Annotated in this window: 69 protein-coding genes (2 of these 69 cut by a window edge); 2 read left to right on the forward strand and 67 right to left on the reverse strand. The window is 43.1% G+C overall.

Annotated features, from left to right (window positions below; all coding sequences use genetic code 11):
* The 11 genes from DWX57_RS12935 to DWX57_RS12985 all read right to left on the reverse strand — a co-directional run.
* Positions 1-1,317: the 5' portion of a sensor histidine kinase gene (locus tag DWX57_RS12935; RefSeq protein WP_120124613.1), read on the reverse strand. Its footprint begins 78 nt before the window's first position; the window shows 1,317 of its 1,395 coding nt (coding positions 1-1,317); its start codon is at positions 1,315-1,317; its stop codon lies off the left edge, out of view.
* Complete coding sequence (locus DWX57_RS12940) at positions 1,311-1,979, reverse strand: response regulator transcription factor (RefSeq protein ID WP_120124616.1); 669 nt, start codon at positions 1,977-1,979, stop codon at positions 1,311-1,313. Before DWX57_RS12940 ends, DWX57_RS12935 begins: the two co-directional genes overlap by 7 nt.
* 160 nt (positions 1,980-2,139) lie before the next feature.
* The gene (locus tag DWX57_RS12945; protein WP_120124618.1) at positions 2,140-3,360 is read right to left on the reverse strand and encodes an ATP-binding protein; all 1,221 of its coding nucleotides are present in this window, start codon (positions 3,358-3,360) and stop codon (positions 2,140-2,142) included.
* Between the two features lie 94 nt (positions 3,361-3,454).
* Positions 3,455-4,861: an amidophosphoribosyltransferase gene (locus DWX57_RS12950; RefSeq protein WP_015533815.1), complete on the reverse strand. Its 1,407-nt coding sequence runs from the start codon at positions 4,859-4,861 to the stop codon at positions 3,455-3,457.
* Between the two features lie 472 nt (positions 4,862-5,333).
* Positions 5,334-6,002, reverse strand: coding sequence for a hypothetical protein (locus tag DWX57_RS12955; protein WP_120124621.1), 669 nt, complete (start codon positions 6,000-6,002; stop codon positions 5,334-5,336).
* 78 nt (positions 6,003-6,080) lie between these two features.
* On the reverse strand, positions 6,081-7,022 hold the full coding sequence (locus DWX57_RS12960; protein WP_120124624.1) for a DUF3137 domain-containing protein: 942 nt from the start codon (positions 7,020-7,022) through the stop codon (positions 6,081-6,083).
* A gap of 148 nt (positions 7,023-7,170) precedes the next feature.
* Positions 7,171-8,178 (reverse strand): LacI family DNA-binding transcriptional regulator, encoded by a 1,008-nt coding sequence (locus tag DWX57_RS12965; protein ID WP_243106238.1) that lies wholly within the window; start codon positions 8,176-8,178, stop codon positions 7,171-7,173.
* A gap of 115 nt (positions 8,179-8,293) precedes the next feature.
* A complete protein-coding gene (gene malQ / locus DWX57_RS12970) occupies positions 8,294-9,793 on the reverse strand; it encodes a 4-alpha-glucanotransferase (RefSeq protein WP_120124629.1) in 1,500 nt (499 codons plus the stop codon).
* A gap of 78 nt (positions 9,794-9,871) precedes the next feature.
* Positions 9,872-10,765, reverse strand: coding sequence for a carbohydrate ABC transporter permease (locus DWX57_RS12975; protein WP_117550678.1), 894 nt, complete (start codon positions 10,763-10,765; stop codon positions 9,872-9,874).
* Positions 10,765-11,607, reverse strand: a complete 843-nt coding sequence (locus DWX57_RS12980) for a carbohydrate ABC transporter permease (RefSeq protein ID WP_117550680.1) — start codon at positions 11,605-11,607, stop codon at positions 10,765-10,767. Before DWX57_RS12980 ends, DWX57_RS12975 begins: the two co-directional genes overlap by 1 nt.
* 266 nt (positions 11,608-11,873) lie before the next feature.
* Positions 11,874-13,211 (reverse strand): ABC transporter substrate-binding protein, encoded by a 1,338-nt coding sequence (locus tag DWX57_RS12985; protein WP_117550682.1) that lies wholly within the window; start codon positions 13,209-13,211, stop codon positions 11,874-11,876.
* 294 nt (positions 13,212-13,505) lie between these two features.
* Between DWX57_RS12985 and DWX57_RS12990 the strand changes: the two genes are divergently transcribed.
* Positions 13,506-13,940 carry a cupin domain-containing protein gene (locus tag DWX57_RS12990; RefSeq protein WP_243106239.1) on the forward strand — a complete coding sequence of 145 codons (435 nt, stop codon included), beginning with the start codon at positions 13,506-13,508 and terminating at the stop codon, positions 13,938-13,940.
* A 167-nt stretch (positions 13,941-14,107) separates the two neighbouring features.
* Here the strand turns inward: DWX57_RS12990 and DWX57_RS12995 are convergent, their stop codons facing one another.
* The 47 genes from DWX57_RS12995 to DWX57_RS13225 form a co-directional block, all read right to left on the reverse strand.
* Positions 14,108-15,022 (reverse strand): sensor histidine kinase, encoded by a 915-nt coding sequence (locus DWX57_RS12995; protein WP_120124631.1) that lies wholly within the window; start codon positions 15,020-15,022, stop codon positions 14,108-14,110.
* A gap of 61 nt (positions 15,023-15,083) precedes the next feature.
* Positions 15,084-15,818, reverse strand: a complete 735-nt coding sequence (locus DWX57_RS13000; RefSeq protein ID WP_120124634.1) for a hypothetical protein — start codon at positions 15,816-15,818, stop codon at positions 15,084-15,086.
* A gap of 1 nt (position 15,819) precedes the next feature.
* A complete protein-coding gene (locus tag DWX57_RS13005) occupies positions 15,820-16,785 on the reverse strand; it encodes an ABC transporter ATP-binding protein (RefSeq protein ID WP_120124637.1) in 966 nt (321 codons plus the stop codon).
* Between the two features lie 162 nt (positions 16,786-16,947).
* On the reverse strand, positions 16,948-17,655 hold the full coding sequence (locus tag DWX57_RS13010; protein ID WP_120124639.1) for a response regulator transcription factor: 708 nt from the start codon (positions 17,653-17,655) through the stop codon (positions 16,948-16,950).
* Positions 17,656-17,801: 146 nt separating this feature from the next.
* Positions 17,802-18,581, reverse strand: coding sequence for an amino acid ABC transporter ATP-binding protein (locus DWX57_RS13015; protein WP_004850188.1), 780 nt, complete (start codon positions 18,579-18,581; stop codon positions 17,802-17,804).
* 100 nt (positions 18,582-18,681) lie between these two features.
* The gene (locus DWX57_RS13020) at positions 18,682-19,368 is read right to left on the reverse strand and encodes an amino acid ABC transporter permease (protein ID WP_004850185.1); all 687 of its coding nucleotides are present in this window, start codon (positions 19,366-19,368) and stop codon (positions 18,682-18,684) included.
* A gap of 51 nt (positions 19,369-19,419) precedes the next feature.
* Positions 19,420-20,217 (reverse strand): transporter substrate-binding domain-containing protein, encoded by a 798-nt coding sequence (locus DWX57_RS13025; RefSeq protein WP_119202044.1) that lies wholly within the window; start codon positions 20,215-20,217, stop codon positions 19,420-19,422.
* Positions 20,218-20,453: 236 nt separating this feature from the next.
* A complete protein-coding gene (locus DWX57_RS13030; RefSeq protein WP_120124642.1) occupies positions 20,454-21,638 on the reverse strand; it encodes a cation diffusion facilitator family transporter in 1,185 nt (394 codons plus the stop codon).
* 103 nt (positions 21,639-21,741) lie between these two features.
* Positions 21,742-22,137: a 30S ribosomal protein S9 gene (gene rpsI, locus DWX57_RS13035; protein WP_004850181.1), complete on the reverse strand. Its 396-nt coding sequence runs from the start codon at positions 22,135-22,137 to the stop codon at positions 21,742-21,744.
* 18 nt (positions 22,138-22,155) lie between these two features.
* Positions 22,156-22,590, reverse strand: coding sequence for a 50S ribosomal protein L13 (gene rplM / locus DWX57_RS13040; RefSeq protein ID WP_117550692.1), 435 nt, complete (start codon positions 22,588-22,590; stop codon positions 22,156-22,158).
* Positions 22,591-22,824: 234 nt separating this feature from the next.
* Positions 22,825-24,042, reverse strand: coding sequence for an iron-containing alcohol dehydrogenase (locus tag DWX57_RS13045; RefSeq protein ID WP_004850177.1), 1,218 nt, complete (start codon positions 24,040-24,042; stop codon positions 22,825-22,827).
* A gap of 369 nt (positions 24,043-24,411) precedes the next feature.
* The gene (gene truA / locus DWX57_RS13050; protein WP_120124689.1) at positions 24,412-25,149 is read right to left on the reverse strand and encodes a tRNA pseudouridine(38-40) synthase TruA; all 738 of its coding nucleotides are present in this window, start codon (positions 25,147-25,149) and stop codon (positions 24,412-24,414) included.
* Positions 25,150-25,335: 186 nt separating this feature from the next.
* A complete protein-coding gene (locus DWX57_RS13055) occupies positions 25,336-26,136 on the reverse strand; it encodes an energy-coupling factor transporter transmembrane component T family protein (RefSeq protein ID WP_120124645.1) in 801 nt (266 codons plus the stop codon).
* A 10-nt stretch (positions 26,137-26,146) separates the two neighbouring features.
* Positions 26,147-27,781 (reverse strand): ABC transporter ATP-binding protein, encoded by a 1,635-nt coding sequence (locus tag DWX57_RS13060; RefSeq protein WP_120124647.1) that lies wholly within the window; start codon positions 27,779-27,781, stop codon positions 26,147-26,149.
* Between the two features lie 144 nt (positions 27,782-27,925).
* Positions 27,926-28,462, reverse strand: a complete 537-nt coding sequence (locus DWX57_RS13065) for a bL17 family ribosomal protein (RefSeq protein ID WP_015533801.1) — start codon at positions 28,460-28,462, stop codon at positions 27,926-27,928.
* An 80-nt stretch (positions 28,463-28,542) separates the two neighbouring features.
* Positions 28,543-29,499, reverse strand: coding sequence for a DNA-directed RNA polymerase subunit alpha (locus tag DWX57_RS13070; protein WP_015533800.1), 957 nt, complete (start codon positions 29,497-29,499; stop codon positions 28,543-28,545).
* A gap of 71 nt (positions 29,500-29,570) precedes the next feature.
* Positions 29,571-30,164, reverse strand: a complete 594-nt coding sequence (gene rpsD, locus DWX57_RS13075; RefSeq protein ID WP_015533799.1) for a 30S ribosomal protein S4 — start codon at positions 30,162-30,164, stop codon at positions 29,571-29,573.
* Between the two features lie 20 nt (positions 30,165-30,184).
* The gene (gene rpsK / locus DWX57_RS13080) at positions 30,185-30,580 is read right to left on the reverse strand and encodes a 30S ribosomal protein S11 (RefSeq protein WP_004850165.1); all 396 of its coding nucleotides are present in this window, start codon (positions 30,578-30,580) and stop codon (positions 30,185-30,187) included.
* 45 nt (positions 30,581-30,625) lie between these two features.
* Positions 30,626-30,994 carry a 30S ribosomal protein S13 gene (gene rpsM / locus DWX57_RS13085; protein ID WP_015533798.1) on the reverse strand — a complete coding sequence of 123 codons (369 nt, stop codon included), beginning with the start codon at positions 30,992-30,994 and terminating at the stop codon, positions 30,626-30,628.
* A gap of 248 nt (positions 30,995-31,242) precedes the next feature.
* Positions 31,243-31,356: a 50S ribosomal protein L36 gene (gene rpmJ / locus DWX57_RS13090; protein WP_015533797.1), complete on the reverse strand. Its 114-nt coding sequence runs from the start codon at positions 31,354-31,356 to the stop codon at positions 31,243-31,245.
* 89 nt (positions 31,357-31,445) lie between these two features.
* Positions 31,446-31,664, reverse strand: a complete 219-nt coding sequence (infA, locus tag DWX57_RS13095; RefSeq protein WP_004850160.1) for a translation initiation factor IF-1 — start codon at positions 31,662-31,664, stop codon at positions 31,446-31,448.
* Positions 31,665-31,763: 99 nt separating this feature from the next.
* Positions 31,764-32,534, reverse strand: coding sequence for a type I methionyl aminopeptidase (map, locus tag DWX57_RS13100; protein WP_117550700.1), 771 nt, complete (start codon positions 32,532-32,534; stop codon positions 31,764-31,766).
* Positions 32,535-32,536: 2 nt separating this feature from the next.
* On the reverse strand, positions 32,537-33,181 hold the full coding sequence (locus DWX57_RS13105) for an adenylate kinase (protein ID WP_022216653.1): 645 nt from the start codon (positions 33,179-33,181) through the stop codon (positions 32,537-32,539).
* Between the two features lie 123 nt (positions 33,182-33,304).
* Complete coding sequence (gene secY / locus DWX57_RS13110) at positions 33,305-34,618, reverse strand: preprotein translocase subunit SecY (protein ID WP_120124650.1); 1,314 nt, start codon at positions 34,616-34,618, stop codon at positions 33,305-33,307.
* Position 34,619: 1 nt separating this feature from the next.
* Positions 34,620-35,060 carry a 50S ribosomal protein L15 gene (gene rplO / locus DWX57_RS13115; RefSeq protein WP_004850150.1) on the reverse strand — a complete coding sequence of 147 codons (441 nt, stop codon included), beginning with the start codon at positions 35,058-35,060 and terminating at the stop codon, positions 34,620-34,622.
* A gap of 21 nt (positions 35,061-35,081) precedes the next feature.
* A complete protein-coding gene (gene rpmD, locus DWX57_RS13120; RefSeq protein ID WP_004850147.1) occupies positions 35,082-35,264 on the reverse strand; it encodes a 50S ribosomal protein L30 in 183 nt (60 codons plus the stop codon).
* 14 nt (positions 35,265-35,278) lie between these two features.
* Complete coding sequence (rpsE, locus tag DWX57_RS13125; protein ID WP_015533792.1) at positions 35,279-35,788, reverse strand: 30S ribosomal protein S5; 510 nt, start codon at positions 35,786-35,788, stop codon at positions 35,279-35,281.
* A 19-nt stretch (positions 35,789-35,807) separates the two neighbouring features.
* Positions 35,808-36,176, reverse strand: coding sequence for a 50S ribosomal protein L18 (rplR, locus tag DWX57_RS13130; RefSeq protein WP_022216651.1), 369 nt, complete (start codon positions 36,174-36,176; stop codon positions 35,808-35,810).
* A 17-nt stretch (positions 36,177-36,193) separates the two neighbouring features.
* Positions 36,194-36,733, reverse strand: coding sequence for a 50S ribosomal protein L6 (gene rplF, locus DWX57_RS13135; protein ID WP_022216650.1), 540 nt, complete (start codon positions 36,731-36,733; stop codon positions 36,194-36,196).
* Between the two features lie 15 nt (positions 36,734-36,748).
* On the reverse strand, positions 36,749-37,150 hold the full coding sequence (rpsH, locus tag DWX57_RS13140) for a 30S ribosomal protein S8 (RefSeq protein ID WP_022216649.1): 402 nt from the start codon (positions 37,148-37,150) through the stop codon (positions 36,749-36,751).
* Between the two features lie 23 nt (positions 37,151-37,173).
* A complete protein-coding gene (locus DWX57_RS13145; RefSeq protein WP_004850137.1) occupies positions 37,174-37,359 on the reverse strand; it encodes a type Z 30S ribosomal protein S14 in 186 nt (61 codons plus the stop codon).
* Positions 37,360-37,379: 20 nt separating this feature from the next.
* Complete coding sequence (gene rplE, locus DWX57_RS13150; RefSeq protein ID WP_004850134.1) at positions 37,380-37,919, reverse strand: 50S ribosomal protein L5; 540 nt, start codon at positions 37,917-37,919, stop codon at positions 37,380-37,382.
* Between the two features lie 20 nt (positions 37,920-37,939).
* Positions 37,940-38,257: a 50S ribosomal protein L24 gene (gene rplX, locus DWX57_RS13155; protein WP_004850132.1), complete on the reverse strand. Its 318-nt coding sequence runs from the start codon at positions 38,255-38,257 to the stop codon at positions 37,940-37,942.
* A gap of 12 nt (positions 38,258-38,269) precedes the next feature.
* On the reverse strand, positions 38,270-38,638 hold the full coding sequence (rplN, locus tag DWX57_RS13160; protein WP_022216648.1) for a 50S ribosomal protein L14: 369 nt from the start codon (positions 38,636-38,638) through the stop codon (positions 38,270-38,272).
* 13 nt (positions 38,639-38,651) lie between these two features.
* A complete protein-coding gene (gene rpsQ, locus DWX57_RS13165; protein ID WP_022058713.1) occupies positions 38,652-38,906 on the reverse strand; it encodes a 30S ribosomal protein S17 in 255 nt (84 codons plus the stop codon).
* Positions 38,907-38,929: 23 nt separating this feature from the next.
* Positions 38,930-39,133, reverse strand: a complete 204-nt coding sequence (rpmC, locus tag DWX57_RS13170; RefSeq protein ID WP_004850126.1) for a 50S ribosomal protein L29 — start codon at positions 39,131-39,133, stop codon at positions 38,930-38,932.
* Positions 39,123-39,560 (reverse strand): 50S ribosomal protein L16, encoded by a 438-nt coding sequence (rplP, locus tag DWX57_RS13175; protein ID WP_022216647.1) that lies wholly within the window; start codon positions 39,558-39,560, stop codon positions 39,123-39,125. Before rplP ends, rpmC begins: the two co-directional genes overlap by 11 nt.
* The gene (rpsC, locus tag DWX57_RS13180; RefSeq protein ID WP_022216646.1) at positions 39,560-40,225 is read right to left on the reverse strand and encodes a 30S ribosomal protein S3; all 666 of its coding nucleotides are present in this window, start codon (positions 40,223-40,225) and stop codon (positions 39,560-39,562) included. The genes rplP and rpsC overlap by 1 nt, the downstream gene beginning before the upstream one ends.
* A gap of 10 nt (positions 40,226-40,235) precedes the next feature.
* Positions 40,236-40,622: a 50S ribosomal protein L22 gene (gene rplV, locus DWX57_RS13185; RefSeq protein WP_004850120.1), complete on the reverse strand. Its 387-nt coding sequence runs from the start codon at positions 40,620-40,622 to the stop codon at positions 40,236-40,238.
* Positions 40,623-40,655: 33 nt separating this feature from the next.
* Complete coding sequence (rpsS, locus tag DWX57_RS13190; protein ID WP_022216645.1) at positions 40,656-40,934, reverse strand: 30S ribosomal protein S19; 279 nt, start codon at positions 40,932-40,934, stop codon at positions 40,656-40,658.
* Positions 40,935-40,950: 16 nt separating this feature from the next.
* Positions 40,951-41,796, reverse strand: coding sequence for a 50S ribosomal protein L2 (gene rplB, locus DWX57_RS13195; RefSeq protein ID WP_022216644.1), 846 nt, complete (start codon positions 41,794-41,796; stop codon positions 40,951-40,953).
* 98 nt (positions 41,797-41,894) lie between these two features.
* Positions 41,895-42,194 carry a 50S ribosomal protein L23 gene (gene rplW, locus DWX57_RS13200; RefSeq protein WP_004850114.1) on the reverse strand — a complete coding sequence of 100 codons (300 nt, stop codon included), beginning with the start codon at positions 42,192-42,194 and terminating at the stop codon, positions 41,895-41,897.
* Entirely contained in the window at positions 42,194-42,814 is a 621-nt protein-coding gene (rplD, locus tag DWX57_RS13205; RefSeq protein ID WP_015533790.1) for a 50S ribosomal protein L4, read from the reverse strand. The genes rplW and rplD overlap by 1 nt, the downstream gene beginning before the upstream one ends.
* 23 nt (positions 42,815-42,837) lie before the next feature.
* Complete coding sequence (gene rplC, locus DWX57_RS13210) at positions 42,838-43,521, reverse strand: 50S ribosomal protein L3 (protein ID WP_015533789.1); 684 nt, start codon at positions 43,519-43,521, stop codon at positions 42,838-42,840.
* Between the two features lie 160 nt (positions 43,522-43,681).
* Positions 43,682-43,993 carry a 30S ribosomal protein S10 gene (gene rpsJ, locus DWX57_RS13215; RefSeq protein WP_004850108.1) on the reverse strand — a complete coding sequence of 104 codons (312 nt, stop codon included), beginning with the start codon at positions 43,991-43,993 and terminating at the stop codon, positions 43,682-43,684.
* A gap of 333 nt (positions 43,994-44,326) precedes the next feature.
* Positions 44,327-45,226, reverse strand: a complete 900-nt coding sequence (locus DWX57_RS13220) for an OST-HTH/LOTUS domain-containing protein (RefSeq protein WP_117550704.1) — start codon at positions 45,224-45,226, stop codon at positions 44,327-44,329.
* 63 nt (positions 45,227-45,289) lie between these two features.
* A complete protein-coding gene (locus DWX57_RS13225) occupies positions 45,290-46,450 on the reverse strand; it encodes a class I SAM-dependent methyltransferase (protein ID WP_120124653.1) in 1,161 nt (386 codons plus the stop codon).
* 151 nt (positions 46,451-46,601) lie between these two features.
* On the opposite strand from DWX57_RS13225, the gene DWX57_RS13230 reads away from it, so the two are divergent.
* Positions 46,602-47,465, forward strand: coding sequence for a class I SAM-dependent methyltransferase (locus DWX57_RS13230; protein WP_118758085.1), 864 nt, complete (start codon positions 46,602-46,604; stop codon positions 47,463-47,465).
* Between the two features lie 149 nt (positions 47,466-47,614).
* Here the strand turns inward: DWX57_RS13230 and ybaK are convergent, their stop codons facing one another.
* From ybaK to phoU, 9 genes are all read right to left on the reverse strand, one after another.
* Positions 47,615-48,112: a Cys-tRNA(Pro) deacylase gene (gene ybaK / locus DWX57_RS13235; RefSeq protein WP_055146749.1), complete on the reverse strand. Its 498-nt coding sequence runs from the start codon at positions 48,110-48,112 to the stop codon at positions 47,615-47,617.
* A 123-nt stretch (positions 48,113-48,235) separates the two neighbouring features.
* Positions 48,236-49,594 carry a citrate/2-methylcitrate synthase gene (locus DWX57_RS13240; RefSeq protein WP_117550712.1) on the reverse strand — a complete coding sequence of 453 codons (1,359 nt, stop codon included), beginning with the start codon at positions 49,592-49,594 and terminating at the stop codon, positions 48,236-48,238.
* Positions 49,595-49,780: 186 nt separating this feature from the next.
* Complete coding sequence (locus tag DWX57_RS13245) at positions 49,781-50,377, reverse strand: metallophosphoesterase family protein (RefSeq protein ID WP_055223143.1); 597 nt, start codon at positions 50,375-50,377, stop codon at positions 49,781-49,783.
* 49 nt (positions 50,378-50,426) lie between these two features.
* The gene (locus tag DWX57_RS13250) at positions 50,427-52,385 is read right to left on the reverse strand and encodes a BMP family ABC transporter substrate-binding protein (protein ID WP_118017301.1); all 1,959 of its coding nucleotides are present in this window, start codon (positions 52,383-52,385) and stop codon (positions 50,427-50,429) included.
* Between the two features lie 355 nt (positions 52,386-52,740).
* A complete protein-coding gene (locus tag DWX57_RS13255; RefSeq protein WP_118649703.1) occupies positions 52,741-54,105 on the reverse strand; it encodes a sensor histidine kinase in 1,365 nt (454 codons plus the stop codon).
* A 3-nt stretch (positions 54,106-54,108) separates the two neighbouring features.
* Entirely contained in the window at positions 54,109-54,783 is a 675-nt protein-coding gene (locus DWX57_RS13260) for a response regulator transcription factor (RefSeq protein WP_118649704.1), read from the reverse strand.
* Positions 54,784-54,867: 84 nt separating this feature from the next.
* On the reverse strand, positions 54,868-56,640 hold the full coding sequence (locus DWX57_RS13265; protein ID WP_120124656.1) for a Na/Pi cotransporter family protein: 1,773 nt from the start codon (positions 56,638-56,640) through the stop codon (positions 54,868-54,870).
* Between the two features lie 227 nt (positions 56,641-56,867).
* A complete protein-coding gene (locus DWX57_RS13270; RefSeq protein ID WP_117550717.1) occupies positions 56,868-57,128 on the reverse strand; it encodes a hypothetical protein in 261 nt (86 codons plus the stop codon).
* Positions 57,129-57,161: 33 nt separating this feature from the next.
* Positions 57,162-57,671, reverse strand: the 3' portion of a protein-coding gene (gene phoU / locus DWX57_RS13275; protein WP_120124658.1) for a phosphate signaling complex protein PhoU. 135 nt of this gene lie beyond the right edge of the window; 510 of the gene's 645 nt are visible here — the last part of the coding sequence; its start codon lies off the right edge, out of view — the gene reads right to left on this strand; the stop codon is at positions 57,162-57,164.

Consider the following 57,671-nt stretch of genomic DNA (forward strand, 5'->3'; position numbering starts at 1 on the left):
GTAATATCTGGCGATCTGCATTACCTGTGACAGACCCAGGCCAAAACCCTCCGCACTTCTGTCCGGCTCACCTCTGTAAAAACTCTCAAATATCTTTTCCTTTGTGCTATTATCCATTCCCCGGCCCTCATCCCTGACCGAGATAAAATAGCTGTCATTTTTCACACCGCAGGACACATGGATACTACCTCCATCATTGCTGTATTTCACCGCATTTGACATCAGATTGTTCACGACGATAACTATATGGTTCATATTCGCTTTGACCATCGTCGGCTTCAGGTCGTAGGTAAACTTAAGATTCTTCTTACAGATATACTCCACGTCATCACACACAGACTCCACCACATCCAGCAGATCTACATCCTCAACCGCTATGACTGCGTTTTCGTTGTCCATGACCGACATCTGAAGAAGCTGCTCTATGAGCCCCTTCATACGTGAGGTCTGCCTCTCGAATACCTCTATGCTCTCAAGCATCTCTTCATCGCCATTCTTCTCAGCTATCTCCCTGGAAAGCTGACACTGGGCATGCATGACTGCTACAGGTGTTCTCAGCTCATGGGATACATTTGCATTGAACTCGGTCTGCCTCTCAAGCTCCTGATGGACTTTTTTGTACAGGTTGTTATTCGCATCGGTTAGCATATCAAGCTCCTTGAACGGGCCGTCATACTCCAGATTCTCTGTAAAATCAAGATTGTCCACACTCTTATCTATCGAACGGTTCAGGCTTTCCATTGGAACTGCTATCAGTTTCCTCAAAGCAAATGCATATATCACAAATGCTATCAGCACGATTCCAATAACACAGTATGATTTATATAAAAGCTCACTGTAATTGCTCTCTATATCCCTGACGGATACCATGACACAGATCTTGTATTTAGAAGTCTTCTTCAGCGGCTCTTTGTCTGTTCTTCCCCGCCTGACGACTGCAAAATACTTGACCTTCCCTGCATCTATATGCATAAGACTTTTGCTTATATCCGGATTATCCGCATATCCCTCAGGCACCTCGCCGTCAAGGATCTCGCCGTCATTTCCCTGAAGGAACACATATATCTGTTCATTGCTATCCGGCTCGTCCTCACGGTCGTAAAATCCATCATCTATATGTGGCTTCTTCTGTGAATCATACGCTATGTATCGTCTAATTTGCATTACCTCCTGCGTCAGCTTCTTATAAGCCATCAGGTTCATATCATCATTCATAAGATTGTTCTGGATGACCAGCAGGCAAGATATTCCCACCACCAGAATAAGTGCTGTGATTATAACAGTATATGTTACAAATGATATTTTTCTCTTTAACATTCCAGTTTGTAGCCGACACCTCTTATTGTATGGATCAGCTTCTCCTCATAATTATCGTCTATCTTTCTTCTCAGATAACGGATGTACACATCTATCACATTTGAATTGACATCGTCATCTATGTTCCAGATGTTCACCCGTATCTGTTCCCTGGTGACTACCACATTTCTGTTTCTGGCAAGGTACTCAAGGATAGCATACTCCCTGACCGTGAGATCGATGACCTTTCCATCCCTGATCGCCTGTCTGTTGTTCATGTCGACCACCAGTGAACCACAGGTTATCACATTCTCATTTACCTGATTCTGGGTTCTCAGCATGACCCTGAGTCTTGCCATAAGCTCCGAGAACTCAAACGGCTTTGTCATATAATCGCTGGCTCCGGCATCCAGCCCCCTGACTATATCCTGTGTCTCCGTCTTGGCCGTGAGGAAAAGCACGGGAACCTGTATCCCCGCATTTCTCATCTCACGCAGAACTGTTATTCCGTCCTTGTTCGGGATCATTATATCCATGATCGCCCCATCGTAATTCTCCGCTTCCATATAATCAAGTGCCGCCTGTCCGTCATAACAGGCATCCACATTATAGCCCTCTTTGACCAGCTTACTGCATATTATGCTGTTCAGATCCTTCTCATCCTCAACTACAAGTATACGCATACTTCCATCCTCCCTGTCATTTTCACCTGTTGGCCACTACAGTATATCGCTGCACGATCGCTGAACAGATATATATTGCCATGCTTTTATGAAAATAACATTAAAAGCCGTCACTTACATCTGCCAAATGTAAATAACGGCTCTCAAATGCTGTTTTTATCTATTCTGTCTTACCGCTCTTCTCATCGTAAGTATCAAGGAAGCTATGTCTCACGCCTCCCTGCTTGTACTCTATAAGGGTATCGATATTGACATTCTCCACACTCTTGAATATATTGCCCTCCACAAACGGATTCGTCTTCTTGAGTGTCGCTATAAGCTGCTTGATCTCCTGACGCTTGGACTTCGTCTCCTCATTGTTACATGTTGTGCATGTGTCAGTGAACTTACATGCGCACTGTATGAAATGAAGCTCGTTGTAATCTCTCCACGCCTTGATGTCGTCCTCTCTCACCATATAGAGAGGTCTGATGAGTTCCATTCCCTCAAAATTGGTGCTGTGAAGCTTCGGCATCATGGTCTGCATCTGCGCTCCGTAGAGCATACCCATGAGTATGGTCTCTATGACATCATCGTAGTGGTGTCCAAGAGCTATCTTGTTACAGCCAAGCTCCTTCGCATAGCTGTACAGATGGCCTCGTCTCATTCTTGCACAGAGATAACACGGCGACTTCTCTACGTTATACACTGAATCAAATATATCAGACTCAAATATCTGGATAGGGATGTTCAGCATCCTGGCATTATCCTCTATGACCTTGCGGTTTGCCGGGCTGTAACCCGGATCCATAACTATGAACTTGAGCTCAAATGGGAACTTGTTGTGCCTTTTCAGCTCCTGAAAACACTTTGCCATGAGGAAGGAATCCTTGCCGCCCGATATACATACGGCTATCCTGTCGCCCTCCTTCACCAGCTCATATCTGTTGATGGCCTTTGTGAAGTTGCACCATATCTTCTTGTGGAACTTCTTGCGGAGGCTCTTCTCAACGTCGGCACATATATCAGTCTGTTCCTGCTTGCCCACGGTGTAGAGCAGCCATGATATATATCCGCCTTTAAGGCTCACCGCATCGTATCCCAGCTCTGTAAGTCTCTCCGCCAGCGGAATGCTGTTGGTTCCGTGGGTGCAGCAGATTATGAGTTTCTTTCCCTTTGAGTTGTCCCTGGGCATATATTCCTCTGCAGGAAACAGTTCACCTGCGGTTTCTGCCAGATGCTCCGGCATCAGACTGTCCGCAGGAACTGCCATCGCACCCGGGATGGCTCCGTGGGATATCTCAACTTCATCCCTGATGTCAACCATCAGATATGAATCCCTATCCAGTTCCTGTATCTCTTCTATTGTGATCTCTGATATATTCTCTGCACTATTACCCATATTATCTATGCCTTATCTCTACCACCGTTTAATATTTGTCATAAAATGTTCTGTCCTAACCATATATGCCAGGTTATGCGGCTGTTTTCCTGCTCTACTCTTTACCATCCCAGCAGTATGTACAAAGCTTGCACTTCTCAACTCCGCATGCCTCAAGCATATCATCAAGTCTGTTGAATCTGAGTGATGTGAAATGCAGCTCCTTGCAGATCTCATCAACCATCTTCTCATACTTCTCTGAATCAGGATCTGTGTACTCCTGAAGTACCTCGTCTGTCACATTTCCATTCTCAAGTCTCTCGATAACTCTTCTTGTTATCAGATCCATCTCTGATGATGATCTTGAGAAGTTAAGGTATTTACATCCGTATACAAGTGGTGGACATGCAGGTCTGATGTGCACTTCCTTGGCACCGCTGTCAAACAGATACTCGGTTGTCTCTCTGAGCTGTGTTCCACGCACGATGGAATCGTCTATGAGCAGAAGGCTCTTATCCTTTATAAGATCCTCAACTGCCAGAAGCTTCATCTTCGCGATGAGGTTACGCTGGCTCTGTATGGTCGGCATAAATGAACGTGGCCATGTCGGTGTGTACTTGATGAATGGTCTTGAAAAAGGTATTCCTGATTCATTGGCATAGCCGACTGCATGCGCTGTTCCTGAATCCGGAACTCCGGCTACGATATCAGGCTTAACGTTATCTCTCTTTGCCATGCTGGCTCCGCAGTTGTATCTCATCTGCTCTACACTCATACCCTCGTATGAACTTGCAGGGTAACCATAGTATACCCACAGGAAGGTACATATCTTCATGTCCTTGCCCGGCTGCACAAGCGTCACGCAGTTGGACGGCGTGAGTACGACAACCTCACCAGGACCGAGTTCTTTATAGTCATGGTATCCAAGGTTCTTGTAGGCAAAGTTCTCAAATGACGCACAGAATGCACCATCCTTCTTGCCTATGACCACAGGAGTTCTTCCATGCATATCCCTGGCTGCATATATTCCATTCTGGTTCATGAGCAGGAGTGACAGCGAACCGTCTATCTTCTCCAGCGCATATCTTATTCCATCTATCAGATTATCCTTCTGGTTGATGAGGGCTGCCACCAGCTCTGTGCTGTTGATATCCCCTCCGCTCATCTCAAGGAAATGTGAATGTCCCTGATCAAATATCTCCTTGGATATCTCGTCAACATTGTTGATCTTGCTGACAGTTGTCAGAGCATATGTTCCGTGATGTGAACGCACTATGAGTGGCTGTGGCTCATAATCGGATATACATCCTATTCCAAAATAGCCCTTCATGTTCTGCATATCTTTGTCGAACTTTGTTCTAAATGGAGCATTCTCAATATTGTGTATGGATCTGTCAAATCCCTTATCTCCATACACTGTCATGCCTCCGCGCCTTGTTCCAAGATGTGAATGATAGTCTATTCCAAAGAACAGATCAAACACACAGTCATCTTTTGCCGCTACTCCAAAAAATCCACCCATTGTTTTCCTCCTGAAGTGATAAAAATTTGTCATTTTCGCAAACATATCTATATTAGCATAGGACTAGCGGTGATTACAATATTATTTCATGACATTGTTACACATCTATTTTGTGATTTTAGCTTTCATAATATTATGATATACTATTTCTGTTGCCGCCCCTATACTGGCTCAGAAAGGGGGTAAGTACATATGATAACACTTCTTATTACCTTTATTATCTCTGTCATAGCAATTATTGTTGCCTACTATATTTGCAAATGGCTGGACAAAGATAAGTAATCGGCAACCAGCCTAGGAAATACGTCGTCCTACACGATAGACGGAGAAAACCCCAGAGGGTGCCACCTCTGGGGTTTTCGCTTGCGCCTATATTGTGTAAAGCACAATGATATACTCTTATTACCTTTTATATCTGCCGATATTATAACATATATAAATTCTGGTTACAACATCCATATTAACATAAATTTTATAACACATTCATTATCAATTTCACTACCCCCGCGACAAAAATCAGCCCCGCCAGTCCGAAAAAGAATACCTCCATCTCCCGGTACACCTTGTTTGATTTTTTCTCAAATGCCTTTCTCTCCTCCCTGGAGTAAAGCAGTCTATACTCACTGCCGATTGGATGTTTCTTTCTGTTTATATCCTGATTAACCACATAAGAATCCGGCTCACCGCTGTATGGATCGATGTATTCCACTGTGGGTTGTGCACATCCCGGCAATTTTGTCCTGCCGGTCAGGGTATCGTATCCTATGATCTTTCCGGTTATCTCCATGTCATACATATCATTCTCTTTTATGCGTTTTGACCGCATAATATACCCAGCTATCACAAATATCAGTACACACGCCAGCACCTTGATCACATCCAGGATAACCCATACAGGATTATTCCTATCTATAGCTATTACCCCTCCATCCTGCAGACTATCTACCACCATAGATACACTGATTAGCAAAAGTGCCATGCCACCAGCCAGAAGTCCGATACAGATATTCTTGAAGTTCCAGCGATCCTCCTTTGTCTTTATCCATATCGCAAGTCCGATAAAGAATATCCCCACAATACCGATAAAAGCTGATTTCACAAGCTCCGTTATAAATTCTACATTGTCTATTATGTAATCCATAGATTCCCTCATTTTCCCCGCTTATTTCCTATATTTAACACATTCTCACTGTATATAAACATTCTATCATTTAACCAACTACTGAAAAAGATCTGTATTCATACCAAAGACATCAATAACTTTCAAAATATCGGAAAGTTCATTCCTAAATTTCTGACGATACTCCTCCATGTCACCATTATCCCTGCCATTGTTACTAAGTTCAAATAAATCTCTGTCATTCTTTATCGCTACTGCCACCATATTGCCAGCGATCTGTATCTCCATAAATCCTTCAAGTCCCATAAGTCCCTGCATAAGCTGTGGCGTCAATACCCTCAAAGCAAGCTGGCTGTCAGAGGCATATATATCGAACCTGTTATCAAATGACGCGTTGCCCGTCATAAAACTGTTACGTGAATTCTCAGAACCCAATACTCTTGATAATATGCCACTTTTCTTTTCATTTTTCATTCTTCGACTAATTCTCTCCTGGATATGTACAAAACCATTAACATTCTTGTGGGAAGTAGCCATTATGAGCTGACCTTTAAAATTGGCAACATTATCGCCAAGGGACTCGCCGTCCGGTGAACCCTTTGTTTCCGTTCTGAGTGTGAGATCACTGAATGTAAATTCTACTCCCCTGTATATTCCATGTATAAAGTCAGAACCATCCATATTATTAAATGAAGGAAGAATCGGACAATTATGTAAAAATGCCTCATTTGTATATCCATTTGGCATGTATTCAATCACCTGCAAGCGCTCTCCAAGGACACTCCGTACAACATACTGTCCCATGAGTTCCTTGAGGTCTTTAAGTTTATTTGTCTCCATATATGAGAACAGGAAAAATCCGCCTACAAACAAAGCCGGAATCAGCAGCCAAGCAGAGTCTAATTCATAGCCATTTCTAGATACCACCATAAACGCAACAAATGGCGCAAATATTCCTATAAAAGAAACAATCTTAAACACCTTAAGCACTTTACATAGTTTGCGTTTTTCTAATATTTCCGATTCTATATTCTGATCCATCTTCTCATCTCCAAACTGTGATAAATACTCTATACGAATCTCAGAGCCTTACCGAACTTTTATCTCATAAAAAAATCGCCCTATACTGATATATAATATACCAGTATAAGACGAATTCAAACTTAATTAAAAAGATTTTCCCTGAATCCTAGCCGATGCTCTTAACGCTTTCTCCCTCTATCAGGGAATATGGCACTATCTCATGTTCACCAGCTGCTGCATAATTTATATGCTTGAGCATGATGTCAACACTTCTCGATGCCATGATCTCTGTATTCTGTTTTATTGTTGTAAGTCTTGGTACACAGTATCCTGCCAGCTCTATTCCATCAAATCCAGTAACTGACAGCTCCTCCGGAATATGTTTGCCCAGATCAGCAGCCGCTCTCATAACGCCGATCGCTATCGTATCACTGAGAGCCATGATTGCTGTAACCTCCGGCTGTTCCTCCAAGAGACGCTTCGTGGCCTCATACCCCGCCTTCATAGAATATCTGCACGGAATATATGTAAACTCCGCCCGGTCGTCATGCTGCCACTCATCTATAGCCCTCTTGCAGCCTTTATATCTGTTGAAACTTATCTGTTTCTCGGACACCTGTCCTCCTATGACTCCGATGTACCTGTGGCCTTTTTTAAGAAGATACCTTGTCATATCATATGTCGCTGTCGTATCGTCTATCGTTATGGAGGATATGTTGTCATTTGCAAGAATATCTCCGCTGGTTGTAATTATGACTCCAGGTATCTTCATCTCCTCCACACGTTCATCAAAAAGTGCAAGATTGGCACCCAAAAACATGATCCCCTTTGGATTCACGCTCCGAATTAGTTTGATGGCATACTCTATCTCATCACCATCCTCATCTATATATTCCACTATGACATCTTCATCATATCCCGCAAGCTGACTCTGTATGCGCTCTACTATATCTGCAAACAGCATGTTCTGGTTTCCTTTTATAATGACTACAACCGCCGATTTCGCTGCCATTTTGAGGTGCTTGGCATTGACATTTGGTTCAAACCCACTTTCCTCTATAACTCTAAGTATCTTCTCTCTGGCTGCGTCACTGACTCCGGTCTGATTGTTGATCACCCTGGACACGGTTCCGATACCATAACCTGATATACGCGCAATATCCTTTATTGTCATAAGCTGTATCCCACTTTTCTCTTTTATTCCCAATAATTATATTATCTTGCTATGTGGAGGTCAAGAAAATACTCTACTTATCATTTCCCGGTAAATATTTTTAGAGAGTACTTTTTCACATCTTGCTTCTCCCGGTCATCAGTGTAAGGCTGCCTATTTCCTCTGCAAGATCATCATCCGTATCATCAGATATAGTTCGCCACCTCCAGTTATCGCCAACTGTGGATGGCTTATTCATCCTCGATTTATTGTCTAGCCCCAAATAATCCTGCATCGGTATAATACAAAGATCTGCAATACTTCTCATAGCAAGCGTGATAAATGGGACATTGATCAGACGGTCCGGTGTATAATGAGCTGCCATATAATCCCTTGCCATGTCTCTGGATCTCTGATCTATACTGCTCCACCAGCCAATAAGGGTCTCATTGTCATGGGTTCCCGTATATACAACACAATTTCGTATATAATTATGTGGAAGATAGTCAGATGCCGCCCCGGTGTCTCTCACATCAAAGGCAAACTCCACAACCTTCATTCCCGGAAATCCGGAATCATGCACAAGCTTTCTGACCGAATCAGTCACAAAACCAAGATCCTCGGCAATGACATCTCTCTTACCCAGAGCTTTTTCTATATTCCTGAACAGATCCATCCCAGGGCCCTTTTTCCACTTGCCATTCACAGCTGTTTCCTCACCATATGGAATGGCATAATATTCATCAAAGCCTCTGAAATGATCAATCCGGACTACATCATAAAGCTTATAGCTGTGTCTCATTCTGGCTATCCACCAGCTGTAACCGGTCTGCCTGTTCAGCTCCCAGTCATATATTGGGTTTCCCCACAGCTGTCCGGTCTCCGAAAACCCATCAGGCGGACATCCGGCAACCTCGTATGGTCGCCTGTCCTCATCAAGCCTGAAAAGCTCCGGGTGTGCCCATACATCTGCGCTGTCCATAGCTACATAGATTGGGATATCTCCTATGATCCTTATATGGTTCTTGTTGGCATAGCTCTTTAGCGCATTCCACTGAGTATAAAACAAATACTGCATGTACTGCTGAAAATGTATCTCATCCGCAAGCTTAATCTGCATCTGCTGCACCGCATCAGGCTGCCTGTTTCTTATATCCTGCGGCCACTCTGTCCACGAAATTCCACCAAGCGAATCCTTTACAGCCATAAATAGTGAATAATCATATATCCATTCTTTGTTCTCATCCATGAACATGGAAAACTCCATGCTGTCAGTCATTTTCCATCTTTCATATGCTTTCCTGAGGAGACTGTATCTTCCATTATAAATTTTGCTATAATCAACGTATCTGTCATCATCTCCCCAGTCTATCTCTCTGCACTCACGGTCTGTGAGCAGTCCCTGATCCACAAGTGTATCAAGATCTATAAAATATGGATTTCCAGCAAATGTTGAAAATGACTGATACGGCGAATCCCCATACCCGGTGGGACCCATGGGAAGTATCTGCCAGTAACTCTGGTGTGCAGACCTAAGCCAGTCAACGAAACGATATGCCTCTTTTGAGAAGCTGCCAATTCCATACTTTGACGGGAGGCTTGATATAGCAAGCAGTATTCCTGCTGATCTTTCCATCTGAAATCTCTCCTTTTAACCAATTTCAGGCGGCTGCGAATCTCACAACCGCCTGTTTTTTATAATAATATTATATTACTATCCCTTTACAGCACCAGCTGCAACACCCTTGATGATGTACTTCTGTGCACAGAGGTAGAATACAACAACCGGAATGATAGCCATAACAAGGCACGCCATGATCGCTCCCATATCTACTCTTCCGTAGCTGCCCTTCATATACTGGACAACTATAGATATAGTCTTGTATTTCTTGATGTCGAGTACCAAATATGGCAGAAGGAAATCATTCCATATCCACATAGCCTCAAGTATTCCTACAGATATGTAAGTAGGTTTCATGATAGGGATAACAACCCTGAAAAATGTCTTGAGCGGCGTACATCCATCTATCATCGCAGCCTCCTCGACCTCCAAAGGAATGGACTTGATAAATCCGCAGAACATGAATACTGCAAGACCTGTTCCAAATCCAAGATACACGATCACGATTCCCCATGGAGTATTAAGGTGAAGTGCATCCGCAGTTCCAGCCAAAGTAAACATAACCATCTGGAAAGGTATTACCATAGAGAACACGCAGAGCAGATATATGATCTTTGTCGCTATATTCTTGACTCTGGTTATATACCAGGCTGTCATAGAGCAGAACAGCAGAATTGCCACTACTGAGAGAACCGTTATCACAACTGTCCAGCCCACTGCCTTAATGAAATCATACTGTGTTATAGCCGTTTTATAATTGTCCAAGCCTATGTAGCTGTGCTCATTTGGCAGTTCAAATGTCTCCAGACTGATAAACGTCTTGGCTTTCAAAGAGTTTATAATTACAATTATTATCGGTGAAACAAATATTATGGAAATAATGGTAAAGAATAAGGTAGCCAGAATTCCCGTCAACGTTGGTTTTTCTTTCACTCTGTATACAGGCTTTTTATCCGCTGTATTTGCTGTTTTCTGTATCTTCGCCATTACTGCTGCACCTCCTTTGATCTTGTAATCTTAAGCTGTATGAGTCCTATCGCTACTACCAGTATGAAGAATACGACTGCCTTAGCCTGACCTACTCCCTCATATCCTACTCTTCCATAAAATGTCTCATATATATTGAGCGCTAGCATCTCTGTCTTATGGAGTGGCTCGCCTCCTGTGAGTGCCAGGTTCTGGTCAAACAGTTTGAATGAGTTGGTTATTGTGAGGAATGTACATATAGTTATGGATGGCATCATGTTCGGGATCGTAACCCTGAAAAGTCTCTGTATTCTATTTGCACCATCAATCATGGCTGCTTCCTGAATGTCTTCAGGAATTGCCTGAAGTCCTGCAATATAAACGATCATCATATATCCTATCTGCTGCCAGCACACCAGTATAACCAATCCCCAGAAACCGAGGACTTCATTGAGCTTCAGGGCTGTATCAAACTTTGAGAATATGGCATCAAATATAAGCTGCCATACATATCCAAGTACGATACCACCTATAAGATTCGGCATAAAGAATACCGTTCTGAATATATTAGTTCCTTTGATCTTCTGTGTAAGTGCCAGTGCCACAAGAAATGCAAGAACATTTATAAGCACAAGTGTGACAATCGCAAATAATGTTGTAAACTTAAATGCATCCGGGAATGTTGAGTCCTTGAATGCGTCTATATAATTCTGAAATCCTACAAATTCAGCGTCCCTTATGGTCGTGAACTTACAGAAGGACAGATATATTCCCTCGGCAAATGGCACGATAAATCCTATTAGAAACGCAGCCATTGTCGGTATCAGAAACACCGGCCAATATCTTTTTATCGTTTTCTCCATAATTTTTTTGATAACCTCCACTCTGTTGCATATCAATTTTCTTTCCAATATCTTCTGAGTCTAAAAATGGATATGTAGACATATTTGCATATGAATACATATCCATCTCTAGTCTGGCACCTCTGGGTATGAGCTGTCTTTGCAAAGCTGTTAGTCTTTCTGGTGTCCTGCAGCTTACAGGACTTTATTCATATTTTAAGTTGGTTTTATTTTGTGATGTTTTTTTATTTTAGGGTTGTGTACTATTGTTTATTTGTTAATATATTTTATTTTGACTTTGCTGCAGCTGCCTCTTTAGCCCATCCATCTACAAATGCGCTCTTTACAAGATCCCAGTTGGCATCTGTCTGATCTGCCGCATATGTTGTAAGTGCTGATCCGAGGTCGTTCTTCCACTGCTCTGATGGCATTGTTGTGAAGTTCCAGCTTACAGGTGTCTTGCCCTCTGCTACATACTGATTTGCGATGTTTACAAGAAGGTTTGTTGACTCAATGTTCTTCTTGAATGGTGTTACAAATCCCATTCCATCAGCTCCTGATGGCATAGCACCCTCTGAACCACAGATTGCCTTAAGTGCGGTGTCATCTGTAGCACACCACTCCATGAAGTCAAGAGTTGCCTGGATGTCTTCCTCTGAAGCCTTAGCATTTACACACCAGTAATTCTCACTTCCTGTACAGAGTCCCTGATTCTCCTCACCATCTACTCCGATATAGATAGGGAGCATTCCGAGGTTGTCATCGCCAATTGATGATACATCTGAGTATGCCCATGTACCATTCTGATAAAATACTGCCTGTCCTGAAACAAACTCTGCAACCGCATCATCACCAGTCTTTGTGCTGAGCTGCTTTGGATCGGTTGTTGAGTTGTTGATGTACAGATCCCATACATTTTTGTAATTATCAAGATATGTACCCTTGATTGCATCTGTAGTATCGATTCCATCAGCCTTGTACTCATAGTAGATTGGAAGATTTGCAAGATGTGTCTTGAATCTCCAGTCTGATGATCCGTCCATTCCAGCTGATGTGAATGCTGAGAATCCTAATTTGTCTGAGTTAGCTGTTATATCCTCTGCCACCTTCTTGAGGTCTGCAAATGAATTGATATCATCCTCTGTGTATCCAGCTTTGCTTAAAAGCTCTTTGTTGTAAATGATTCCGTATGACTCTATAACATATCCGATTCCTGCAACCTTATCGCCATCCTTAAGTGCAAAGTCCTCAGATGTGAGTTCTTTATACACCTGTGATGATCCAAGATCATAACAATAGTCCTTCCAAGAAGCAAGACCAACCGGTCCATTTACCTGGAACAGGGTAGGTGCTTCTGACTTGCCCATCTCACTCTTAAGAGTAGTCTCGTACTGACCAGAAGCTGCTGTAACTACCGTAACATCAACGCCTGTCTTCTCTGTGTACACCTTAGCAAGCTCCTGCCACTGTGTATCCTGCTCTGGCTTGAAGTTCAAATAATATACAGAGCCCTTTGCTTCTGTCTTCTTTCCTGTGTCTGCTGAGTCTCCTGAGCCACATCCTGTCAACATGGTTCCTGCCATCATAAGTGACAGTCCAAGTGCCGCAATACCTTTCTTGTTCATATTGGTTCCTCCCATAAAATAATAAAAATTTTTCCTTCAGTCATCTCTTATACGAGCTGCTTAATGGTTACTTAGGTTTAGCGGAAACGTTTTTGGAACCGTTTCCATTTGATATATCTTATATTAGTTGTTTATGTGCAAAATGTCAATACTAATTTTAATTTTTTTATCACTTTTTGTGTTTTTTTACATAGCTTGCCATTCAGGTTACATAAAAATGTATAATTTTTGTCATATTCTATCCTTTCTGAATACTATAAATAGAACAACTATTAAATTTGAAAGGACTATCCTATGAAATGCTACAATAACTGTTCTCCGGGCAGACCTGACTGCCGTGACAACATCTGCACTATAGATCTCCGGGAGAAAGCGTTACAGAACCACAATTACCGTGAGACCGTGTGGACCGGCTGTTTCATGCAGATGACCGTCATGTGTATACCTGCCTGCTCAGATGTAGGTTTGGAAATCCATGACAATACCGATCAGATCATCAGGATCGAACAGGGACAGTGTTCAGTCAGGATGGGCTGCTGCCCGAACGAGCTTTGCTTCCGCCAGAATCTGTGCGCAGGGGACTGCATCTGTGTTCCGGCCGGAACATGGCACAACATAATAAACATCGGCAATAATCCACTGAAGCTCTCATCCATCTATGCCCCACCACATCATCCCAGGGGAGAGACACAGGCCACCAAAGCCACGGCTATGGGAATGGATTGCTAGTATCTTTTCCTGCGACATGAAGTAGATGCCACTATAAAATCAAATAAAAAAGACACCAAATGCCGCCTGCCCGTCTGACATTGGGCAAGCGACATTTAGTGTCTTTGCTATTTCTGTATTAATTTTTCATACACATGCCATAATACATTGCCATGACCAAATTATTTTTAATCTCGGTCAGTCGACATAGATATATTTATAGTAAATACCTCGCCGGCAACCTCCGCGCTCACCTCATGTCCCAGCTTGTCTGCAAGGCACCTTACTATGTAAAGTCCCAGCCCTGCGCCCTCCTTCTGTCTGGACTTTCCACGGCAGAACGCATCGAATATCATATCCACATCTATCTCATCGTCCGAATCTATGTCATTTTCAAATATGACTTCCACCCGGCCGTCCTCACATACCAGCCTCACAGATATCCGGCTCTTGGCATACTTCCGCGCATTCGAGAAGAAGTTGGCAAATATCCGGCTGAGCATGGTCTCATTGCTCCGCACAGTGACCGACTGCTCCGGTATGTCAAATGTGACATTTACCCCAGACTCCTTCACCCAGTCATACTGCTCAAATGCCTGGGATGTCAGAAGTGCCGCCACATCCACATCTGCGGTCTCTATCTCGTCATCCTTCGCCTCGGCTGACGACACCTCAAAAAATGCATCTGAAAGCACCCGGAGATAATCAGTCTTTGTAAGGGCAATATCCAGATATTCCTGATCTTTACCTGTGACATGTCCGCCCTTTTTCATAAGCTGCATATACCCCTTTGCCGCCGTGAGCGGTGTTCTGAAGTCGTGGGATATACCGGCTATGACATTTTTCAGCCTTGCCCTGTCCTTCTCCACCGCCAGATTTTTCTCTTTTATCTGATCCGAATAGTCATTTAACGCATTTGCAAGCCTCAGGATATCCCTGTCGAAATACTCCACATGTATATCCTGATCCACACCGCCGTCAAGGCGCGCCTTAAGCTTATCCGCAAATATCCGCATCTGCCTCTTGTACTGCATCACCCGTATAAAAAGGACTGCCACTATAATAAGCAACAGTCCGATCACAATCTTATAATAGATATCCATACCCTATCTGCCCTTATCTGTCAGACACCCGCACATTCCCATAGTCATATGCTGTATGTCATTAGTTGAACCACTTTTTTTCATAGCTATTGTAGGATAACACATACCAGATTAGTATTTCAACAACTCCTGCCACCACACAGATTATCACGTCCTGAGATGCTATATCCTGGAGACCTGAACAGGTCAGACCACCTCCCACAAGACAGTAAGTTACATTTGAGGCGCTGCCGCCGCCCTCAGTTACCGTGTCTATCATCAGGCTGCCAAATGCCTCTAGTATCAGGAATCTGAGGAACACCACAAACATTCCTACAGCTGATTTGAAAGTTGTCATGATGAGCACTGAACAGCTGAGCACTCTGATACATATCACAGCAACGATCAATATCCTGAGCGCAAGATACTTCGTATCTCCATAACCGTTCTTCGCTCCGAAATACAGTATAGGAGAGATCATCAACGCTATACTGATTATCGACATGAGCGGCACAACTGTAAACAGCTTGGAAAGCAGCAGCCTTGACGTTCTGTTGCCCGCCATTACCTCGTAACAGAGCACCTTGTTCTCATATGATGTCACGTACATTCCCGCGATGATCAGCGGAAGATATGTCATAAGCAGAAGGTCCTTCTCAAGAAACATTCCAAATGCCTCTACTCCTGAGCTTGCACTGTCAAAACCGACATCCATGTACCCCAGATAAATCATAAATACACACAGCGCAACCGCCCACACTGACAGATGATAGGTTTTCCTCACGCGGTACCACTCCGCTCTCATAAGTCTGTTCATACTATCTACCTGCCTTTCTGAGCATCTTGCCAACAAAGCTCTTCGGAGCATTACTATCATCACTGGATGATGATACCCTGGACAGGAAATACTCCTCCAGATTCTCCCCCTGTACATGGAACTTGAGTATAGTAAGTCCTGATGCCGTTATCGCTCTTGACACGGTCTTAAGTTCTGACAGCATATCATAGATACGAGTGTCTCCGTTTTCCATCACTTTGTAACCTGATATTCCGAGATCCTGCTCGATGACTGTCACAAGTCTTTCCATGTCATCCGTCGCCACTTCTATGTAGCTCCTGCAGTTCTCATCCAGTTCTTCCTTGGAAATGCATTCCACAAGAACACCCTTGTCAATGATGGCAAAATCCGTACAGAGCTCCGAAAGTTCGGCAAGCAAATGGCTGGAGATAAGTATCGTTATCTCCCTCTCATCCTTCAGCCTCTTAAGAAGATTCCTGACCTCCACGATTCCCTCCGGGTCAAGTCCGTTCACAGGCTCATCGAGTATCATGACCTCCGGGTCAGGCAGCAGTGCCATGCCTATTCCAAGTCTCTGCTTCATTCCAAGTGAAAAATGTTTCACCCGCTTCTTCCCGGTATTTGCCAGCCCCACAAGTTCAAGTATCTCATCTATCTTTGATGAATCCGCCACTCCCCTGAGCCGGCTTATGTACTCCATATTCTCCCTGGCGGTAAAGCTCTTATCCAGATACGGTGCCTCGATCATAAAGCTCGTTCTCTCCCTGTTCGCATCCAGATCCTTGCCTGAGCCAAACAGCTCTATCTCTCCCTCAGCAGGATCTGTAAGTCCCGCTATCATCTTCATTATGGTGGTCTTGCCCGCTCCATTTGGTCCTATCAGACCATATATGTGTCCCTTTTCAACGTCCAGCGAAAAGTTGTCCACAACACGCTTATCGCCATACACTTTAGTCATCCCCTTAAGGCTTATCACGCTCGCCATATGCTGCTCCCTTCCCCGATTTACACATCTGATGATCGCGCATGTAAAATCATATCCAGCTCTTTTGATCCCGCGATCACCTACGCTGTCTCTTCACATTTTATATATTACCTTCTATGCATAAAGAAATGGTAAATTCAAATATAAAGAAAAGGTTAAGAATCACTCCGCAAGCTTGTATCCCATGCCCCAGACGGTCTCTATGTACTCCTGGTCATCATACTTTTTTATCTTATTTCTGAGATTGCTCATATGAACTTTGAGGACATTGTCCTCCGGATAATATGTCTCATTCCACACACTCTCAAATAGATTTGCCTTTGAAAAGAGCTTGTTAGGATTTGTCAGTAACAGCCTCAATATCCCATACTCCTTTGCAGTGATGTTCAGCTTATTGCCATTTACCGTGACATTCTTTGCCTCGTCGTCCATGATGAGGTGCTTGTAAGTATATGAATATCCAGCTATCCCTTTGATGCCGCATGGATGTCCGGATGATTCTCTGTATATACAGCGGTTTAACACCGCCTCCACCCTGACAAGCAGCTCATCCAGATCAAACGGCTTTGTGATATAGTCATCAACGCCAAGCCTGAACAGATCTATCTTCGTCTGGACCGTGTCCTTCGCCGAAAGCACAATGACCGGAACATCCGAAAATCCCCTGAGACTCTGCATAATCCTGTCGCCGCTCTTCATCGGCAGCATGAGATCCAGCAGACAGAGATCGATATCCGGCGTGCTTTCGAGAATAGACAGCCCAGCTATGCCATTTGTGGCTGATATCAGCTCATAGCCACTTTCTGTCAAATATTCGCAGATAAGCCGGTTTATCTCTTTATCGTCCTCTATGACGAGTATCTTGCTCATAAGCATCTCCTCCTGTCTATTGAACATCAGTCCATCAGAACTGACTTATCTACTACTATACTTTATACTTTTCCCCATGTCATCAACTCCATAAAAAAATCCCGAAATATCGACTCCTGTCGATACTCCGGGATCATATACATCTTTTATGAATATGATGAAAGGAACTGTTTTGTCCTCTCCATCTTCGGATTGTCAAATACCTGATCAGGTCTTCCCTGCTCAAGTATATATCCATCATCCATGAATATGACCTGACTTGCAACATCCTTTGCAAATGCCATCTCATGGGTAACAATTATCATGGTCGTCTTTTTGTCTGCAAGGTTTCTGAGAACCTTAAGTACCTCTCCTGTGAGCTCCGGATCAAGAGCCGATGTAGGCTCATCGAAACACAGGATGTCCGGCTGCAACGCAAGCGCCCTTGCTATGGCAACTCGCTGACACTGTCCTCCGGAAAGCTGGTGAGGATAGTTGTTCATTCTGTCCTCAAGTCCCATCTGGCGGAGAAGCTCCTCTGCCTGGACTCTTATCTCGTCGAGTATATTCTTCTTATTTACTTTGAAATCCGGCCTCTCCTTTGCAAGGAGCTCTCTTGCAAGCATCACGTTCTGAAGCGCAGTGTACTGTGGAAAGAGATTAAATGACTGGAACACAAGTCCAAAATGCAGTCTCTTCTTGCGCACCTCCGACTCCTTGAGTGTCTCCGGCTTGTCAGTGTCAAGCAGGATCTCATCATTTACACGGATAACTCCATTGTCCGGCATCTCCAGAAAGTTCAAACAGCGAAGAAGTGTCGTCTTTCCACTTCCTGATGATCCTATGATAGAAAGGACCTCGCCCTGCTCCAGAGAAAAGCTTATATCCTTGAGCACATCCGTCTTGCCAAACTTCTTTTTTATATGTTCAACCTCTAATATAGCCATAGCAGCTCCTCCTATTTAATATGTATCGCCCCTCTGCTCCGCAGTGGGGCAGGTCGTCGGAGCCGATTCCGAGTATGAACTGCGTTCATAGCGGCTCCTCCTATCTAAAGAAATCAAGTTTCTTCTCTAATTTGCCAAGTAAAACTGTGAGTACGCCATTCCATATCAGATAGTAGAATGCACAGAAGAAGAGTGGCCATATCGCACCAGAGATTCCCTGTGAACCCTTCATGAATGCCTGTCCTGCCCAGATTATCTCCTGAAGTGCGATGATACGGGCAAGGGACGTATCCTTGACCAGAGTTATGATCTCGTTGGACATCGCTGGAACTATCTTCTTTATCATCTGCAAAAGCTTGACCTTGAAGAATATCTGCTTTGGAGTCATGCCGAGCACGAGTCCGGCTTCCTCCTGTCCTACAGGAATCCCCTGGATACCTCCACGGTAAATCTCTGAGAAATAGCAGGCATAGTTCACTATGAATGACACCGATGCCGCAACAAATCTTCCGCCTTCGCCGCCGCCCCATACCGGGTTGTGGAATACAAGTCCCGGGAAATAATATATGATGAGCAGCTGTATCATAAGTGGTGTACCTCTCACTATCCATACGATGAACTTCATAAGATAGCTGAGTGGTTTAAACTTTGACATGGAACCAAGTGCTATAAGAAGTCCAAGCGGAAATGCACCTAGCAATGTCACAAAGAACAATTTTAATGTCTGTATAAATCCTGTATTAAGAGCTCCAAGTACGACCGGGAGCTGTTCAAAAAACAAATCCATAATAATTTTTCTCTCTAAGTGATGGTAAAAATACTAATTATATCTTATCTATTACTTTGTAAGTGCAGCCTGTACCTTATATGTCTCAGCACACTTCTCCATTGAACCGTCAGCCTTACTGTCTGCAAAGAACTTGTTGAGCTCAGCTACAAGATCTGAGTCCTTTCTGAAGCCAACGCCATACTCCTCACTGTTAAGACCTACGGTATATGTGAGCTTGTCATAACCTGTTCCCTCGCCAACCATAGCTGCTGCCATGAGTGAATCAATGATCGCTGCATCCGATGTTCCAGCTGCAACTTCCATGAGTGCATCTGCCTGTGCCTTTACTGCTGTATAGTTGAGTCCAAGCGCCTTGGCCTGATCCTCGCCTGCGCTTCCTGCCTCTACAGCAAATGTAAGCTCCTTGATGCTGTCAACAGTCTGATACTTGTCTGCCTTATCTTTTGGCACGATAACTACCTGAGCATTGTTGCAGTATGCATCTGAACATGCCATTGAGCTTGTAACCTCATCTGTAAGTGTCATACCATTCCATACACAGTCGATGGTCTTGCCGTCAAGCTCCATGATCTTGTTGTCCCAGTCTATCTCTACGAACTCTGCCTTTACGCCAAGACTCTCTGCAAATGCTGATGCCATATCCGCGTCAAATCCGATCCAGTTGCCTGACTCATCCTTGTAATCCATCGGTGCGAAGTCTGTAACGCCGACAACGAGAGTTCCCTTATCCTTTACATACTCCAGATCACTCTTTGACTCACTCTTAGATCCGTTATCAGATCCGCCGCATCCAACCAGTGAAAGCCCCATTGCTGCCACTAAGAGCAGTGATAATAACTTTTTCATACTTTTTTCCTCCTGAAATATACTTAAATATACTTGGCAGATGCATGAAACACACTACACCGGGCATCTGCACGATATATAAGCCCTATTAGGGCACAACACGGTAACATAGTAACAGTTTATCATAGTAAAGTCAAACCTAAGATTGAGGAAATGCCTGTAAATGTATTATGTAATAATAATAAAAACCACAGAAGATCTTACTCTTCTGTGGTCAGGATGCTCACCATCTGGAATTATTTTACATACGCTCTGTCAATATGTATCACACAATAGTAATTTTTATTGTACTCACTAACTTTTTCCTTGATATAGGATATTATCTGTTCTTCTGACATTTGATATCCATGTGGCAAAACCACATCAAAAATCAGATTGGAATGTGTTGAACCCTTTACCATTCTAAAGTCGTGAAACTGAACATTTTCATTTTTTCTGCTATCCTTATTAAGTGATTCTATAATTTCAGTGATCCGCGCTTTCGCAGCATTTGTCTCCTCATCGTCATCTACTATCGGATCCATGTGAATGACAGGCTCACAATTTAATTTTTTTCTGAGAGAGAATTCTATCTGATCGATCAGATCATGCAGTTCAAGAATATCTTCCTTATAAGGAACTTCTGCGTGCAGACTGACCATAAGTCTGCCAGGTCCATAATCATGGACCACAAGATCATGAATACCAAGGATCCTTTTATCACACCTCACGATCTTCTTGATCTCGTCCACAAGCTCTGGTTCCGGTGCCTGACCAAGCAAAGGGCTGACCGTATCCTTCATTGCAGTAATGCCAGCTATGAGTATCATTACGCCCACCAATAACCCACAATATCCATCTATAGGTATTTTCCAGAAATGAGCAACAAGTGCAGATGCAAGAACAACCATTGTGGAAAATGTATCAGATAAACTGTCTTTCGCCGTCGCTATCATGGTCGCACTCTCTATCTTTCTGCCTATACTCCTGTTGTAGAAATACATATATATCTTTACTCCAATTGAAACAACGAGTATAACGGCAACTAGAATGCTGAATTTTGGAAGTTCCGGATGTAGGATCTTTCCGATTGAATCTTTAATAAGCTCGTAGGCCATCAATATAATCATGACTGCTACAAATAAGCCTGATATATACTCTATTCTTCCATGTCCAAACGGATGATCCGGGTCCGGTTTTCTGCCAGATAACTTAAAACCTATCATAGATATAAACGAGCTTCCTGCATCTGATAAATTGTTGAACGCATCCGCCGTGATCGAGATAGCCCCCGAAAGTAATCCAGCAAAGAATTTCCCCAGGAACAATAATACATTCAAAAATATACCAACAGCTCCGCAAAGAACACCATATTTCTCCCTCACCTTGCTATCCTTATAATTATCTGATTTGATCCACAGCTTCGACAATAATGTCACCATATCTTTTGTTCCTCCTAATCTGAATCTCAAAACTTCTGAAAAAAAGAACCCACAAAAGCGTTGGACTTCTGCGGGTTCTTGATATATCTGAAATGATATATAATTATCTCTTTGAGAACTGTGGAGCACGACGAGCGGCCTTGAGACCGTACTTCTTTCTCTCCTTCATTCTTGGATCTCTTGTAAGGTATCCAGCCTTCTTAAGGATTGGTCTGTACTCAGCATCAACCTCAAGGAGTGCTCTTGAAATACCATGTCTGATAGCTCCAGCCTGACCTGTGAAACCACCACCACATACGTTAACGAGTACATCGTACTTGCCCTCTGTGCCTGTAGCAACGAGTGGCTGCTTTACGATAACCTTGAGTGTATCAAGGCCAAAGTACTCATCCATATCCTTCTTGTTTATAACGATCTTACCAGTACCTGGAGTGATGTAAACTCTGGCGATACTGCTTTTTCTTCTTCCTGTTCCATAGAACTTTGTTGTCTTAGCCATCTGTTAATCTCCTCCTTCTTAGTACTTAATCTCTAATACTTCTGGCTTCTGTGCCTGATGCTTGTGATCTGCACCAGCGTATACGTGAAGCTTTGTGATCATCTCTCTGCCAAGTGGTCCCTTTGGAAGCATTCCCTTAACTGCAAGGTAGATAACATCCTCTGGCTTCTTAGCCATCTTCTCACGAAGAGTTGTCTCTTTCATACCACCTACATAATCTGAGTGGTTGTAGTATACCTTCTGATCTAACTTCTTACCAGTTACCTGAATCTTGTCAGCGTTTACTACTATTACATAATCACCTGTATCAATGTGTGGTGTAAATGTTGGCTTGTTCTTTCCTCTTAAAATGCTTGCGATCTCTGATGCAAGACGACCTAAAGTATGTCCTGTAGCGTCAACTACATACCACTTTCTCTCTATTGTTGATGGGCTTGCCATAAAGCTCTTCATCGTGGTACCTCCTAAATTATTCTTTTATAATCTTCTTTACTAATGTATATTCAGCACATTCCTTACCGGGGCATTGGTTCGAAACGCACTTATAAACTTCGCATACTTTGCAAGTATATTATAATTACATTTTGTTGTCAACTATTTTTTCCAACAAAAATATCCGGCGATACATGTGCACCGCCGGATACCATATTATCATTCATTCTTCTGTCTGTAAATACTATCTTTTATTTAGAAATCCACCTCTGTGTCATAGTAGCAGCACTTCAGCAGCTTCTCCATCTCCTCCTGGCTTGGCTGTCTTGGGTTGGAGCCTGTACATGCATCAAGTATCGCATTTGCAGCGATCTCAGGAAGTCTCTCAAGGAATACGTCCTCCGGAACAAAGCCCTGCTCACATGGATAGCTGTCTGGTCCATAATTCTTGATACAGTGAGGTATGTTCAGCTCATCATTCATCTTGCGCAGATATGCGATGAGAAGAGCTATCTTCTCGTCGAGGGTCTCTCCGCCAAGGCCCATGAAGTCTGCTATCTCGCCGTAACGAATCTTTGCTGTCTCATCCTTTGCATTGAAAGCGATAACCTTTGGAAGATACATCGCATTTGCTGCTCCGTGGATGATATGTGCACCGTAATCGGCAAATGCTGCTCCGGTCTTGTGTGCCATTGAATGTACGATTCCAAGCAGTGCATTTGAAAATGCCATACCTGCCAGGCACTGCGCATTGTGCATTGCGTCACGCTTCTCCATGTCTCCGTTATATGATCCAACCAGATCATTCTGGATCATCTTGATGGCATGAAGTGCCAGTGGATCTGTGAAATCGCAGTTTGCTGTCGATACATAAGCCTCGATTGCATGTGTCATGGCATCCATACCTGTGTGAGCAACCAGCTTCTGAGGCATGGTCTCTGCCAGCTCAGGATCTACGATCGCAACATCAGGTGTAATCTCAAAATCAGCTATCGGATACTTGATTCCCTTCTCGTAATCTGTGATGATTGAGAATGCGGTAACCTCTGTTGCAGTTCCTGATGTTGAAGAAATAGCGCAGAAATGAGCTTTCTTTCTAAGTTCAGGGATTCCAAATACCTTACACATATCCTCAAATGTCGCATCAGGATACTCATACTTTATCCACATAGCCTTTGCTGCGTCTATAGGTGAACCACCGCCGATGGCCACTATCCAGTCAGGCTCAAATTCAAGCATGGCTGCTGCACCCTTCATAACTGTCTCAACCGAAGGATCTGGCTCAATTCCCTCAAACAACTTAACTTCCATTCCAGCTTCCTCAAGGTACTGTACTGCCCTGTCCAGGAATCCAAATCTCTTCATGGATCCGCCTCCGACACAGACCATAGCTCTCTTACCCTTGAATGTCTTGAGTGCCTCCAAAGCACCTTTTCCGTGATACAGATCTCTTGGTAACGTAAATCTTGCCATTGTTTGCCCTCCTAAAATCAAAATAAAAAAAACCAATCATGTTATCTTCACTGAAACACCTTGAAATATTCCGAACACTACGAAACAATTCCTGACATATCCGTCATGTAGCAGCATTTCAATGTAATTATAACATGATTGGCTCTTGTTTTCATTATTTTTTGTGCATTTCACACAATGTTTTTAATCTATTTTTCACTGTTTTGCTAGATGTTTTCCACTTTTCATTCTTATTTCTAGATTATTTCAAGTCCACTTTTCCAAGTTATTATATACAAAATATAACCACGCTATTTTATAAACTGCCAACATATTATTAGCAATTTTATCTTATCCCGACAAATATTATACGTCTACAGCCGTTTACGTCTACAGATATTTTATCTCCACAAGAGTAAGCCCCTTGGCCTCGGCTTTCGGACCAGCTTTCGTCCTATCCTTAGCCTCAATTATTGACTCCATACAGTCCTCTGGCCAGATTCCAAGACCTATCTTCATCAAAGTTCCCACTATGATACGGACCATATTGTACAGGAAACCATTTCCGCTTATCCTTATATGTATCATATCACCAACTTTATCTATGGTTATATCTGTTATTGTACGGACTGTATTCTCCACCTGAGACCTTGATGAACAGAAGCTCTTGAAATCATGCTCCCCAACCAGCACTGCCGCAGCCCGCTTCATCTTATCTATATCAAGTGGATAATAGACGAATGTCGAGTAAAGACGCTCCGTCGGCATATCAAATCTTCTGTTTAATATCTTGTATTCATATGTCTTGATCGTGTCACAGTATCTCGGATGAAAATCGTCAGCCACCTGGCATGACTCCTGTATCCTTATGTCTTCCGGGAGCCGTTGATTAAGCGCAAATGAAAACTTCTCTCCAGGTATTCCTGATTCAGTGTCGAACACCGCCACATTTCCCAGTGCATGTACACCGGAATCCGTTCTGCTGGCTCCTATAACCTTTATATCCTCATGACAAAGCTCGCTGAGTGTCTTATTCAGGACTTCCTCAACCGTTATTCCATTTATCTGAACCTGCCATCCACAATAATTTGTTCCATCGTAGGCTACGATCAATTTTACTCTCTTCATATTCATACTAGGGATGTATCTGACACATCCGTATCCTTTTCTATATTATCGATGTATCTGAATTACGCTCCAATTCTTAATCAAGCCCGATCGTCATTGACTCTGTAATGTTTAAAACAACTCTATATACAAACGACTTTTGATCCCGAAGTGCGCATGTATCCCGAAATAAGATTGCAGGATTTCCTACATCACACATCTGTATACTATCATGCATCCCAGATACACCAACACTATAGCATAACTTACATAGTCTGTTCCACTGTATTTTAACGGATTCATGCGGCTCCTGCCTTCGCTGCCGTCAAAACATCTGGCATCCATGGCCTGGGCAAGATCTGTGGCCCTCCTTATCGCCGATACAAATAATGGTACAAATACAGGTACATAACTCTTTATCCTCTTGAATATATCGCCACTCTCGAAGTCCGCACCTCTGGAAAGCTGTGCCTTCATGATCTTATCCAGCTCCTCCATAAATATCGGGATAAATCGCAATGCAATCATAAGCATCATGGCCATATCAGACACCGGAACCTTTATTTTCTTCAAGAATCCCAGACTGCTCTCCAGTCCATTTGCCAGATTCATCGGTCTTGTAGTGTACGTCATGACAGATGAGCCTATTATGAGGTATACAAGGCGTATAACCACAAGCACCGTAGTCATCACACTGTTATCTGTTATGCGAAGTCTGTGCCAGCTCCAAAGTACCCGTCCGTCCCCGTTGAACACGCTGAATATTGCTGTAAACAGAATAAACATCCATATGACCTTCAGTCCCCTGCAAATGTATGTTATCGGCACCCTGCTCACCGCCACATATATACAGAGGAATGCCGTTGCGGCAAGTATCATGATCCAGTCCTTGCAAAGAAACAGCGATATGGCATATAGAAATGTTATTGCAAGCTTTGTTCTCGGATCCATTCTATGTATCACAGAACTGCCACTGTAATATTGTCCTATTGTAATATCTCGTATCATAGTAAATCTCCTATTCCGGGCACCTGGGAACATCTATACCGTACTGCTCAAGTAAGCTCCTGTCCTCAAAAAACTCACCTGTCCCTCCATCATACACTATCCTTCCATGCTCCATAAGAAGAATCCTCTCTGACATCTCATACACATCCTCCATGTCGTGGGATACCAGTATGATCGTCACATTTTTCTCTCTGTTGAGCTTTCTGACGAGATTCCATAACTGCTCCCGGCTCTCTCCGTCAAGCCCACATGCAGGCTCATCAAGGATCAATACGTCTGGCTCATATGCCAGTATTCCCGCTATTGCCACCCTCTTTTTCAAACCACCGGACAATTCGAATGGAGAATACTCCGCATATTTCTCCGGTACTCCCACCAACTCAAGCGCCTTTCTGGCAGCATCCTCAGCCTCTCTCTTTGACATTCCAAAGTTTATCGGGCCATACATTACATCCTTGAGCACCGTATTCTCAAACAACTGGGACTCAGGGAACTGAAATACATACCCTATCCTCCTGCGGATATCCTTGATATTCCTTACACTCTGCACATCCGTATCATACAGATATACATTGCCACTCTGTGGAACTATCAGCTTATTTATCATTTGAAGCAGTGTACTCTTTCCCGATCCGGTCTGCCCTATTACAGCGACAACCTGTCCTTCATATATCTTGATGTTTATATCAGAAAGCGCCTGAAATGACTCATTTCCATTCACATACGAATATGATACATTCTGAAGCTCAACTATACATTTTTCTGAATTATCTGCAGTCTTCTCATCCTCAGCATGATTACTCTGCGCATTGTTCATATCGCTGCTTATATCCATATGCCTGTTCTTATATTTATAGCAGATATCGATCGGTATTCCGGCCCTACGCTTCATATCAACCGGTATCTCCAGTCCATAGCTCTTAAGCCGGTCAACATCTGTGAATACATCTCCAGGTGTACCCTCTGCCACGATCCTGCTATTATCCAATATGTATACTTTATCCGCCATAAGTGCCTCAGCTATCCTGTGAGTCACCATTATTACGGTTATTTTCTTTTCTTTGTTCAATCTCTGCACAAGCTCCAGCATATCCTTTGCTCCCTGCGGGTCAAGCATGGATGTCGCCTCGTCTAGCACTATACAATCCGGAGTCATCGCCATGGACGATGCGATTGCAAGCCGCTGTTTCTGTCCACCGCTTATTCTTGACGTATTGGCATACTTATAGGCTGTGAGCCCTGTGAGCTCCAGCATCTCATCTATCTTCTTCCATATATCTTCGCTGCAGACGCCAAGATTCTCCAGCCCAAATCCTATATCCTCAGCGAGGGTGTTGCCGACTATCTGGTTATCGGGATTTTGAAACACCATTCCTACCTGTCGTCTGACTGATGTAAGCTCTCCCATCTCCGCCATGTCTTTTCCACCTATGACTATCGAACCCTCATGCGGTGCAAGCAGTCCATTCAAATGTCTTGCAAACGTAGACTTCCCTGAACCGTTTCTGCCAAGGATCGCGATTATCTCCCCCTTGTCGGCAAGAAAATCTACATCCTTTATTGCCCAGTTCTCCCCTATCTTATTGCCGTCTTTATCCTTTATATTAAATTTATGAGATAGTCCTTTTACATTTATGAAGCTCATAATCTTTCCAATCTATATCAATGAAATCTCTATATTTCACTAAATTTTATTAAAAAACAGGGCCGCCGTACACGAACGTAAACTAATACGTCTATGTACTGCAGCCCTGTTTATTTATCTGTATAATATCAATCTATCAATCGATTATACTAACTCGAGAATAACCTCAAGAGCCTGATCGCCCTTACGCTGACCGATCTTGATGATTCTTGTGTAACCACCCTTACGTCCTGCGTACTTTGTACCATACTCATCGAATAACTTCTGTGTTAAGTCGATCTTCTTAGTACCAGCCTTCTTACCAGCAGCATCTGTAGGAACTTCAACAACTGGATATAAAACCTTGAGCATCTCTCTTCTGGCATGAAGTCTTGAAGGCTGATCCTTCTTAACTGTCTTCTCAACTGTGTCGTATACTGTAACCTTCTTACCGTCTACAACTTCCTTGATTCTCTTGCCATCTTTATCCTTCTTAGCAACCTTAGCCTGAACTGTAACCTCATCGTAGTTGTCCTTCTCAGCAACTGCTAAAGTGATGAGCTTCTCTGCGATCTTAACAACTTCCTTAGCTCTTGCCTCTGTTGTCTTGATCTTTCCATGATACAGTAACTGAGTTACCTGGTTACGAAGTAATGCGTTTCTCTGTGCGCTTGCTTTTCCAAGCTTTCTATACTTTGCCATTTTAATTATCCTCCTATACCCTTTGCGGGTCTTCACTGTGCTTACTATTATTCAGCTTGAGTGGTATACGGGAACTGCTATTAGTCCTCGTTCTGATTAAGTGATAAGCCTAACTCCTTAAGCTTAGCTAATACTTCATCCAGTGACTTACGACCAAGGTTACGAACCTTCATCATATCCTCTGGTGTCTTGTTTATAAGTTCCTGAACTGTGTTGATGCCAGCTCTCTTCAAACAGTTGTATGAACGAACTGATAACTCGAGCTCATCGATATTCATCTCAAGAACCTTTTCCTTCTCGTCTGTTGTGCTCTCAACCATAACATCTACAAGACGTGCGTTCTCTGATAAATCTACGAACAGCTTCAAGTGCTCTACCAGAAGATTTGCAGCAAGACTTACTGCCTCATCTGGAGCAAGAGCTCCGTTTGTATATACATCAAGAGTTAACTTATCATAGTCAGTAACCTGACCAACACGTGTATTCTGAACTGTAAGGTTTACTCTTTCAACAGGGGTGAAGATTGAGTCAATAGCGATGACATCAATTGGTGCATCTGCTTCCTTGTTCTTGTCAAGGCTTACATATCCACGTCCGTTGACAATTGTAAGCTCCATCTCAAGCTTTGCGTCCGGACCACTGAGGTTTGCGATTACAAGATCAGGGTTTACGATCTCTATATCTCCGTCAACCTTGATATCTCCTGCCTTAACAACGCGCTCACCAACAACATCGATGTATGCCTGCTTTGGCTCAAATGTATCTGAGTTATTCTTGATAACGACATTCTTGATGTTCATTATTATCTCAGTAACATCCTCTTTTACACCTGGTATTGAGCTGAACTCGTGTAAAACACCCTTTATCTTAACGTGGCTTACAGCGGTACCTGGTAATGAAGAAAGCATTATTCTTCTAAGTGAGTTACCAAGTGTTATACCGTAACCTCTCTCTAAAGGCTCGATTACAAACTTGCCATATTTGTTGTCATCTGAAGTCTCAACGATCTCGATTTTTGGTTTTTCAAACTCAAACATCTAAGCCCCTCCTTTACGGGTTTTAAAATGCTACACTCCAAGTTACAAAATGTATAAATAAAGAACAAATCTTACTTAGAATATAACTCGACGATGAGAGTCTCATTTACAGGAACATCGATCTGCTCTCTGCTTGGCTTCTCTACAACTTCACCTGCGAGGTTATCTCTGTCTGCTGTTAACCAACCTGGTACGAGAACGCCCTCTGTTGCAGCCATGATATCCTTGTATCTCTGAAGAGACTTGCTCTTCTCTCTGATCTCGATCTTATCGCCTGGCTTAACTGAGTATGAAGGGATGTTTACACACTTGCCATTTACAAGTACGTGCTTGTGATCTACGATCTGTCTAGCCTCTCTTCTTGTTCTTGCAAAGCCTAATCTGAAGATAATGTTGTCAAGTCTAAGCTCAAGTAATGTCATGAGGTTAGGACCTGTTAATCCCTTCTGCTGCTCAGCCTTTGCATAAAGGTTACGGAAAGGCTTCTCAAGTACACCATAAATGAACTTAGCCTTCTGCTTCTCGCGGAGCTGAAGTCCATACTCGCTCTGCTTTCTATTTGATCTGTTTGGTCTTCTGTTTGACTTCTTGTCTATTCCGAGATACATTGGCTCCATGCCTAAAGATCTGCATCTCTTAAGAACTGGGGTTCTATCTACTGCCATCTTGTTTGTACCTCCTCTAATTAAACTCTTCTTCTCTTTGGTGGACGACATCCGTTATGTGGAACCGGAGTAACATCCTTGATACTAACTACATCTATACCACATGCTGAGAGTGCACGAATTGCAGCCTCTCTTCCTGAACCTGGTCCCTTGACAAATACGTCGATTGTCTTGAGTCCGTAAGGTGCAGCAGCCTTTGCGGCTGTCTCTGCAGCCATCTGAGCAGCATATGGAGTTGACTTCTTAGAACCCTTAAATCCTAATCCACCAGCGCTTGCCCATGAAAGCGCATTGCCTTCAGCGTCTGTTAATGTAACAATTGTATTATTGAAAGATGACTGAATATGAGCCTGTCCGTGCTGTACGCTCTTTCTGACACGCTTCTTAGCCACTTTTTTAGTTGCCTGCTTAGCCATTAGCCTAAACCTCCTATGGTTTTTTACAAATATATTCTATAAATATTACTTCTTCTTATTAGCAACAGTCTTCTTAGGACCCTTACGAGTTCTAGCGTTAGTCTTAGTCTTCTGTCCACGAACAGGAAGTCCCTGTCTATGACGCTTACCACGATAGCAAGCAATCTCCTGTAAACGCTTAATATTGAAGCCTATCTCTCTACGTAAATCTCCCTCTACTACCTGAGTTGCCTTGATAACCTCGCTGAGTCTTCTAACCTCATCGTCAGTCAGATCTGCGCAACGTGTATCAGGATTAACGTTTGCTTCCTTAAGAATACGCTGTGATGAAGGAAGTCCGATACCATAGATATAAGTAAGACCAATTTCAACACGTTTCTCTCTTGGTAAATCAACACCTGAAATACGAGCCATTATAATAACCTCCGTAAAATCTTCTTTTAAGCTGAATCCACAAATGTATCCCATAGCACACGCTATGGGGTGAAATGCATACACCGCAAACTTCAACTAAGTTGTATATTTCTATAATTGTATTGGCATATCTACGTATGCCACAGCCGCTTTTAAATAATACAGTACATTAGATATATGTACTGACGCACGAAAATAAGTATACTTCCGGATGGGCTATCATCCATATACTTCTTTTCCTTTTTTGATTAACCCTGACGCTGCTTGTGCTTTGGATTCTCGCAGATAACTCTAACGATTCCCTTTCTCTTGATAACTTTGCACTTATCGCAGATAGGTTTTACTGATGCTCTAACCTTCATTAGAAACTCTCCTTTCAAAAAAAGTCCGCTACGAATTAGCATTCTATCATTTTCATTGATAAAATGCAATAGGGAAATTCATTTTTTTATTATTTATCTCTCCAAACGATTCTTCCCTTGGTAAGATCGTATGGTGATAACTCTATTGTAACTTTGTCGCCAGGAAGAATCTTTATATAATTCATTCTCAGCTTTCCACTTATATGAGCAAGAACCTTGTGTCCATTCTCAAGTTCTACCTGAAACATGGCATTTGGAAGTTTCTCAACTACTGTTCCTTCTACTTCAATTACATCTGCTTTTGACATTTTCAAAAATCCTCCTATATATATAAATCAACTTATGAGTTCTCCATGATATAATGAATATGTCATCGTGCTTACGAACGACGACATATGATATCACATCTACAGCTCAATTCCATCGGCCCTTGAAAGTATCTCAGGCTCTCCATCTGTTATAAGTATTGTATTCTCATAATGTGCCGCCAGTGATTTGTCTGCGGTGACGACCGTCCATCCATCCGGCATCCACTTCACTTCGTAATCGCCAAGTGTGATCATCGGTTCTATCGCTATCGTCATTCCTGCTTTCAGCTTCGGTCCTCTTCTTCTTGTTGCGAAGTTTGGGATCTCCGGCTCTTCATGAAGATTTTTTCCAACTCCATGTCCCACCAGATCGACAACAACTCCAAGTCCACACTCATCGGCATAGGACTCGACCGCTATTCCTATATCCCGCACATGATTTCCCGCACGGGCCGCTGACAGTCCTTCAAAGAAGCTTTGCTTCGTTGCCTCTATGAGATACTTTGCCATATCAGATATCTCGCCAACTCCATATGTTCTGGCTGAGTCTGAATGGTAACCCTTATAGATAACACCGGCATCAAGACTTACTATATCTCCATCCTGAAGCACTCTGTTCTTTGATGGGATTCCGTGTACCACCTCATCATTTACAGATACACACACCGACGCCGGATATCCCTGATAGTTCAGAAATGATGGTTCACAGTGATAACTTCTGATAACCTCTTCACCGAGCTTATCTATATCATATGTGGTCATTCCCGGCTTCAATGCTTTTCTCATCTCCTCATGAGTTATCGCCAGAATTCTTCCAGCCTCTCTCATAAGCTCAATCTCTTCCTGGGATTTTATGGAAATACCCTTCATATTTACTCACCTAATATATCAGTGATAGCAGCGAATACATCCTTCATATCAACAGTTCCGTCAACCTCTTTCAGGATGCCCTTTGCCTTGTAGTAATCGATGAGAGGCTGTGTCTGCTCATGATATACATTAAGTCTCTTCTCTACTGTCTCTGGCTTATCATCGTCTCTAAGGATGAGATCAGCTCCACATGCATCACACTTGCCCTCAACTTTTGTTGGGTTGTATACGATATGGTATGTTGCTCCACAACCTACACATGCACGTCTGCCTGACATTCTCTCGATGATATTCTCATCAGGTACCTCAACATTGATAGCGTAATCAACTGAATCGCCGATTGCTGAGAGTGCCTTGTCAAGTGCCTCTGCCTGTGGGATAGTTCTTGGGAATCCGTCAAGGATATATCCCTTTGCACAGTCATCAGCCTTGAATCTATCTATTACCAAGTCGACAACGAGCTCATCTGGTACAAGAAGTCCCTTATCCATGTACTCCTTTGCCTTTGCACCAAGCTCTGTGCCGTTCTTTATGTTCGCTCTGAATATATCTCCTGTTGAGATATGTGGTACGCCGTACTTTGCAGCGATCATCTTTGCCTGTGTTCCCTTGCCTGCGCCCGGTGCGCCTAACATGATTATCTTCATATATTCAACCTCCATTTTTTTGAACGTTTCCCATTCTTATCAAATACTATTCTCTCTATAATACACGAATAGGAAGTGTACTATACGGCACACTCCCATTCGTGTTTATTGCCACGTCATATTTTAGTCTAAAAGGAATCCCTGATAGTTCCTTACCAGCATACGTGACTCAATATTCTTAATTGTCTCTATAACAACACCTACAACGATGATAAGTGATGTTCCTCCAAATGAAACATTTGCTCCAAAGAAACCACTGAAGAACATTGGTATACATGCTACTATGATAAGTCCTACAGCACCTATAAATATGATGTAGTTTAAAATCTTATTAAGGTAATCCTGTGTTGACTGTCCAGGTCTTATACCAGGGACAAAACCGCCACTCTTCTTCATATTGTTGGCAATCTCCATTGGATTGAATGTGATCGCTGTGTAGAAATATGCGAAGAAGAACACAAGTAAAATATATACGATCAAACCGATCGATGCCCAAGGATAAGATCTGTTAAACCAGTAGCCCTGACTCATACCCTGGATTATCTTTGCTCCTACACCAGATGTCTTGATGTTGAACAGATTCACTACGATCTGTGGAACAGACAGTAAGGATGATGCAAAGATGACCGGAATAACACCTGCAGTATTGACCTTAAGTGGAATATGAGAGGACTGTCCGCCCATCGTCTTTCTTCCTCTTACTGTCTTGGCATACTGTACAGGAATTTTTCTCTCTGCGCCCTGAAGTGCACATACAAATACTACTGTAAGAACTACAACTGCAAGGATAATGAGTCCTACAAGTGTAAATCTTACAAAGTCTCTGCCCTTCATGAACTGTGTGTATAAATTCTTGAAGTCATTTGGCATTGTTGAAACAATGTTGATCAAAAGGATTACTGATATACCATTGCCAACACCCTTCTCTGTTGCTCTCTCGCCAAGCCACATTACTATAGCACTTCCTGCCGTAAGAATGACTACGATGCAAAGAACTGTCCAGAAGTTATAATTCTCAATGACTCCCTTGTTTCCAAATCCTACTACAAGACCAGCACTCTCAAGAATAGCAAGACCTACTGTCATATATCTTGTGATAGCGGTGATCTTCTTTCTACCATCTTCTCCGTCTTTCTGCAGTTCTTCCAAAGCCGGTATAGCAATGGTGAGAAGCTGTATGATGATGGAAGCTGTAATGTAAGGTGTTACCGACAATGCAAAAATCGACATCTGCTCGAACGATCCTCCGGTGAATGAACTGAAGATGTTCAGTGAATCACCGAGTGCATTCTGCATGTACTCTCTTATTGCATCCGCACTTATTCCCGGAACGGTAATCAGACTACCAAGTCTGACTACCACGAGAATGAAGAACGTATATAAAAGTCTTCTTCGTATATCCTGTACCTTAAATGCATTGATTAAGGTTTTGAACATATTACATCACCTCTGCTTTTCCGCCAAGAGCTTCAATTTTCTCAGCTGCTGACTTTGAAAAAGCATTAGCCTTAACATTGAGCTTTTTAGTTAACTCTCCATTTCCAAGAATCTTAACTCCATCACGAGGATTCTTAATGATACCTGCCTCTACTAATGTCTCAACAGTTACGTCTGAGCCATCCTCGAATCTCTCAAGAGCTGATACATTGATTGCAACGATCTCTTTGTGATTGATGCAATTAAAGCCTCTCTTAGGAAGACGTCTATATAATGGCATCTGTCCACCTTCGAAACCTGGTCTAGGTGATCCAGAACGTGCCTTCTGACCCTTATGTCCCTTACCTGCAGTCTTGCCATTTCCTGAACCATGTCCACGGCCTACACGGAAATTAGCACTGTGCTTTGAGCCTTCAGCCGGCTTTAATGTAGATAAATCCATGATCTGCGTATCCTCCTTCTCTTATACTTCCTCAACCTTTACCATATAACTTACCTGCTTAACCATTCCAAGTGTTGCAGCGTTATTTGGGAGCTCTACTGACTTATTAACCTTCTTAAGTCCAAGAGCCTCTACTGTCTTTCTATGCTTTGGTACAGCACCGATAGGGGACTTTACCAAAGTTACCTTTAACTTATCTGCCATCTTCTAATACCTCCTTAGTTAAGTATCTCATCAACAGATTTTCCACGAAGTCTTGCGATATCCTCTGGGTTCTTGATCTCTGTAAGGCCCTTGATTGTTGCAAGAACTACGTTCTGCTTGTTGTTTGATCCTAAGGACTTTGTACGGATGTTCTTATATCCTGCAAGCTCAAGTACGCTACGAGCAGGACCACCAGCGATGATACCAGTACCTTCTGGAGCTGTCTTCAGAAGAACTGAAGCACTGCCGAACTGTCCATTCCAGTCGTAAGGGATACTACCAACTTCATTTACAGGAACTGTAACTAAATGCTTTGCAGCATCCTCCTTACCCTTACGGATAGCTTCTGGAGTCTCAACTGCCTTGCCAACACCAACGCCAACGTGGCCATTTCTATCACCAACAACTACGAGAGCTGCAACTCTAGAATTACGTCCACCCTTAACAACCTTTGTTACACGCTTGATGGCAACAACTTTATCTTCTAACTCTAACTTACTTGCATCAATTATTTCACGCTTCATACGTTGTTCTTCCTCCTTACTAGAATTCCAGACCAGCTTCTCTCGCTGCATCTGCTAATGCCTGAACCTTACCGTGGTATACGAAACCGCCTCTATCATAGATAACAGTCTTGATACCCTTCTCAAGTGCTCTCTCAGCAATAACCTTACCAACGTAAGCTGCTGCATCAACATCATTTGTCTTCTCAAGCTCATCCTTAATAGCCTTCTCTGTTGTAGATGCTGCTACTAATGTCTTACCAACTGAATCATCAATAATCTGAGCGTACATATGATTATTACTTCTGAATACAGCTAAACGTGGTCTCTCTGTTGTTCCAGCTAAACGATTACGAACACGCATATGCTTCTTTACACGAATTGCGCTTCTTGATTCTTTATTAATCATCTTATCTCACTCCTTTATTATTTCTTACCAGTCTTACCAACTTTACGTCTGATAGTCTCATCCACATACTTGATACCCTTGCCCTTGTATGGCTCTGGTGCTCTCTTCTCTCTGATCTCAGCAGCGTACTGACCAACCTTTTCCTTGCTGATTCCGCTTACTATGATCTTGTTTCCATCAACTGATGTTTCGATACCATCTGGATCAACCATCTCAACTGGGTGTGAATAACCAAGAGCAAGAACAAGCTTATTACCCTGCTTCTGAGCTCTGTAACCTACACCGTTAACCTCAAGCTCCTTCTTGTAACCCTCTGTAACACCTACTACCATGTTGTGGATAAGTGTTCTTGTGAGTCCGTGAAGTGATTTCATCTTCTTTAAGTCGTTAGGTCTTGATACTGTGATTGTATCGCCGTCTAACTTTATATCCATTTCCGCAGGGAGAACTCTCTCAAGAGTTCCCTTTGGTCCTTTAACAGTCACTTTATTATTTTCTGCTATATCTACAGTTACGCCTGCAGGTACAGCGATAGGCATTCTTCCGATACGTGACATTTTGCCGTCCTCCTTTTACCAAATAAACGCAAGTACTTCTCCACCTACGTTCTGTTTTCTAGCTTCCTTATCTGTTAATACACCCTTGTTTGTGGAGATAATAGCAGTTCCAAGTCCACCAAGTACTCTTGGAAGCTCATCCTTGCTTGCGTATACTCGAAGACCAGGCTTTGAAATTCTCTTAAGACCTGTGATGATCTTCTCGTTCTTATCTGCACCATACTTCAATGTGATCTTGATTGTCTCGAACTTACCGTCCTCAACGATATCTACAGCCTTAACATATCCTTCTGATAAAAGTATGTCGGCAATAGCTTTCTTCATCTTTGAAGCAGGGATTTCTACTGTATCATGCTTTGCTGTATTAGCATTACGAATTCTTGTAAGCATATCTGCAATTGGATCGCTCATTGACATAATAAATTTCCTCCTTCTTACTCTTACCAGCTTGATTTCTTAACGCCAGGAATCTGTCCCTTATATGCTAACTCACGGAAGCAGATTCTACAAATTCCGTACTTCTTTAAAACTGAGTGTGGACGTCCACAAATGCTGCAACGTGTGTACTCTCTTGTTGAGAACTTCTGCTTGCGCTGCTGCTTAACTTTCATTGATGTCTTAGCCATTTCTCGAATCTCCTCCTTTATTATTTGCTATAAGGCATGCCGAACAGTGTAAGTAACTCACGAGCTTCCTCGTCAGTCTGTGCTGTTGTTACGCAAATTATATCCATACCTCTAACCTTATCTACCTTATCGTACTCGATCTCAGGGAAGATAAGCTGCTCCTTAATACCGAATGCGTAGTTACCTCTTCCATCAAATCCGTTTGGATTGATACCTCTGAAGTCACGTACACGTGGGAGTGCAAGATTTACAAGACGATCAAGGAACTCATACATCTTCTCGCCACGAAGAGTTACCTTACATCCGATAGGCATTCCCTCTCTCAGCTTGAAGTTAGCTACTGACTTCTTTGCTCTTGTTACAACTGCCTTCTGACCTGTGATTGTCTCAAGATCCTTGATAGCAGCGTCGAGAACCTTAGCGTTCTCTCTAGCTTCACCAACGCCCATATTGATAACGATCTTATCGAGCTTTGGTATCTGCATTACATTCTTATATCCAAATTTCTCAACCATGGCGCTCTTAATTTCAGCGTCATACTTTTCTTTAAGTCTACTCACCTAAGACGACCTCCTTCCAATTAATCTATCTTCTCTGTCTTGCCATCAACTTTGGCTACACGAACCTTATCCTTACCAGTTCCTTCAAAACCAACTCTAACTGGCTTGCCCTTGTAAAGATACATTACATTAGAGATGTCAAGTGGGGCTTCCATCTCGATGATTCCGCCCTGCTGGTTAGCCATGCTTGGCTTGCTATGCTTAAATACTTTGTTGATTCCTTCAACTACTACGGTACCATTCTTCTTATCTACTGAAACGACCTTTCCGCTCTTGCCCTTGTCCTTACCAGCGATAACCTGTACCATATCATCTTTCTTAATCTTCATTGTTGCCATAGTCACACCTCCTTATAATACTTCAGGTGCAAGTGATACGATCTTCATGAATTTCTTATCACGGAGCTCTCTTGCAACTGGTCCAAAGATACGTGTACCTCTTGGATTCATATCGTCTTTTATAATTACAGCAGCGTTCTCGTCAAACTTGATGTATGAACCATCCTTACGACGAGCGCCATGCTTTGTTCTAACTACAACGGCCTTAACTACATCGCCCTTCTTTACAACTCCGCCTGGTGTTGCATCCTTAACAGAGGCAACGATGATATCGCCGATATTCGCATATCTTCTAACTGATCCGCCTAACACTCTGATACAAAGTAACTCTTTTGCACCTGTGTTATCAGCAACTTTAAGTCTTGTTTCCTGCTGAACCATTTAATTTGCCTCCTTACTTTGCCTTCTCGATGATCTCAACAAGTCTCCATCTCTTATCCTTTGATAATGGTCTTGTCTCCATAACCTTTACTCTATCGCCAATCTTGCACTCGTTATTCTCGTCATGAGCCTTCAGCTTTACTGTTCTCTTTACAATCTTACCATAAAGAGGATGCTTAACATTATCTACGATAGAAACAACGATTGTCTTATCCATCTTGTCACTTGTAACTATACCAACACGTGTTTTTCTCAGATTTCTTTCCACAATAATTCCTCCTTCCAAGATAATTAAGCATTAGCCTTCTGGGCTATAACTGTCTGTATTCTTGCTATATTCTTTCTAACGTCCTTGATTCTGCTTGTGTTGTCAAGCTGATTTGTAGCATTCTGGAATCTCAGGTTGAATAATTCCTTCTTTGCAGCTACTAAATCCTTCTGGAGATCGTCAACGGACTTGCTATTTAATTCGTTCATAAAATCCTTAGTTTTCACTGCCTGCTACCTCCTCTAACTCTTCCTTTGATGCGATCTTACACTTAAGTGGAAGCTTGTGCATAGCGAGTCTGAGAGCCTCTTTAGCTACCTCCTCAGGTACGCCCTGAACCTCAAACATAACTCTGCCTGGCTTAACTACTGCTACCCAGTACTCAAGTGCTCCCTTTCCTGAACCCATTCGAGTCTCAGCCGGCTTTGCTGTAACTGGCTTGTCAGGGAAAATCTTGATAAATACCTTACCACTACGCTTCATATATCTTGTCATTGCAATTCTGGCTGCCTCGATCTGGTTTGACTTGATCCAAGCTGGCTCTAATGCTACGAGACCATACTCACCGTTTGTAATCTTATTGCCTCTAAGTGCCTTACCAGCCATTGTTCCTCTGAACTGCTTACGACGCTTTACTCTCTTTGGCATTAACATTATTTATTTCCCCCTTCCTTTACTGTCTTTGTTGGAAGTACTTCACCATGGTAGATCCATGTCTTTACGCCAACCTTACCATATGTTGTATCTGCTTCAGCAAATCCGTAATCGATATCAGCACGGAGTGTCTGAAGAGGAATTGTTCCCTCGCTGTAGAACTCTGTTCTAGCCATATCAGCACCGCCAAGACGACCTGAACATGCACACTTGATACCCTGTGCGCCTGACTTCATTGTTCTACCCATGCAAGACTTCATAGCCTTTCTGAATGCGATACGATTCTCAAGCTGTGCTGCGATGTTCTCTGCAACGAGCTGAGCGTCAGCATCCGGCTTCTTGATCTCCTTAACGTCGATAAAGAGCTTCTTATCTGTTAACTTCTGAGCGTCAGCCTTGATCTTCTCGATTCCGGCTCCACCCTTTCCGATTACTACTCCAGGCTTAGCTGTGTATAATACGATCTTTACATTCTTTGCTGATCTCTCGATCTCGATCTTTGAGATGTTTGACTTGTAAAGAGTTGTCTTTAAGTATTTTCTAAGGATCTGATCTTCTGCTAAGTTCTTAGCAAACTCGTCATTTCTCTTGTCAGCATACCAGTTTGAATCCCAATCTTTGATAATGCCGACTCTTAAACCATGAGGATTAACTTTCTGTCCCATATTTTACCTCCTATTTCTCGTCAAGCACGATTGTGATGTGGCTTGTTCTCTTCTCGATTCTATATGCTCTACCCTGTGCTCTTGGATGAACTCTCTTCATTGTAGGTCCCTTGTTAGCGTAACACTCTGCTACGTAAAGGTCCTCCTTCTTCATGCCATTGTTGTTCTCAGCGTTAGCAATAGCAGACTTCAAAAGCTTCTCTATAACGCTTGAGCCATATCTTGGGTTGTATTCTACGATAGCAAGTGCTGTCTGAACATCCTTACCTCTGATAGCATCAAGCACAAAACATGCCTTGGTTACTGATACTCTTGCGTATGAAACCTTAGCTGATGGTCTTGTATCTTTGTTCTCATTTCTGAGTCTCTTGTCATGGGATCTATGTCCTTTAGCCATTTTGAAAAGTCCTCCTTTCAAATATTCCTAATATTATCTTCTACCCTTCTTTTCGTCCTTACCATGACCTCTGTATGTTCTGGTAACTACGAACTCACCGAGCTTATGTCCTACCATATCTTCTGTTACATATACTGGTACGTGCTTTCTTCCATCATGAACGGCAAATGTGTGGCCAACGAATGATGGGAAGATTGTTGAACGTCTTGACCAGGTCTTTATAACTTCTGTCTTATTAGCAGCGTTTAAAGCATCTACCTTCTTAAGCAGATGTGCATCTGCGAATGGTCCTTTTTTTAATGAACGAGCCATATTTCTTCCTCCTTAACTATTTAACATTCTTACCGTCTCTACGTCTTACGATCAACTTATTAGACTGCTTGTTCTTCTTTCTTGTCTTGAGACCCATTGCTGGCTTGCCCCATGGAGTAGAAGGACCTGGACGACCGATAGGTGCTCTACCTTCTCCACCACCATGTGGATGGTCATTAGGGTTCATGACAGAACCACGAACTGTTGGTCTAACGCCCATATGACGCTTACGACCGGCTTTACCAATGTTAACAAGGCCATGCTCGATGTTTCCTACCTGTCCAACTGTTGCTCTACAGATAATCGGAACCATTCTCATCTCGCCTGATGGAAGTCTAAGTGTTGCATACTTTCCTTCCTTAGCCATGAGCTGTGCAGCGTTTCCTGCTGAACGAACTAACTGTCCGCCCTTACCTGGATAAAGCTCGATGTTGTGTACCTGAGTACCAACTGGAATATTCTGAAGTGGAAGACAGTTACCAACCTTGATCTCTGCCTCTGCGCCATTCATCAGCACATCGCCAACTGCAAGCTTGAAAGGAGCAAGGATGTATCTCTTTTCTCCATCTGCATAGAACAGAAGTGCAATATTTGCTGATCTGTTTGGATCATACTCGATTGCAGCTACTGTTGCTGGAATACCATCTTTGTCATTTCTCTTGAAATCTATTATTCTATACTTTCTCTTAGCACCACCACCGTGATGTCTTACTGTTATTTTACCCTGATTGTTACGACCAGCTGTCTTGCTTGTTGAAACAACGAGTGACTTCTCTGGAGTTGTCTTTGTGATCTCTGAGAAATCAAGGCCAGTCATATTTCTTCTGGAAGGTGTATATGGGTTATATGTCTTAATTCCCATTGTTGTTCTCCTTTCGGTTCAATTTATTCTCACGCTTTGATTGCGTATACAACTAATGTGATGAGCGGCTATACTGTGCAGCCACCCACGGCTATATCTTAAAGTCCCTCGAAGATCTCGATGTCCTTGCTGTCAGCTGTAAGCTGAACGATAGCCTTCTTGTACTTTGCTGTGTTACCAAGTGTCATACCACGTCTCTTGACCTTACCGTCATTGTTCATTGTGTTGACCTTTGCAACCTTTGTTCCCTCGAACATCTTCTCTACAGCTTCCTTAACCTGTGACTTGTTTGCTTCTGGATGAACAAGGAATGTATATTTCTTCTCAGCCATAGCGTTCATGCTCTTCTCTGTGATCACTGGCTTAAGTATAACGTCATAATATTTGATATCTGCCATTATGCGTACACCTCCTCAATTGCTGCAACTGCTTCCTTAGTAAGAACAAGCTTCTCATACTTGAGAATATCGTATACGCTAAGTGAATTAGCTACTGTTGTCTTAACTGTTGGAATGTTGTTTGCTGAAAGAACAACGTTATTGTTCTTATCCTTTGTTACTACAAGAGCCTTAGGAGCTGAAAGCTTTGCAAGGATCTTTGCAAATACGCTTGTCTTAGCCTCCTGAAGATCAAGCTTGTCAACTACTACCAGCTTGTTCTCAGCAACCTTTGATGAAAGTGCTGACTTCATAGCAAGCTGCTTCTCTTTCTTATTCATCTTAACTGAATAATCTCTTGGCTTTGGTGCGAATACAACTCCGCCGCCTGTCCACTGTGGAGATCTTGTTGAACCCTGTCTAGCATGACCAGTTCCCTTCTGTCTCCAAGGCTTTCTTCCACCACCAGAAACTTCTGAACGTGTCTTAGCGCTCTGTGTTCCCTGACGGTTGTTGGCTAACTGACCAACTACAGCCTTATGCATTATATGCTCATTTATTTCTACACCGAAAACTGCATCATTGAGCTCTAATGTCTCAACTTCTTTGCCTTCAATGTCATAAACCTTAACTGATGCCATTGTTGTCTCTCCTTTCCAAAGCCCTACTTACCAGACTTTACTGTATCTTTAATCATAACCAATGACTTCTTTGGTCCTGGAACAGCGCCCTTAACCAAGATTACATTGTTCTCAACATCTATTTTAACTACCTCAAGGTTCTGGATTGTAACTCTTACGCTACCCATATGTCCAGGCATCTTCTTGCCCTTGAATACTCTACCTGGAGTAGTTGCAGAACCGTTTGAACCTGCATGTCTGTGATACTTTGAACCATGTCCTGAAGGACCTGACTTAAGGCCGTGTCTCTTAAGACCGCCTGCGTATCCCTTACCCTTTGACTTAGCAGTAACATCAATCTTGTCGCCAGCAGCAAATACGTCTGCCTTGATCTCTGCGCCAAGCTCGTACTCAGCAGTGTTCTCAAGTCTGAACTCTCTATAGAAAGCCTTTGGAGTTGTTCCTGCCTTCTTAGCATGACCAACCTCTGCCTTACCAGCACCATGTGGATTTCTGATAACTTTCTTTCCTGATACGTCCTTTGTTGTTACTCTTTCCTTCTTCTCGCCGAATCCTACCTGAATTGCATCGTAACCGTCATTCTCAACTGTTTTGATCTGGGTTACAACACATGGACCAGCCTGCAATACTGTAACTGGTGTTAATACACCGTTCTCGTCGAAAATCTGTGTCATTCCGACTTTTGTAGCTAATATAGCCTTCTTCATTTCTGTTTCCTCCTAATTTAATTCACAGCGGATTGCATCTGCAATCATACTAAATTACATCCGAAAATGCATTAGGTACTGTTATTTAATTGTTTCTGCGGTTTGTTTTAAATTAGTCCGCATCTAATTGGGTTTCTTTTGAATTGCTGTCTGACTTTGATTATTTCATCTTAACATCGATGAACACGCCAGCGGACAGATCGATCTTCTGTAATGCATCAATTGTCTTCTGAGTTGGTGCTACAACATCGATAAGTCTCTTATGAGTTCTCTGCTCAAACTGCTCTCTTGAGTCCTTGTACTTATGAACTGCTCTTAAGATTGTGATCTTCTCAATCTTAGTAGGCATTGGAACTGGTCCGCTTACCTTTGCGCCAGTCTTCTTAACTGTATCAACAATCTGTGCTGCTGCCTTGTCGATAAGTTTGTGGTCATAAGCCTTAAGTGTAATTCTCATAATCTGATTTGCCATAAAAAAAGCCGCCTCCTTTTCGCACTTAATCTTAGTACAACAAGCGGTGACTGTACACTCTCCCGTGTGTGTCCTAAGTTAAAACCCAGAACCATCACGTCGTTTCTGTCCTCTTGACAGACGGTTATATTGTACAGTGACTTGTCGCCAGTTTTGTAAATTGACATTCGCTCCACGAAAAACCTGCGTCATATATGTACGCAGCAACCTCCGCTTCTCAGCTATCATGCCACAGCACGTTTGATTATATACTAGGGATTTCTTTAAATCAAGAGGTTTTTTTAAATTTTTTATGTTTTTTTGAATTATTTTTTAACGGGTATTTACAGGGTATCACTCGCCAGATTCACTCAGCTTGAATGTCCTCTTCATTTTGATCCCCTTGTTCTCCCATATCTCAAACTTCGAAAAGCTTAAGATGAACCCGTAATCTGTATGGTAACCATAATTCTCCATCGCAAACCCAGGGAATCTGCTTCGAATCGCATCGAGCAGCTCTGCCATATCATCTATCTTATATCCCCTGCCCGTCATATACTCATATGCAAATGTGTCTATCTCCTCCCTGTCATCGACCAACGTCAGCTTTGTCACGCCATTCTCATCGGTATAAACCTTCACTCCACTCACATTATTCTCCACAAATGTATCAAGATGAGTATAGCCATAATTTCTGACATCAAAATCCGGGTATCTTCTCACAACGCCTTCATACACCTGTTCCATGACAGCATCTCTTCCCTGTCCTTTATAATAGGAAGAAACCGAATATATCTCCTTTGCTATATCACCTATATCCGGTATATCAGCAGTGCATTTCCCTCCGGCAAGAACATCTATATACATATATCTCTGGGCGCTGTTCACAAGGATTTTGTCTGCGTCACATGGACCGGCAACCACAACCTCTATATCCGTGAGCCTCAGCTTGTCGAGAAGCGGTACTGTCAGACTGTCCCCCGTTGCTATATATATGCGCTCTGGCTTTGAAAGCGCAGCATCCGCCATAACCTCCACGGCCAGCGCAACCATCGCCGATGACACCTTATACTCTCCGTGCATGCAGTCCTGTATTCTGAACCTCCCTGCACTCTCCATAAAACTGTCATCGTCTTTGTCGGAATTAAACATCTTGCAGATCACAAGCTTGTCCGTTCTGATTATATCCTCATATATAACAGGCACAGCCTTTGCCTCTATGCTATCACAATCTATATACAGCGCAGCCCTCATGATATCCTCCTTAATAATATTCCACAACCATCACACACACAACAAACCACAGGTTTAATCCAATTATATCCTGCCATCCGCCTTAATCATCTCCATCAGAGTCTGTCTGAATCCAAACTCCTCACAAAGTGCTTCCGCATCCTTAAGAGCCTTCTTTCTCCTGTCCGGAGATACATTTTTCTTCACAGCTCTTATGAGCAGATTTTTAGGCGAATGTGCAATGTCTATAAATTCCATTATATCAGTCTTATATCCACACGCCTCAAGCATATGTCCGCGGATGGAATCTGTTGCCAGCGCAGCTATCCTCTCCTTGATGATTCCGTATCTTGTCAGCGCAGCCAGTTCATCAGAATGCATCTGTTTATTCAGCTCATGCTGGCAGCAAGGCACGGACAATATATACTGTGCGTTCCAGCAAATGGCATTGTACAGCGCATAGTCCGTGGCAACATCACATGCATGCAGCGTCATGACCATATCCACATCCACATCCGTCTTATACCCATTTATATCCCCAAGTTCGAATTTTAGTCCGGTATATCCAAACTGTTCCGCCAGCGCATTGCAGTCTTTTATCACCTGCTCCTTGAGATCCAGGCCGGTTATATGGACATCAAGCCCCTTAACCTCATGCAGATAATAATAAACTATAAATGTCAGATACGATTTGCCGCATCCAAAATCTACTATATTAATAGAAGGTTTGTTGTAGCTCTTCATGACATTGTCCACGATCTCCGCAAATCTGTTGATCTGCTTAAACTTGTCATACATGGAGTGCACAACCTTGCCATCCTTTGTAAATATGCCCAGATGGGTAAATACAGGGATATCCATTCCCTCTTCAAGTATGTATTTCTTTCTTCGTTTGTTCCCCTGAACAGTTATGAGTTTATTCTCCGTGTGCCTCTTATTCACAGCTACTTTGCCCTTCTTTGAGATCTTCACATCCCACTCCTCCCGGGCCGAGAACATGTTTATCTGTCTGAATCCATCCTGCAGATCTCCGGCCAGTGCTTCTTCAAGCTCGTCCTCATCTATATTCTGGTGGAACACCTGCTTCTCCGTATACCTTTCTATCTGAAAGCACCTTTTACCGCCTATGATTTTTCTCTCAAATACCACTTTTCTGTATTCACCGCGTCCGCCACTGAGGATAATCTTGTGGGGATCACTCTGTACCATCTCTTCTATTAATTCTTTTATACTTATATCTGCCATTATTCCAACTTCTCCATTACCAACAATCTGTATCGTAATTAATCTCTGTCATCAATCTATGCACACAGCAGCCTTGACGCAGTGCTTTGATACAAGTATAATCTATAGGATATATTTTTTGAAGTTATTTTTATAAGGAAGGATTACATATATGTGGATAGCAGATGGATGGAAGGATTATGAAGTTATTGACTGCTCTGACGGAGAAAAGCTTGAGCGTTGGGACAAATACACTCTACTCAGACCAGATCCCCAGGTTCTGTGGAGCACTCCAAAGAAAAATCCTGCATGGAATAAACTGAACGGACATTATCATAGAAGCAACAAAGGCGGCGGAGAATGGGAGTTTTTCAGCCTGCCTAAGCAGTGGACGATAAATTACAGGGATCTGACTTTCAATCTGAAGCCATTCAGCTTCAAGCACACTGGTCTGTTCCCTGAGCAGGCTGCCAACTGGGACTGGTTCAGCGAACTGATAAAGAACTCACCTAAAAAGGATATTAAGGTGTTGAACCTGTTCGCATACACAGGGGGCGCAACATGTGCAGCCGCCAAAGCCGGAGCTACAGTCACCCATGTTGATGCATCCAAGGGAATGGTTACCTGGGCAAAGGAAAACGCAGCATCATCAGGGCTCGCCGACGCACCGATCAGATGGATAGTTGACGACTGTGTGAAATTTGTCGAAAGAGAGATCAGACGAGGCAACAAATATGACGCGATCATCATGGATCCTCCTTCATACGGCAGAGGACCAAAGGGTGAGATATGGAAGATCGAAGAGAAGATCCATCCTTTCATCAAGCTCTGCAGCCAGCTTCTCTGTGACAAGCCGCTTTTCTTCCTTGTAAATTCATATACAACAGGTCTCGCGCCTGCGGTGCTCACATATATGATATCCACAGAGGTAAAGAGCAGATTTGGCGGACATGTTGTGGCAGATGAGATCGGACTTCCTGTCACAGAGACAGGTCTTGTTCTTCCTTGCGGTGCCGCCGGAAGATGGCAGAGATAACAACGGATCGGTCGAGGCAGATACATTTTGCAGATAAACTAAAAGCAGGAATATGAAACCCAGCAAACTTCGTTATAGGGGCTCATATTCCTGCTTTTCTCAATTTTCAGCTTCTTAATTTCAGCTTTTTTGTCACGTAATTTAGTCCTTTACACCGTCACATCCACATACTCCAGACGTATGACCTTCTCCAGATCCGCAGGGGCTATCTCTATCTGATACCCAACCTTACCCGCACTCACATACATCTTATCAAGATCTTCAGCACTTGCATCTATCGTGGTCCTGAAAAACTTCTTCATACCGATAGGTGAGCAGCCGCCATGTATATATCCGGTAAGAGGGAGGAGTTCCTTTGCCTTGAGCATATCTATCGACTTCTCTCCCACAGCCTTCGCAGCTTTCTTGAGATCAAGTTCCTCCTTGACAGGAATTACAAACACGTAATTTGCGCCAGACTTCGCAACGGTCACCAGGGTCTTATACACATACGCAGGATCCTGTCCAAGTATAGCAGCAACCTTCTCTCCATTTGTCTCGCCCGTCTCCACATAACAATAATGGTTGTACTTTATCTTCTTGCTGTCAAGTATGCGCATGACATTTGTCTTTTCCTCAGTCTTTGCGTTCTTATTCTTATCTTTCATGTTCCAAGTCATCTCCTTGTCATCAAATGCACTAAGCGCCCCAACCTTGTCTATTGAAGATTGAAGCGCTGTATGCATGTCTATTGTATTCTACGGCTTTATCTTAATCTGCCGTACACAACTTTATCTGTCTTCCATCGGCAGATACTCTCTGTGTGTTCCCACATACTTGTATGCAGGTCTGATGATCTTGCCGGCATTGACAAGCTCCTCTATTCTATGCGCTGACCATCCCGCAATACGTGCGATGGCAAATATAGGAGTAAACAGCTCGATAGGGATACCGAGCATCGTATATACAAATCCACTGTAGAAATCTACATTTGCCGATATAGGCTTGCCGCTGCGTCTTCTGGCTGCAAGCAGTCTTCCTGATATCTCCTCAACCTTCTTGTACAGCTCAAATTCCTTTGTCCTGCCCTTCTCCTGGGCAAGTCTCTCTGCATATCCCTTGAGTATCCTAGCTCTAGGATCTGAGTTGGTGTATACCGCATGACCCATTCCATATATAAGGCCTGAATGGTCAAAGCCCTTCTTGTCAAGAAGTCCTGTGAGATATTTCTCCAGTGCAGCCTCATCACCCCAGTTCTTGACATGGCTCTTGAGGTCATCAAACATCTGCTGAACCTTGAGGTTCGCACCACCATGCTTAGGTCCCTTCAGCGAGCCAAGTGAACTTGCAACTGCAGAATATGTGTCTGTTCCTGTCGACGATACTACATGAGTTGTAAATGTGGAGTTATTACCACCACCATGCTCAGCGTGTATAACCAGACATATGTCAAGCACCTGCGCCTCAAGCTCTGTATATTTCTTATCTGATCTGATAAGCCTCAGGAAATTCTCCGCAGTGGAAAGCCCCGGCTTCGGATTGTGTATTACAAGACTCATGTCGTGGAAATAGTGCTTGTAGCCCTGATAACCATATGCGGCGATCACAGGGAACTGTGCTATCAATTCCATACACTGTCTGAGAACATTCTCTATGCTTATATCATCCGGATTATCATCATATGAATAGAGTGTGAGAACACATCTCTGCAGAACGTTCATCATATTCTTGCTTGGTGCTTTGAGGATAACATCTCTTGTAAACTTTCTAGGAAGCTCCCTGTAGCACTCCATCATCTCAACAAATCTCTTAAACTGCTGCTCATTTGGAAGCTTTCCAAACAGCAGAAGATACATAGTCTCCTCAAATCCGAATTTACTTCCGTGAAAACCTCTCTCGAGATCCTCAACATTGTACCCCTGATAATACAGACGACCATCAGTCGGCACTCTCTCTCCATCTATTACATCATATCCTATGACATCAGATATCTCTGTGAGTCCCGTGAGTACACCTTTTCCTGTGGAATCTCTGAGGCCTCTCTTGACATCATAATTGACATAGAGGTTCTGGTCTATCTTGCCAGATTCTGTACAATAACCTGTAAGCTCATCCAGTATTCTGTTATATTCCTCGCTGTTTCTTTCCAAACCTCATGTCTCCTTCCTTTATCCAATCCCTGTTCATCATCCCGAAGCTTCTCCGGACCTTATCAATAAACTATATCAACTCACCACAGTTTATCAAAAAAACTCCATTTTCGCAAGAAAGACAGCAATAAATTTGATTTATTCCTGTCTTTTCGCCAAAATTATTTAATTTTAAAATATTTCTGCCTAAATTTCAATAATATATCTCTCATAGGCATTTATGATCGTCGTGTCCTCGTATTTTGATTCGCGAACAAAATCTCTTCCATAATTTATATGCACATGGCCATGGACAAAATACTTAGGTCTGTACTCCTCCATAAGCGTTCTGAAACACTTAAAACCTGTATGTGGGAGATCCTCGGAATCATTTATCCTGTATGCAGGCGAATGGGCAACAAGTATGTCAAAGCCCTTGTTCCTCATGATCTTAAACCTGAGTTTCCGTACTCTTCTGGCCATCGCACGCTCGGAATACTGATGATCCGCACCACCAAACTTGTATTCCATCGAACCGCCAAGTCCCAGAATTCTGACACCCTTATACACATAAAGCTTGTCGTCTATGCACTCGCAGCCCCCCGGCGGTGTATCCTTGTAGCACACGTCGTGATTGCCATGGACATAGAGAACGGGCGCATGACTGAATGTCGCAAGGAACGACAAATACTGTGGCGATAAATCGCCACAGGATATTATCAGGTCTATTCCCTCGACCTTACTCTTATCAAAATAATCCCACAAATACTTGGATTCTTCATCCGCCAACAACAAAATCTTCACGTATCTATTCCCCTGTACTACAGTATACCTTCTCCGTAGGAGATTTATCTTATTTCACTTCCGGAACCGACTTGAGCTCCAGACTCTCCGGTGTGTCTATACCCTGAAGTGCAACTACCGTCTTTGCCTCATCGACAAGATCGTCCTCTGTAGGGAGCATGCCCACTACATTCTCAGCAAGCCAATCCATCTTGAGTATATCTTCATGGAGCATCGCTCCGTCATCTTCATTTCTCACTATTCCGTTCTGGGATGTAAGCTTTCCGCTGAACGGTGTGATAGCGCCCTCTCTTATGAGGTTTGTCATAACCGATATGAGCTTCTGTGTTCCGGCCGGAAGGTGCTTTGAGCATATGACGTCAACTATTCCCGCTGACATACCCCACCAGTAGCTTATCGCATTGCTGGTCTCGTTCCTCTCCTCCTGCTTCCAGTTGCCCTCCAGTATGGATCTAAGGATTCTCTCATAGAATGCACCCCAGTTGTAGAAAGGCATGGCAAGGTTGACGACCTCTCCATTCTGATCATAGTGATAAAGTCCGAAGTTTCGTGACGCATCATCCGGCATGATCATGTCTCTATCGGATATATATGTTATTCCATTTCTCTCGAAGAACTTCTGTGGATCAGCGTTCTTAACCTTCGTCCACTGCAGATATATCTTTGCCCTAGGGTTGACCATCCTTGCTCCGATGGCAAATGCATTGATGTTCGCTGTTGTTCCGAATATCGGATAATCAGCTACATATCCTATCTGTCCGTCAGCACACAGGCTTCCCGCTATCATACCGGTGAGGAACTTCACCTCGTACATTCTTGCATAATAGGTACGCACATGGCTGTTCGCAAGGCTGAGGGAACAGTTAAGTATCTTTATCTCCGGGTGGAGCACTGCAGTCTTAAGAGCCTCAGGAAGCATCTCAGGCCCTGTCGTAAATATCACATCATACTTCTCATCCACAAGTCTTCCAAGGCACTCTGTCAGCTTGGCAGGTGTATCCACATTACAGAAGGTTCTGCTGTCGACAGAATCTCCGAGTTTATTCTCCATGTCCATTCTACCCAGTTCATGGCTGTATGTCCAGACCGAGTTGGCTGGCGACTTATCATACACAAATGCCACCTTCAGGTTCGAAGGGCCTGATGGCTTTATAACCCTGTCGAGTATAGACTTCTTAGGCTCCACAGGATCGAGCTTTGGAAGAACCGTCTTATCCTTCTTCTCATTTGTGAGGACTATCTCATTCCATACCTTGTCAACACTGTCCTTCACCTGGGATGTAGTCATGTTCTTAAGAGCTTCATAGCCATACACATTGAGGAATACAAGCATGGCATCGTCCACTGTTATAGTGAGCTCCTCATTGCCCTTCTTAGCAAGATAAGCCTTCTCAAATGCGAGATGTGCCGAGTTGAAATCCAGTCTCTCATCCTCTGTGAAAACCGCATCCTTAGTGATCCCTATGAACTCCCTGAGCTTATCATATCCACCGAGCTGTGAGAAATATACATAGTTGATCCCCGTCTGCTTGTGGAAATCTATAAATTCAAAATATATCTTATTCTCAAGTGAGTCTGTCCTTCTAGGTATCTTTCTTGTAACCATGGCAGGAACTGAGTCCGCACCAAAGTATTTGAGCACACTCACTCTCTTATTTCCTTCTACTACATAGAATTTGTTCATATACTCATATACCTTTATCGGGTCATGTATACCTTCCTCTATGTGGGACTCACACAATGCGGCCCATTTCATTCCAAATTCAGTATGATAATCCAATATAGGCATAAAATTACTAGCAAACGCCGTCGTCCTTGCAGCGGTAGCGGTTCCAACCACGCGGTCAAGCGATATGGTCTGGAGACCAAGATTCACCTCACCCACAGTGTCGGATGGTGATATTATCTCATCCAAAACCGGAAGATATGGATATTCATTTTTTGCTACGGCTGCCTGATATCTCTTCTCACCAAGCTTCTGAGCCCTTAAATATTCGTTTGCTGACATACTATCACTCTCCTTATTCAAGACCATATAGTAATACTATAAAATTCAATAATCAAGAATTTGTTTCCTTCCGATCCGCCAAAATTATCTGCCTTTCAACTGCATGTTTTGTGAATTATGCATAAACCGCATTGTATGTTATGCATAATTACCACTTGATTTTTTCCGTAACGTGCTGTATTATATTATTAAATTCAGAAGATTTCACATATTTTCGAACTTAATGTCGGTGTGTGTGAATACCAATATACTTAAGGAGTCTGGCTAAAACACTTCCACCAGGCTCCTTTTTATTGTAACATCTATTCTGTCCTTTTACAGTATTTCATCTCAACATTCATTGATTTCGACTGCATCATTGTTCATCTTCCCTGTATTTATCAAATGTCACCGATATATCTGTTCCCTTTCCAGGTTCACTTATCATATCCAGAACTGCATTGTTACGTGCAACTATATGCTTTACTATGGCCAGGCCGAGACCTGTACCACCTGTGGACTTGGATCTGCTCTTGTCCACCCTGTAAAACCTCTCAAATATTCTCTCCTGATGCTCCTTCGGGATTCCTATTCCCGTATCCTTCACCCTGAGTATAACCTTTCCATCCACTGTCTTTACAGATACATCCACGCTTCCACTCTTATTGTTGTATCTGATGGCATTGTCTGTGAGGTTGTACACAAGCTCCTCCATCATCATCTTGTTCGCATATATATATCCGTGACTGCCATCATAGCTGAGCGTCACACTGTTCTTCTCTGCGTTTATCGCCAGCATATCCGTGGCTGTTCTGGCTATGACCGCCAGATTGATTTTCTCCATCAGTGGCGCATCCTCGGATACATCCAGCTCTGACAGTCTGATTATATCATTGATGAGGGTGAGAAGTCTGTTGGAGTTCTTGTGGATCTCAGTTGCAAAATGATGCACATCCACCTCGGTCGCCATACCGGTCTCAATAAGCTCCGAATACCCCGATATAGATGTGAGCGGTGTCTTAAGCTCATGTGATACATTTGCCGTGAACTCCTGTCTCATCTGCGAACTCTTCACTATATCCGCATGCTGCTTCTGTATCATATCTATGAATGGGCGCATCTCCTTGTACGCAACTATGTGGGTATCGTCATCCAGACTGTTCGCCATCTGCTCTATTGGTTTCAATATGTTTCTGGTCAGATAGTGTGTCACTATGATGGTGACACAGACAAGGATCGCCATCACCACCAGCATGACCGGCACAGCCGCAAGGAACATACTGATTACATTGTTGGTCTCCCTCGCTATTCTCAGCACCCTTCCAGACTTGAGCAGTATCGCATAGTAATATGTGCTCTTATTGAGGGTTGCCGACTTTCTTATAACATGTCCATCACCATTTTCAAATGCCTCTGCTATCTCTGGTCTGTCAAGATGGTTCTGCATGGAAATCTCATCGGCCTGATTGTCATACAGAACACTGCCGTCAGGCGCTATAAGCGTCAATCTGAGGTCATTGGTATCCACGCTTGCATACACACCAGGGTCATCCGCGTCGAAATCCCCGGTATTCTTAAGCACCTCAGCATACCCCTTCAGATCCCTTATGATCTCCGCCTTGTACACCTCATAGAATATAAACGTCGACAGGACCATGGTCACCGCTATGGCCACCAGTGAAAAGATGATAAACTCCAGATTGATAACCTTTTTCAGCCTTTTATCGTCTCTCTTACCCATATGCTACTCCATCTTATACCCTACATTTCTAACCGTCTTTATCATATTACCTGCTTCGCCAAGCTTCTGTCTCAAAGTCTTGATATGCATATCAAGGGTTCTGGATTCGCCCTCGTAATCCGTTCCCCACACATCCGACATGATCGTGTCTCTGTGAAGGACTATTCCTGCATTAACCATGAGAAGCTTTAAGAGTTCAAACTCCTTGAAGGTAAGCTCACACAACTCACCACCCACATGCACCTCGCGTCTCTCTGAATCAAGGGTTATATCCCCGAGTACCATCTGCTTGTCATCCTGCAGCGCCCTGCTTCTTCTGAGCAGCGCCTTGACTCTGGATATGAGCTCCATCACGCCAAATGGCTTGGTGAGGTAATCATCCGCTCCTATATCCAAGCCCTTGACCTTGTCAAGTTCCGTAGTCTTGGCTGTCACAAGGATAATCGGAACTCTGACAGTATCAGGTCTGCTCCTGAGCTTCTTCACAATCTCAAGACCATCCATGTCAGGGAGCATGATATCCAGAAGCACCAGATCAGGAACCTTCTCCACAGTCCTTGAGAAGAACGATTTCGCATTCTCAAACTCCTCCACCGCATATCCGCTGTTTTTCAATGCAAACATCTCGATTTCTCGTATATTCTTATCGTCTTCTACAATATAAATATGTACTGCCATTTTGTCTCCTTTCCATATGCAACACCACTTTCATTTACATGCATATTGCATTATATTTTTATCATTATTTATACATGCCAGATATCACTTCAGCTTGTACATCTCTCTGTAATATGTGTACATGCTCTGGAAATCTATGTTGGAATCCTTCTTCATGTTATCCAGATATTCATGTGTATCAAAGTTATCTGATTTTAACTGAAGCATTGCCACCGCCACGTTGGAACAGTGATCTGCAACTCTCTCATAGTTGTTGATAAGATTCTCCAGTGATATTCCGAGCTCAATGGTACATTTCCCCTTCTGAAGTCTCTTGATATGCTGCTTCTTAACCGCACTGTTGAGCTCATTAATTGCTTCCTCAAGCGGCTCCACATGGGATGCCTCCTGAAGGTCTTCTTTGTCGTAAGCCTCCACAGTCATGCTGACTATGTTCTGAACTGCATCCTTGTATACACCAAGCTCTAACCTTGCCTTTTCTGAGAAGGACGCGCCCGCCTCATTCATCTTCCTGCATATATCCGCTATGGTTATGGCGTGATCCGACATTCTCTCAAGATCACCTATGACATGAAGTCCGATCGATACCTTCTGGCTATCCTCATGGGAGAGCTCCTTGCTGCTGAGCTTTACCATATAAGAACCGACCTCATCTTCATAGGTATCTATGATGCCCTCAAGATCCTCAACCTTATCCCTGACCGCTTCATCATAATTATCAACCAGTGACAGTGCCATATCAACACTGTTCTTTGAAAGCTGAGCCATGTATTTTACGACCTCTATACAGTGTCCAACAGCAAATGCTGGTTTCTCAAGGAATCTGGCATCCAAACGCTTGAGCATCTCCAGCTCTGCAGGAGTATTTTTCTCCACCTCATCCTTATCTCTGACAGTGAGCGTTGCAAGCTTCTCAAGTCCGCCTGAGAACGGAAGCAGAAGAAGTGTCGCCGCAACGTTGAACGCACTGTGTACAACAGCTATACCAGCTGCATTCGCTGAATCATTCAGGAACTGGAAGTGTACAAATGAATTGACCGTGTAGAACGCCACCATGAACACGACTGTTCCTATGATGTTGAAGTACAGATGCACAAACGCAGCTCTCTTGGCATTCTTCTTGGTTCCTATACATGATATCAGTGCCGTTACACAGGTTCCTATGTTCTGACCCATGATGATTGGGATCGCCGTCCCAAATGATACAGCCCCAGTAGCACAGAGTGCCTGAAGTATACCTACAGATGCCGAAGAGCTCTGTATGATGGCTGTTATGAGCATTCCCACAAGCATTCCAAGGAATGGATTGGAGAACATGGTGAGTATATTCGTAAATTCCGGTACATCCTTAAGCGGCTCAACCGCCCCGCTCATCATCTCCATACCGAACATGAGCACTGTAAATCCAAGAAGTATTCCACCTATATCGTGCTTCTTCTCAGACTTGGTGAACATGAGGAATATTATTCCTATTACTGCGAGTATAGGTGAAAAGGATGAGGGTTTCAACATATTAATAAATATATTGTCACTCTGTATTCCTGTAAGGCTGAGTATCCATGATGTTACTGTTGTTCCTATATTTGCACCCATAATGATACCCACTGCCTGTCTCAGCTTCATGATGCCTGAGTTTACAAGTCCAACCACCATAACTGTGGTGGCTGATGATGACTGGATCACTCCTGTCACCGCGGCGCCCAGCAGAACACCCTTTATAGGTGTGGATGTGAGCTTTTCCAGTATCTTCTCCAGCTTACCGCCAGCCGTCTTGGCAAGGCCATCTCCCATCACGTTCATTCCATACAGGAACATTGCAAGTCCGCCCAGAAGGGATAACACATTGAAAATATCCATATCTTTTGTCTCCTTATTACATTTCCAATTACTTCTGTATAAGGACTTGTATATACAATATCCCTTTTACAGCGTCTGTTTTATCAGAGTCTATTGTAAAAGGGATATGTAAAATGTGAGATATGTGTATGTAAAATCTGTGTAAATTTAAAATCTATGTAAAATCCTGCAAAATATTTGGCACAGTTTTGTGGTATCACATAGACCTTTTTTCTGTTTTCATCTGTTTATTTGCTTCCGAGAGGCTCATTTATGAGCAGATACACCGCACTTCCAAGCATTCCTACCAGGAACATGCCATAACCGCCACATATGAACATCAGCTTTGCGAATGATACATCTCCCAGCACAGGGAGCATGTGGAGCAGCAATGCTGCAGCACATCCCGCAAGTCCGCACACCACCATGCTGACTGTTATGAAAAGTTTCATATTGCCTATACCTGTTCTGTGTGACAGTTTATTTATCTTCGTACATACACACTTCATACAAATCACCTCTTTTCGTCCATGACTCAATCATCAGTCTATATGTTCTCCTGTTATCGAGAAGAGGACCCACTCTGATATATTCGTTGCGTGATCGCCAATCCTCTCAAGATACTTGGCAACCATAAGAAGGTCACAAGCCTGCTCTCCATCATCCGGATTCTCATGTATCATTGTGATGAGTTCATTCTTGACCTTGTCAAAAAGATCATCGACGACATCGTCATGCTCTATTACACTCTTTGCCTTTTTCTCATCTGCGTTGACATATGCCTCTATACTTGATACCAGCATGACGATCGTCTCTTTTGCCATCTGCTGTATGTGCTCAAGCTTCTTTATATATGGTGTGCCAGCCATGCACAGTGTGAGTTCTGATATATCTGAGGCGTGATCTCCGATCCTCTCCATATCCGTTATCATCTTGAGTGCTGCGGATATATTTCTCATATCCCCGGCAACCGGCTGCTGGGTAAGGAACAGCTTGAGGCACAGATTCTCAATCTCTCTCTCCTGATGATCGATGGCGTCATCCGCCTCGAT

This window comes from Coprococcus sp. AF19-8AC, from assembly GCF_003603115.1.
Taxonomy (GTDB): Bacteria; Bacillota; Clostridia; order Lachnospirales; family Lachnospiraceae; genus Coprococcus; species Coprococcus aceti.

Coding starts and splice junctions, on each gene's coding strand:
- DWX57_RS12940 (WP_120124616.1), bottom strand. CDS start 1,979: ATGCGTATACTTGTAGTTGAGGATGAGAAGGATCTGAACAGCATAATA.
- DWX57_RS12945 (WP_120124618.1), bottom strand. CDS start 3,360: ATGGGTAATAGTGCAGAGAATATATCAGAGATCACAATAGAAGAGATA.
- DWX57_RS12950 (WP_015533815.1), bottom strand. CDS start 4,861: ATGGGTGGATTTTTTGGAGTAGCGGCAAAAGATGACTGTGTGTTTGAT.
- DWX57_RS12955 (WP_120124621.1), bottom strand. CDS start 6,002: ATGGATTACATAATAGACAATGTAGAATTTATAACGGAGCTTGTGAAA.
- DWX57_RS12960 (WP_120124624.1), bottom strand. CDS start 7,022: ATGGATCAGAATATAGAATCGGAAATATTAGAAAAACGCAAACTATGT.
- DWX57_RS12965 (WP_243106238.1), bottom strand. CDS start 8,178: ATGACAATAAAGGATATTGCGCGTATATCAGGTTATGGTATCGGAACC.
- malQ (WP_120124629.1), bottom strand. CDS start 9,793: ATGGAAAGATCAGCAGGAATACTGCTTGCTATATCAAGCCTCCCGTCA.
- DWX57_RS12975 (WP_117550678.1), bottom strand. CDS start 10,765: ATGGCGAAGATACAGAAAACAGCAAATACAGCGGATAAAAAGCCTGTA.
- DWX57_RS12980 (WP_117550680.1), bottom strand. CDS start 11,607: ATGGAGAAAACGATAAAAAGATATTGGCCGGTGTTTCTGATACCGACA.
- DWX57_RS12985 (WP_117550682.1), bottom strand. CDS start 13,211: ATGAACAAGAAAGGTATTGCGGCACTTGGACTGTCACTTATGATGGCA.
- DWX57_RS12990 (WP_243106239.1), top strand. CDS start 13,506: ATGAAATGCTACAATAACTGTTCTCCGGGCAGACCTGACTGCCGTGAC.
- DWX57_RS12995 (WP_120124631.1), bottom strand. CDS start 15,022: ATGGATATCTATTATAAGATTGTGATCGGACTGTTGCTTATTATAGTG.
- DWX57_RS13000 (WP_120124634.1), bottom strand. CDS start 15,818: ATGAACAGACTTATGAGAGCGGAGTGGTACCGCGTGAGGAAAACCTAT.
- DWX57_RS13005 (WP_120124637.1), bottom strand. CDS start 16,785: ATGGCGAGCGTGATAAGCCTTAAGGGGATGACTAAAGTGTATGGCGAT.
- DWX57_RS13010 (WP_120124639.1), bottom strand. CDS start 17,655: ATGAGCAAGATACTCGTCATAGAGGACGATAAAGAGATAAACCGGCTT.
- DWX57_RS13015 (WP_004850188.1), bottom strand. CDS start 18,581: ATGGCTATATTAGAGGTTGAACATATAAAAAAGAAGTTTGGCAAGACG.
- DWX57_RS13020 (WP_004850185.1), bottom strand. CDS start 19,368: ATGGATTTGTTTTTTGAACAGCTCCCGGTCGTACTTGGAGCTCTTAAT.
- DWX57_RS13025 (WP_119202044.1), bottom strand. CDS start 20,217: ATGAAAAAGTTATTATCACTGCTCTTAGTGGCAGCAATGGGGCTTTCA.
- DWX57_RS13030 (WP_120124642.1), bottom strand. CDS start 21,638: ATGGTGACATTATTGTCGAAGCTGTGGATCAAATCAGATAATTATAAG.
- rpsI (WP_004850181.1), bottom strand. CDS start 22,137: ATGGCTAAGACAACAAAGTTCTATGGAACAGGAAGAAGAAAAAGCAGT.
- rplM (WP_117550692.1), bottom strand. CDS start 22,590: ATGAAGAGCTTTATGGCAAGCCCATCAACAATAGAGAGAAAGTGGTAT.
- DWX57_RS13045 (WP_004850177.1), bottom strand. CDS start 24,042: ATGGCAAGATTTACGTTACCAAGAGATCTGTATCACGGAAAAGGTGCT.
- truA (WP_120124689.1), bottom strand. CDS start 25,149: ATGAAGAGAGTAAAATTGATCGTAGCCTACGATGGAACAAATTATTGT.
- DWX57_RS13055 (WP_120124645.1), bottom strand. CDS start 26,136: ATGATACGAGATATTACAATAGGACAATATTACAGTGGCAGTTCTGTG.
- DWX57_RS13060 (WP_120124647.1), bottom strand. CDS start 27,781: ATGAGCTTCATAAATGTAAAAGGACTATCTCATAAATTTAATATAAAG.
- DWX57_RS13065 (WP_015533801.1), bottom strand. CDS start 28,462: ATGGCAAAGTATAGAAAGCTTGGAAAAGCAAGCGCACAGAGAAACGCA.
- DWX57_RS13070 (WP_015533800.1), bottom strand. CDS start 29,499: ATGTTTGAGTTTGAAAAACCAAAAATCGAGATCGTTGAGACTTCAGAT.
- rpsD (WP_015533799.1), bottom strand. CDS start 30,164: ATGGCAGTAGATAGAACCCCAGTTCTTAAGAGATGCAGATCTTTAGGC.
- rpsK (WP_004850165.1), bottom strand. CDS start 30,580: ATGGCTAAGCAGGCAACTAAAAAAGTGGCTAAGAAGCGTGTCAGAAAG.
- rpsM (WP_015533798.1), bottom strand. CDS start 30,994: ATGGCTCGTATTTCAGGTGTTGATTTACCAAGAGAGAAACGTGTTGAA.
- rpmJ (WP_015533797.1), bottom strand. CDS start 31,356: ATGAAGGTTAGAGCATCAGTAAAACCTATCTGCGATAAGTGCAAAGTT.
- infA (WP_004850160.1), bottom strand. CDS start 31,664: ATGTCAAAAGCAGATGTAATTGAAGTAGAAGGAACAGTAGTTGAGAAA.
- map (WP_117550700.1), bottom strand. CDS start 32,534: ATGAAGGGTATTTCCATAAAATCCCAGGAAGAGATTGAGCTTATGAGA.
- DWX57_RS13105 (WP_022216653.1), bottom strand. CDS start 33,181: ATGAAGATAATCATGTTAGGCGCACCGGGCGCAGGCAAGGGAACACAG.
- secY (WP_120124650.1), bottom strand. CDS start 34,618: ATGTTCAAAACCTTAATCAATGCATTTAAGGTACAGGATATACGAAGA.
- rplO (WP_004850150.1), bottom strand. CDS start 35,060: ATGGATTTATCTACATTAAAGCCGGCTGAAGGCTCAAAGCACAGTGCT.
- rpmD (WP_004850147.1), bottom strand. CDS start 35,264: ATGGCAGATAAGTTAAAGGTAACTTTGGTAAAGTCCCCTATCGGTGCT.
- rpsE (WP_015533792.1), bottom strand. CDS start 35,788: ATGAAGCGTGAAATAATTGATGCAAGTAAGTTAGAGTTAGAAGATAAA.
- rplR (WP_022216651.1), bottom strand. CDS start 36,176: ATGATTAATAAAGAATCAAGAAGCGCAATTCGTGTAAAGAAGCATATG.
- rplF (WP_022216650.1), bottom strand. CDS start 36,733: ATGTCACGTATCGGAAGAATGCCTATCGCTGTACCTGCAGGCGTAACT.
- rpsH (WP_022216649.1), bottom strand. CDS start 37,150: ATGTCAATGAGCGATCCAATTGCAGATATGCTTACAAGAATTCGTAAT.
- DWX57_RS13145 (WP_004850137.1), bottom strand. CDS start 37,359: ATGGCTAAGACATCAATGAAAGTTAAGCAGCAGCGCAAGCAGAAGTTC.
- rplX (WP_004850132.1), bottom strand. CDS start 38,257: ATGGCAACAATGAAGATTAAGAAAGATGATATGGTACAGGTTATCGCT.
- rplN (WP_022216648.1), bottom strand. CDS start 38,638: ATGGTTCAGCAGGAAACAAGACTTAAAGTTGCTGATAACACAGGTGCA.
- rplP (WP_022216647.1), bottom strand. CDS start 39,560: ATGTTAATGCCAAAGAGAGTAAAGCGTCGTAAGCAGTTCAGAGGAACA.
- rpsC (WP_022216646.1), bottom strand. CDS start 40,225: ATGGGACAGAAAGTTAATCCTCATGGTTTAAGAGTCGGCATTATCAAA.
- rplV (WP_004850120.1), bottom strand. CDS start 40,622: ATGGCTAAAGGACATAGATCCCATGACAAGAGACTCAGAAATGAGAAC.
- rpsS (WP_022216645.1), bottom strand. CDS start 40,934: ATGGCTCGTTCATTAAAAAAAGGACCATTCGCAGATGCACATCTGCTT.
- rplB (WP_022216644.1), bottom strand. CDS start 41,796: ATGGGAATTAAGACATATAACCCATATACACCTTCCAGAAGAAATATG.
- rplW (WP_004850114.1), bottom strand. CDS start 42,194: ATGGCAGATATCAAATATTATGACGTTATACTTAAGCCAGTGATCACA.
- rplD (WP_015533790.1), bottom strand. CDS start 42,814: ATGGCATCAGTTAAGGTTTATGACATTGAAGGCAAAGAAGTTGAGACA.
- rplC (WP_015533789.1), bottom strand. CDS start 43,521: ATGAAGAAGGCTATATTAGCTACAAAAGTCGGAATGACACAGATTTTC.
- rpsJ (WP_004850108.1), bottom strand. CDS start 43,993: ATGGCAAATCAGATTATGAGAATTACACTTAAGGCTTATGACCACAAA.
- DWX57_RS13220 (WP_117550704.1), bottom strand. CDS start 45,226: ATGAGGGCTGCGCTGTATATAGATTGTGATAGCATAGAGGCAAAGGCT.
- DWX57_RS13225 (WP_120124653.1), bottom strand. CDS start 46,450: ATGGCAGATATAAGTATAAAAGAATTAATAGAAGAGATGGTACAGAGT.
- DWX57_RS13230 (WP_118758085.1), top strand. CDS start 46,602: ATGTGGATAGCAGATGGATGGAAGGATTATGAAGTTATTGACTGCTCT.
- ybaK (WP_055146749.1), bottom strand. CDS start 48,112: ATGAAAGATAAGAATAAGAACGCAAAGACTGAGGAAAAGACAAATGTC.
- DWX57_RS13250 (WP_118017301.1), bottom strand. CDS start 52,385: ATGTCAGCAAACGAATATTTAAGGGCTCAGAAGCTTGGTGAGAAGAGA.
- DWX57_RS13255 (WP_118649703.1), bottom strand. CDS start 54,105: ATGGGTAAGAGAGACGATAAAAGGCTGAAAAAGGTTATCAATCTGGAG.
- DWX57_RS13260 (WP_118649704.1), bottom strand. CDS start 54,783: ATGGCAGTACATATTTATATTGTAGAAGACGATAAGAATATACGAGAA.
- DWX57_RS13265 (WP_120124656.1), bottom strand. CDS start 56,640: ATGGATATTTTCAATGTGTTATCCCTTCTGGGCGGACTTGCAATGTTC.
- DWX57_RS13270 (WP_117550717.1), bottom strand. CDS start 57,128: ATGAAGTGTGTATGTACGAAGATAAATAAACTGTCACACAGAACAGGT.